55 protein-coding genes and 1 riboswitch (1 of these 56 only partly in view) are annotated in these 55,917 nt (G+C 66.7%); of the genes, 25 read left to right on the forward strand and 30 right to left on the reverse strand.

Annotation, left to right across the window (positions count from 1 at the left end):
• Positions 1-1,119: 1,119 nt before the first annotated feature.
• The 7 genes from arsH to QX128_RS32320 form a co-directional block, all read right to left on the reverse strand.
• Positions 1,120-1,821, reverse strand: a complete 702-nt coding sequence (gene arsH / locus QX128_RS32290; RefSeq protein ID WP_316239608.1) for an arsenical resistance protein ArsH — start codon at positions 1,819-1,821, stop codon at positions 1,120-1,122.
• Positions 1,822-1,932: 111 nt separating this feature from the next.
• A complete protein-coding gene (locus QX128_RS32295) occupies positions 1,933-2,445 on the reverse strand; it encodes a heme-binding protein (protein WP_316239569.1) in 513 nt (170 codons plus the stop codon).
• Positions 2,430-2,666: a thioredoxin family protein gene (locus QX128_RS32300; RefSeq protein WP_316239570.1), complete on the reverse strand. Its 237-nt coding sequence runs from the start codon at positions 2,664-2,666 to the stop codon at positions 2,430-2,432. Before QX128_RS32300 ends, QX128_RS32295 begins: the two co-directional genes overlap by 16 nt.
• Before the next feature lie 16 nt (positions 2,667-2,682).
• Positions 2,683-3,735: a permease gene (locus QX128_RS32305; RefSeq protein WP_316239571.1), complete on the reverse strand. Its 1,053-nt coding sequence runs from the start codon at positions 3,733-3,735 to the stop codon at positions 2,683-2,685.
• Entirely contained in the window at positions 3,732-4,028 is a 297-nt protein-coding gene (locus QX128_RS32310) for a metalloregulator ArsR/SmtB family transcription factor (protein ID WP_316239572.1), read from the reverse strand. The genes QX128_RS32305 and QX128_RS32310 overlap by 4 nt, the downstream gene beginning before the upstream one ends.
• A 167-nt stretch (positions 4,029-4,195) precedes the next feature.
• Positions 4,196-4,726, reverse strand: a complete 531-nt coding sequence (locus tag QX128_RS32315) for a GNAT family N-acetyltransferase (protein WP_316239573.1) — start codon at positions 4,724-4,726, stop codon at positions 4,196-4,198.
• 25 nt (positions 4,727-4,751) lie between these two features.
• Positions 4,752-5,681: a LysR substrate-binding domain-containing protein gene (locus tag QX128_RS32320; protein ID WP_316239574.1), complete on the reverse strand. Its 930-nt coding sequence runs from the start codon at positions 5,679-5,681 to the stop codon at positions 4,752-4,754.
• Between the two features lie 143 nt (positions 5,682-5,824).
• Between QX128_RS32320 and QX128_RS32325 the strand changes: the two genes are divergently transcribed.
• Positions 5,825-7,192, forward strand: a complete 1,368-nt coding sequence (locus tag QX128_RS32325) for an MFS transporter (RefSeq protein WP_316239575.1) — start codon at positions 5,825-5,827, stop codon at positions 7,190-7,192.
• A gap of 20 nt (positions 7,193-7,212) precedes the next feature.
• On the opposite strand, the gene QX128_RS32330 is transcribed toward QX128_RS32325, so the two are convergent.
• Complete coding sequence (locus tag QX128_RS32330) at positions 7,213-7,482, reverse strand: hypothetical protein (protein WP_316217063.1); 270 nt, start codon at positions 7,480-7,482, stop codon at positions 7,213-7,215.
• 392 nt (positions 7,483-7,874) lie between these two features.
• Complete coding sequence (gene serB / locus QX128_RS32335; RefSeq protein WP_316239576.1) at positions 7,875-8,765, reverse strand: phosphoserine phosphatase SerB; 891 nt, start codon at positions 8,763-8,765, stop codon at positions 7,875-7,877.
• 3 nt (positions 8,766-8,768) lie between these two features.
• Here serB and miaA point away from each other — a divergent pair, with 3 nt between their 5' ends.
• The 7 genes from miaA to ilvC all read left to right on the forward strand — a co-directional run bounded on the left by miaA (position 8,769) and on the right by ilvC (position 16,301).
• On the forward strand, positions 8,769-9,686 hold the full coding sequence (gene miaA, locus QX128_RS32340) for a tRNA (adenosine(37)-N6)-dimethylallyltransferase MiaA (protein WP_316239577.1): 918 nt from the start codon (positions 8,769-8,771) through the stop codon (positions 9,684-9,686).
• Positions 9,687-10,129: 443 nt separating this feature from the next.
• Positions 10,130-11,899 carry an acetolactate synthase 3 large subunit gene (locus QX128_RS32345; RefSeq protein WP_316239578.1) on the forward strand — a complete coding sequence of 590 codons (1,770 nt, stop codon included), beginning with the start codon at positions 10,130-10,132 and terminating at the stop codon, positions 11,897-11,899.
• Positions 11,900-11,901: 2 nt separating this feature from the next.
• Positions 11,902-12,885 (forward strand): threonine dehydratase, encoded by a 984-nt coding sequence (locus QX128_RS32350; RefSeq protein WP_316239609.1) that lies wholly within the window; start codon positions 11,902-11,904, stop codon positions 12,883-12,885.
• A gap of 136 nt (positions 12,886-13,021) precedes the next feature.
• On the forward strand, positions 13,022-13,564 hold the full coding sequence (gene ilvN / locus QX128_RS32355; RefSeq protein ID WP_315805569.1) for an acetolactate synthase small subunit: 543 nt from the start codon (positions 13,022-13,024) through the stop codon (positions 13,562-13,564).
• 3 nt (positions 13,565-13,567) lie between these two features.
• The gene (locus tag QX128_RS32360) at positions 13,568-14,257 is read left to right on the forward strand and encodes a class I SAM-dependent methyltransferase (protein WP_315805570.1); all 690 of its coding nucleotides are present in this window, start codon (positions 13,568-13,570) and stop codon (positions 14,255-14,257) included.
• A 271-nt stretch (positions 14,258-14,528) separates the two neighbouring features.
• Positions 14,529-15,131 (forward strand): LysE family translocator, encoded by a 603-nt coding sequence (locus QX128_RS32365; protein WP_316183563.1) that lies wholly within the window; start codon positions 14,529-14,531, stop codon positions 15,129-15,131.
• Positions 15,132-15,281: 150 nt separating this feature from the next.
• Positions 15,282-16,301 carry a ketol-acid reductoisomerase gene (ilvC, locus tag QX128_RS32370; protein ID WP_315713342.1) on the forward strand — a complete coding sequence of 340 codons (1,020 nt, stop codon included), beginning with the start codon at positions 15,282-15,284 and terminating at the stop codon, positions 16,299-16,301.
• Between the two features lie 79 nt (positions 16,302-16,380).
• Here ilvC and QX128_RS32375 read toward each other — a convergent pair whose 3' ends face one another.
• From QX128_RS32375 to QX128_RS32385, 3 genes are all read right to left on the reverse strand, one after another.
• On the reverse strand, positions 16,381-16,959 hold the full coding sequence (locus QX128_RS32375; RefSeq protein WP_316239579.1) for a hypothetical protein: 579 nt from the start codon (positions 16,957-16,959) through the stop codon (positions 16,381-16,383).
• A gap of 75 nt (positions 16,960-17,034) precedes the next feature.
• Positions 17,035-19,095 carry a TonB-dependent receptor domain-containing protein gene (locus tag QX128_RS32380; protein ID WP_316239580.1) on the reverse strand — a complete coding sequence of 687 codons (2,061 nt, stop codon included), beginning with the start codon at positions 19,093-19,095 and terminating at the stop codon, positions 17,035-17,037.
• 110 nt (positions 19,096-19,205) lie between these two features.
• Positions 19,206-19,424: riboswitch (cobalamin riboswitch) on the reverse strand.
• A 206-nt stretch (positions 19,425-19,630) separates the two neighbouring features.
• Positions 19,631-20,743, reverse strand: a complete 1,113-nt coding sequence (locus QX128_RS32385; RefSeq protein WP_316183560.1) for a DUF2336 domain-containing protein — start codon at positions 20,741-20,743, stop codon at positions 19,631-19,633.
• Between the two features lie 541 nt (positions 20,744-21,284).
• On the opposite strand from QX128_RS32385, the gene QX128_RS32390 reads away from it, so the two are divergent.
• Both QX128_RS32390 and QX128_RS32395 read left to right on the forward strand, forming a co-directional pair.
• On the forward strand, positions 21,285-22,142 hold the full coding sequence (locus tag QX128_RS32390) for an SDR family oxidoreductase (protein WP_316239581.1): 858 nt from the start codon (positions 21,285-21,287) through the stop codon (positions 22,140-22,142).
• Positions 22,142-22,435, forward strand: coding sequence for a hypothetical protein (locus QX128_RS32395; RefSeq protein WP_316239582.1), 294 nt, complete (start codon positions 22,142-22,144; stop codon positions 22,433-22,435). Before QX128_RS32390 ends, QX128_RS32395 begins: the two co-directional genes overlap by 1 nt.
• A gap of 31 nt (positions 22,436-22,466) precedes the next feature.
• Here QX128_RS32395 and QX128_RS32400 read toward each other — a convergent pair whose 3' ends face one another.
• On the reverse strand, positions 22,467-23,108 hold the full coding sequence (locus tag QX128_RS32400) for a response regulator transcription factor (protein WP_316239583.1): 642 nt from the start codon (positions 23,106-23,108) through the stop codon (positions 22,467-22,469).
• A complete protein-coding gene (locus QX128_RS32405; protein WP_316239610.1) occupies positions 23,105-24,520 on the reverse strand; it encodes a sensor histidine kinase in 1,416 nt (471 codons plus the stop codon). Before QX128_RS32405 ends, QX128_RS32400 begins: the two co-directional genes overlap by 4 nt.
• A 189-nt stretch (positions 24,521-24,709) precedes the next feature.
• On the opposite strand from QX128_RS32405, the gene QX128_RS32410 reads away from it, so the two are divergent.
• Together QX128_RS32410 and QX128_RS32415 are read left to right on the forward strand one after the other, a co-directional pair.
• The gene (locus QX128_RS32410) at positions 24,710-25,642 is read left to right on the forward strand and encodes a DUF2380 domain-containing protein (RefSeq protein WP_316239584.1); all 933 of its coding nucleotides are present in this window, start codon (positions 24,710-24,712) and stop codon (positions 25,640-25,642) included.
• A 199-nt stretch (positions 25,643-25,841) separates the two neighbouring features.
• Complete coding sequence (locus QX128_RS32415; protein ID WP_316239585.1) at positions 25,842-27,551, forward strand: sulfatase-like hydrolase/transferase; 1,710 nt, start codon at positions 25,842-25,844, stop codon at positions 27,549-27,551.
• Positions 27,552-27,597: 46 nt separating this feature from the next.
• Here the strand turns inward: QX128_RS32415 and QX128_RS32420 are convergent, their stop codons facing one another.
• From QX128_RS32420 to QX128_RS32435, 4 genes are all read right to left on the reverse strand, one after another.
• The gene (locus tag QX128_RS32420) at positions 27,598-28,815 is read right to left on the reverse strand and encodes an ABC transporter substrate-binding protein (protein ID WP_316239586.1); all 1,218 of its coding nucleotides are present in this window, start codon (positions 28,813-28,815) and stop codon (positions 27,598-27,600) included.
• A gap of 32 nt (positions 28,816-28,847) precedes the next feature.
• Positions 28,848-29,834, reverse strand: coding sequence for a tripartite tricarboxylate transporter substrate binding protein (locus QX128_RS32425; protein ID WP_316239587.1), 987 nt, complete (start codon positions 29,832-29,834; stop codon positions 28,848-28,850).
• 86 nt (positions 29,835-29,920) lie between these two features.
• Entirely contained in the window at positions 29,921-31,117 is a 1,197-nt protein-coding gene (locus QX128_RS32430; protein WP_316239588.1) for a CoA transferase, read from the reverse strand.
• 17 nt (positions 31,118-31,134) lie between these two features.
• Entirely contained in the window at positions 31,135-32,022 is an 888-nt protein-coding gene (locus QX128_RS32435) for an IclR family transcriptional regulator (protein WP_316239589.1), read from the reverse strand.
• Between the two features lie 186 nt (positions 32,023-32,208).
• Here QX128_RS32435 and QX128_RS32440 point away from each other — a divergent pair, with 186 nt between their 5' ends.
• On the forward strand, positions 32,209-32,604 hold the full coding sequence (locus QX128_RS32440; protein ID WP_315805584.1) for a rhodanese-like domain-containing protein: 396 nt from the start codon (positions 32,209-32,211) through the stop codon (positions 32,602-32,604).
• Between the two features lie 2 nt (positions 32,605-32,606).
• Here the strand turns inward: QX128_RS32440 and QX128_RS32445 are convergent, their stop codons facing one another.
• The 6 genes from QX128_RS32445 to QX128_RS32470 form a co-directional block, all read right to left on the reverse strand.
• The gene (locus QX128_RS32445) at positions 32,607-33,836 is read right to left on the reverse strand and encodes an MFS transporter (RefSeq protein WP_316239590.1); all 1,230 of its coding nucleotides are present in this window, start codon (positions 33,834-33,836) and stop codon (positions 32,607-32,609) included.
• Positions 33,833-34,162: a hypothetical protein gene (locus tag QX128_RS32450; RefSeq protein WP_315805586.1), complete on the reverse strand. Its 330-nt coding sequence runs from the start codon at positions 34,160-34,162 to the stop codon at positions 33,833-33,835. The genes QX128_RS32445 and QX128_RS32450 overlap by 4 nt, the downstream gene beginning before the upstream one ends.
• Positions 34,159-34,731 (reverse strand): isochorismatase family protein, encoded by a 573-nt coding sequence (locus QX128_RS32455; RefSeq protein ID WP_316239591.1) that lies wholly within the window; start codon positions 34,729-34,731, stop codon positions 34,159-34,161. The genes QX128_RS32450 and QX128_RS32455 overlap by 4 nt, the downstream gene beginning before the upstream one ends.
• A gap of 50 nt (positions 34,732-34,781) precedes the next feature.
• On the reverse strand, positions 34,782-35,237 hold the full coding sequence (locus QX128_RS32460; protein WP_316239592.1) for a MarR family winged helix-turn-helix transcriptional regulator: 456 nt from the start codon (positions 35,235-35,237) through the stop codon (positions 34,782-34,784).
• A gap of 212 nt (positions 35,238-35,449) precedes the next feature.
• On the reverse strand, positions 35,450-37,006 hold the full coding sequence (locus QX128_RS32465; RefSeq protein WP_316239593.1) for a glycine betaine ABC transporter substrate-binding protein: 1,557 nt from the start codon (positions 37,004-37,006) through the stop codon (positions 35,450-35,452).
• Positions 37,003-37,797 carry an ATP-binding cassette domain-containing protein gene (locus QX128_RS32470; RefSeq protein WP_316239594.1) on the reverse strand — a complete coding sequence of 265 codons (795 nt, stop codon included), beginning with the start codon at positions 37,795-37,797 and terminating at the stop codon, positions 37,003-37,005. The genes QX128_RS32465 and QX128_RS32470 overlap by 4 nt, the downstream gene beginning before the upstream one ends.
• Positions 37,798-37,975: 178 nt before the next feature.
• Between QX128_RS32470 and QX128_RS32475 the strand changes: the two genes are divergently transcribed.
• The 6 genes from QX128_RS32475 to QX128_RS32500 all read left to right on the forward strand — a co-directional run bounded on the left by QX128_RS32475 (position 37,976) and on the right by QX128_RS32500 (position 43,910).
• Positions 37,976-38,782 carry an ABC transporter ATP-binding protein gene (locus QX128_RS32475; protein ID WP_315805599.1) on the forward strand — a complete coding sequence of 269 codons (807 nt, stop codon included), beginning with the start codon at positions 37,976-37,978 and terminating at the stop codon, positions 38,780-38,782.
• A gap of 138 nt (positions 38,783-38,920) precedes the next feature.
• A complete protein-coding gene (locus tag QX128_RS32480; RefSeq protein ID WP_316239595.1) occupies positions 38,921-39,706 on the forward strand; it encodes an ABC transporter permease in 786 nt (261 codons plus the stop codon).
• Between the two features lie 221 nt (positions 39,707-39,927).
• Positions 39,928-40,941 carry an ABC transporter substrate-binding protein gene (locus QX128_RS32485; RefSeq protein WP_315805592.1) on the forward strand — a complete coding sequence of 338 codons (1,014 nt, stop codon included), beginning with the start codon at positions 39,928-39,930 and terminating at the stop codon, positions 40,939-40,941.
• A 3-nt stretch (positions 40,942-40,944) separates the two neighbouring features.
• Positions 40,945-41,661, forward strand: coding sequence for an NUDIX hydrolase (locus tag QX128_RS32490; RefSeq protein WP_316239596.1), 717 nt, complete (start codon positions 40,945-40,947; stop codon positions 41,659-41,661).
• Positions 41,658-42,578 carry a polyphosphate kinase 2 family protein gene (locus QX128_RS32495; protein WP_315805594.1) on the forward strand — a complete coding sequence of 307 codons (921 nt, stop codon included), beginning with the start codon at positions 41,658-41,660 and terminating at the stop codon, positions 42,576-42,578. Before QX128_RS32490 ends, QX128_RS32495 begins: the two co-directional genes overlap by 4 nt.
• A gap of 177 nt (positions 42,579-42,755) precedes the next feature.
• A complete protein-coding gene (locus QX128_RS32500) occupies positions 42,756-43,910 on the forward strand; it encodes an IS4 family transposase (RefSeq protein WP_315800429.1) in 1,155 nt (384 codons plus the stop codon).
• A gap of 232 nt (positions 43,911-44,142) precedes the next feature.
• Here the strand turns inward: QX128_RS32500 and QX128_RS32505 are convergent, their stop codons facing one another.
• Entirely contained in the window at positions 44,143-46,908 is a 2,766-nt protein-coding gene (locus QX128_RS32505; RefSeq protein WP_316239597.1) for an EAL domain-containing protein, read from the reverse strand.
• Between the two features lie 149 nt (positions 46,909-47,057).
• Positions 47,058-48,305: a FecR family protein gene (locus QX128_RS32510; RefSeq protein ID WP_316239598.1), complete on the reverse strand. Its 1,248-nt coding sequence runs from the start codon at positions 48,303-48,305 to the stop codon at positions 47,058-47,060.
• Between the two features lie 127 nt (positions 48,306-48,432).
• Between QX128_RS32510 and QX128_RS32515 the strand changes: the two genes are divergently transcribed.
• Positions 48,433-50,229, forward strand: coding sequence for a ShlB/FhaC/HecB family hemolysin secretion/activation protein (locus QX128_RS32515; RefSeq protein ID WP_316239599.1), 1,797 nt, complete (start codon positions 48,433-48,435; stop codon positions 50,227-50,229).
• A 137-nt stretch (positions 50,230-50,366) separates the two neighbouring features.
• Here the strand turns inward: QX128_RS32515 and QX128_RS32520 are convergent, their stop codons facing one another.
• Both QX128_RS32520 and QX128_RS32525 read right to left on the reverse strand, forming a co-directional pair.
• On the reverse strand, positions 50,367-50,549 hold the full coding sequence (locus QX128_RS32520; protein ID WP_316179851.1) for a hypothetical protein: 183 nt from the start codon (positions 50,547-50,549) through the stop codon (positions 50,367-50,369).
• Positions 50,550-50,822: 273 nt separating this feature from the next.
• Positions 50,823-52,070: a multidrug effflux MFS transporter gene (locus tag QX128_RS32525; RefSeq protein WP_316239600.1), complete on the reverse strand. Its 1,248-nt coding sequence runs from the start codon at positions 52,068-52,070 to the stop codon at positions 50,823-50,825.
• 205 nt (positions 52,071-52,275) lie between these two features.
• On the opposite strand from QX128_RS32525, the gene QX128_RS32530 reads away from it, so the two are divergent.
• The 3 genes from QX128_RS32530 (at position 52,276) to QX128_RS32540 (ending at position 53,760) form a co-directional block, all read left to right on the forward strand.
• Complete coding sequence (locus tag QX128_RS32530) at positions 52,276-52,596, forward strand: hypothetical protein (RefSeq protein ID WP_315803782.1); 321 nt, start codon at positions 52,276-52,278, stop codon at positions 52,594-52,596.
• 1 nt (position 52,597) lies between these two features.
• Positions 52,598-53,233 carry a CAP domain-containing protein gene (locus QX128_RS32535; RefSeq protein WP_316217037.1) on the forward strand — a complete coding sequence of 212 codons (636 nt, stop codon included), beginning with the start codon at positions 52,598-52,600 and terminating at the stop codon, positions 53,231-53,233.
• 170 nt (positions 53,234-53,403) lie between these two features.
• Positions 53,404-53,760 (forward strand): hypothetical protein, encoded by a 357-nt coding sequence (locus QX128_RS32540; RefSeq protein WP_316239601.1) that lies wholly within the window; start codon positions 53,404-53,406, stop codon positions 53,758-53,760.
• 64 nt (positions 53,761-53,824) lie between these two features.
• Here QX128_RS32540 and QX128_RS32545 read toward each other — a convergent pair whose 3' ends face one another.
• Positions 53,825-54,550, reverse strand: coding sequence for a Crp/Fnr family transcriptional regulator (locus QX128_RS32545; protein ID WP_316239602.1), 726 nt, complete (start codon positions 54,548-54,550; stop codon positions 53,825-53,827).
• Between the two features lie 122 nt (positions 54,551-54,672).
• On the opposite strand from QX128_RS32545, the gene QX128_RS32550 reads away from it, so the two are divergent.
• Positions 54,673-54,909: a hypothetical protein gene (locus QX128_RS32550; RefSeq protein WP_315803778.1), complete on the forward strand. Its 237-nt coding sequence runs from the start codon at positions 54,673-54,675 to the stop codon at positions 54,907-54,909.
• A gap of 6 nt (positions 54,910-54,915) precedes the next feature.
• Here QX128_RS32550 and QX128_RS32555 read toward each other — a convergent pair whose 3' ends face one another.
• Positions 54,916-55,503: a TetR/AcrR family transcriptional regulator gene (locus tag QX128_RS32555; RefSeq protein ID WP_315803777.1), complete on the reverse strand. Its 588-nt coding sequence runs from the start codon at positions 55,501-55,503 to the stop codon at positions 54,916-54,918.
• A gap of 199 nt (positions 55,504-55,702) precedes the next feature.
• Here QX128_RS32555 and QX128_RS32560 point away from each other — a divergent pair, with 199 nt between their 5' ends.
• Positions 55,703-55,917: the 5' portion of a hypothetical protein gene (locus tag QX128_RS32560; RefSeq protein WP_316239603.1), read on the forward strand. The gene runs 76 nt beyond the window's last position; 215 of the gene's 291 nt are visible here — the first part of the coding sequence; its start codon is at positions 55,703-55,705; its stop codon lies beyond the right edge, outside the window.

Genomic DNA, 55,917 nt, shown 5'->3' on the forward strand with positions numbered 1-55,917 from the left:
TTCAACGCCATCTCCGAGAGCCGCCAAGAAAACGAGAATACCAAGCGTTAATTTGGTAAGTTAGCGCCAATGAGAGATACCCCTCACCCAACCGCATGCTGTGATGGGCCGTACATGCCCTCTCCCACAAGGGGAGAGGGCGCTGTATCTGACGGCGCGCTGATGGTTGCTGAGTTGGTAGTTCGTAGGTAGTAGGTAGGGTGGGTCAAGGCGCGCCCCCGCTGCCCGCCTCATGCGCGGATCGATTTCGCGCCGTGCCCACCATGGCCGTCAGTATTCGTGGATGGCCGGTCGGCGCGCGACCGCCCTCGGGCGGCCGCTTTGCTTACCCTACGCAGCTCCACACTCCCTTGTCGTCCCGGCCTTGAGCAGGGACCCGCAACCCCAGGCAGCGGTTTGGGACAGGCTGGTCATTGGCATTTTGCCCATCACCTCTGCTGCGGCGTATCGATCCCGGATCGGTGCCGCGCTTTCGCGCGTCGCGGCCTGTCGGGCACGAGGGCGGCGGGTGGGGGCGGATTCACGGTTCAAACAGCTGAGTTGGGCACAGCGAGCATGTCCGAGGGACATGCCATCGCAATCTCGCGGCACATCATGCCCGAGGCCTGCGATCATTTCGTCCCTCGCAAACGGTGCAGAGGGCGCAGGGAATGCCGGGTGAAGGCCTCACCCATGGCCCGCCTGCGAAAAAAATGCAGGCGGCAGGTACCACAGGTAAAGCCGATTCAACCGGCATTCCCTGCGCGACGGTCTTCACGCTTATACGCAGTCTCCCTGGTGCGCCGGGCTTGTTGGCCACCATCGCCGCGCGGCAGATCGGCGCCGTCGCGGCTTGATACCAGCGTCGGGGTATCAGGACGCTGCGACTTCACGTCCGCGCATTGCCGTTCGTCCGCACGCTGGAAAAGCATGCTGCGGCAACAACGCGGCCATCGCATCCCCACCTCGCGTGTCGTGACGATCGCGCGCTACGCCCCTCTGCGGTGAGGCGGGATGCGCAGAGATAATCATGATTTCAGGTAAAGCGCAATAAGATTCTTTTTTCCAGAATCAATTACGGCGCCCGCAGCAGGCCGGCGACGTCGTTCCGGCGCAGGGTTGAGCGCCGCGGCCGGAGCCTCACAGCGATCGCTGGTTGACCCGCTTCGACAGCGCCTCGGCATTCTCCTTGCGCTCGGAATAGCGGTCGACGAGATACTCCGCCCGGTCGCGCGTCAGCAGCGTGAACTTGACGAGCTCTTCCATCACGTCGACGACGCGATCGTAATAGGGCGACGGCTTCATGCGGTCGGCGTCGTCGAACTCCGCGAAGGCCTTCGGCACCGAGGACTGGTTCGGAATGGTGATGAGGCGCATCCAGCGGCCGAGCACTCGCAGCTGATTGACGGCGTTGAACGACTGCGAGCCGCCGCTGACCTGCATCACGGCCAACGTCTTGCCCTGCGTCGGCCGGACGGCCCCGAGCGACAGTGGGATCCAGTCGATCTGGGTCTTCATCACGCCGGTCATCGCGCCGTGCCGCTCGGGCGAGCACCACACCATGCCTTCGCACCAGGTCACGAGATCGCGCAGCTCGCGGACCTTCGGATGATCCGGCTCGGCGTCGTCGACCAGCGGCAGTCCGCGCGGATCAAAGGTGCGTGTCTCCGCGCCATAGCGCGCGAGGACGCGCGCCGCTTCCTCCGTGAGCAGCCGGCTGAACGAGCGCTGCCGGAGCGATCCGTAGAGCAGCAGGATTCGCGGAGGGTGGGAGGAGAGAGCGGGCTCCAGCAGCTTCGCGCGGTCGATGGGATGGAAGGAGGTTTCGTCCAATTGAGGCATCGTGTCAGACAACGCGGTATCCTCCGGCAAAATGATCGGCGTCGGCCGTCCTCGTTCGAGATCCGCCGGCAGAAGCGCTCGGAACGCCAAGCCGCCCAGAACGCCAAGAGCTCAGAACGCGATGTCCGCGGCGACCGCTTCGATGCCGGCCTTCGCGCAGATGTCGTCGTTGTCGCCTCCGGGCGCGCCGGATACGCCGATCGCTCCGACCTGCTGGCCAGCGGCCTCTATTGGCATGCCGCCGCCGACCATGACAACGCCGGGAACGTTGACGATGGCCCGCTCCGCGGCGTCCGGTCGAGCCAGCCGGGCTGCGAGCGTGCTCGTCGCCTCGCGCCAGCTCGCCGCCGTCCGCGCCTTGCCCGTCGCGGCCTCCAGCGTATGCCAGCCAGCGAAACGGTCGCGCAGGGTGACCAGCGCAAGCCCCGACGGATCGCTCACGGTCACGGCGGCCTGCCAGCCGCGTTTGCGGCACTCGGCGAGCGCCGCCTGTGCCGCCTTGAGCGCCGTGTCCGGCGCGATGATCCGCCGCGTCCATGTGGGCTCGTCGGCGCGCGCAACGACAGCCGGGCCGAGCAGGAGGACGGCTGCGAGCAGCAGACGCAACATCACGTCGACAGCCATTTCGCTATGTCCTCGGCCTTCGGCAGGCCGCCCGCATGAACGACCTTGCCGTCGATCACCACGCCCGGCGTCGAGGCGATGCCGAACCTGGCGATGTCGGCGAAGTCCGTGATCTTTTCCAGCTCGATCTCGATGCCGAGCTTGCTTGCTTCCGCGGAGACCATTGCTGCGGTCTGAACACATCGCTTGCAGCCGGAGCCGAGAATCTTGACGTTCTTCATGGGGCTTGTCCTTTCATCAGAACAGGGCGTTGAAGAGATAGCCGACGGCGACGATGCCGGCGGCGACGACGCCCGCGAAGACGGCGATCAGCCGGAGCGTCAGCACCTTGCGCAGAATGAGCATCTCGGGAAACGAAAGCGCGATGACGCTCATCATGAAGGCGAGCACCGTTCCCAGCGCCGCGCCCTTGCCGAGCAGCGCCTCGACGATCGGAATGATGCCCGCGGCATTGGCGTACATCGGCACGCCGATCAGCACCACGGCCGGCACGGACCACCATTGGTCCTTGCCCATGATCGAGGCGAGCAGGTCGTTCGGGACATAGCCGTGAATGAATGCGCCCGCCGCGATGCCCACGATGATCCAGGCCCAGACGCGGCCGACGATGTCGCGCACCGCCTCGATTCCGGCCCGGATGCGATCGGCCACGTTCTGTGAATCCGGCTGCAGATCCGCCTGTCCGGCGCGCACGTTGCGAACCCATGCCTCGAGCCACCCTTCGAGATGAAGGCGTCCGATGATCCATCCCGCCACGATCGCGACCGCCAGGCCGAAGGCCAGATAGATCGCGGCGATCTTCCAGCCGACCAGTGCGAACAGCAGGCCGAGCGCGACCTCGTTCACCATTGGCGCCGCGATCAGGAACGAGAAGGTCACGCCGAGCGGGACACCAGCGGAGACGAAGCCGACGAACAGCGGCACCGCCGAGCACGAGCAGAAGGGCGTGAATACGCCGAGGATTGCAGCCGCGACATTGCCGAGGCCCTCGCGCCTGCCGGCGAGCAATGCGCGAGTTCGCTCGGCTGAAAAGAAGCTGCGCACAACGCCCATGCCGAACACGACCAGCGTCATCAGCATCAGGACCTTGGGCGCGTCGAACACGAAGAACCGCGCGGCTTCTTCCAGATGGCTGTCGCGGGGCACCGGCAGCGACGACACCAGCCATGCCGAGAACGCTTCCAGCTGCCAGTAGACCGCAAACCACATCGCGACCGCAGCGGCCGTCGCGACGATCCAGATCACAGCCGATGCCGACCCGTCAGGATAGGTTGAAGTTTCGGTTTTCATGCTGCGTTCCTGTTCGGCTCAGCCATGGCCGCCATGACGGTCTCGAGAATGGCGCGCCGGTCAGGCGCCAGGTCGGGGCTCAGCCGATACCGCACCCACTGGGCGTCGCGTCGGTCGATGACAAGACCTGCGGCCTTGAGGGCCGCCATGTGCCGGCTCATGCGCGACGCGCTTGCGCCCAGCTGCCGCATGAGTTCGCAGACGCAATGCTCGCCGCCATCCCACAGGATGCGCAGGGCTGCGAGGCGGGTCGGCTCGGCCAGGGCGGCGAGCAGCGGAACAGGATCGGACATGACGGAGATATATTCGTATTTGCGTATTTGCGCAATAGCGCATATGATATCCTTTGTCTTGGCACGCCGCTGCCGGCGATGACAATTCCCGGACCCGTCGAGGGGATGATGCAAACTGGGCTCAGCGGCTTGCGGGCTGTATGTCTGCGCGCACCGGCGATGCCGGATCAGGCGAGCTGAGTGATGTCAGGCCAATGCACGCGCAGGACGGTCTTTCCGTCAGCCGCGGGAATGCTGGAGGGCTTGGTGTCGACGATGCGGCCGCCAAGCCGCCTATAGAACTGGAGGCCGGCGACATTGGCCTCGAAGACCCAGAGGTGCAATCCAGAGTGTGACGCGCCTGCCGAAAGCAGGCGAGCCGCGCCGCGAAGCAGCCGCTCTCCAAGCCCCGAGCCTCTGGTCTCGGCCGCGACGTGAAGATTGTCGACCAGATGTCCCCACACCGGGTCGGCGTCGCGATAGCAGCAGATGAAGCCGCGCATCAACCCGGCCGGGTCGCGTGCGACGTTGACGAGTTGATCCGCGGCCGGCGTGCCGAGCCGCTGCGTCCAGACCGCGCGCCGGTCGGCGTCGATGGCGCTGCTGAGAAACTCCGGCGCGAGGATGTTGGCATAGGCGTCGCGCCAGTTCGCCGCATGGAGCGCCGCGACGGCCGGCGCGTCTTCGCTGGTCGCGGCGCGGATGATGATGTCACTCAAGAAATCTTCATATCCTGTCTACGCATCACTCACTATCGGAGAGCAGCGCTGCTTCGCTCGCGAGCCAGCTCGTGAAAAACCGGACGCGCGTATCGCTGCTGAGCACGGCCGGCCAGCGCACGACATGCACCTTGCTGGACGGCACGTCCCATTCGGCCGAAACGACGCGCGTCAGGCGGCGCTCGGCCAGTGCGTCATGCACGAGCAGCGATCGTCCCAGCGCCACGCCGGCGCCCTCGATCGCTGCGGCGAGCGCCAGGCTGATCGTATCGACCCGAATGCCGACGGGAGCCTCCGCGCCGAGGCCGAGCCTCTCGAACCATGCGGGCCATGACCATTCAGCGCCGTCGTCGCGGCCGGCGCGCCCCTTGTGAATGATGGGGTAGTTCGCGAGATTGCGGACATCGTGCAAGGCGCGGCCGCGCGGCAACAGGCGCGGCATGGCGACCGGAAAGACGCGCTCTCTGAACAGCAGCCGTTGCGTCGAGCTCGCGCGCGCCGCAGCCTTCGGCAACCACAGCACCTGGAGATCGACATCAGCTGCGCGCGCCTGAGCCTCGCTCTCGGCGACGACGAGTTCGACGCCGACATCGCCGTGTCTGGACAGAAAGCCGGGCAACCGACGCACCAGCCAGTAGTGCGACAAGGCTGCGCTCACGCCGACCTTCAACACCGCGGGCTGCGCGGCGGCGCGGTAGCGCGCGCGCAGCAGCGCCATCTCGTCGAGCAGACCAACGATCTCCGTGAGCAGCGAGGTGCCGGCCGTCGTCGGCGACAGTCCGGTCCCGCTGCGGTGGTTGAACAGCTTGGCGCCGAGATAGGTCTCGAGCTTGCGCAGCCGGTGGCTGACAGCACTCTGCGTTAGCCCGAGCTCCGTCGCTGCCAAGGTCATGCTGCGGTGGCGGGCGGTGGCCTCGAAGGCAACGAGACCGTCGAATGGCGGAAGAGATCGCATCGGCCAAGTATGAACGAGATTCATGCTGACGTGAATGGGTGCGCCGGCCATATCTTTGGCCCGTCCCTCTCCATGACGAAGGCCGCCAAATGCCGACAGCCCGTTCCACGTCATCGTCGGCCGACGTCGCAACGGCGCCGTCCATGTGGCCGGCGCTCGCCCTGAGCCTGGCGGCTTTCCTCACCAATTTCGATGTGACCGCCGTGGTGGTGGCCTTGCCCACCATCGCGGACGAGCTTGGGCTTGGGATCGCCGGCCAGGCCTGGATGATGGACGGCTACAGCCTCGCCTTCACGGCGGCGCTTCTGGTCGCGGGCGCTCTCGCCGACAGCCTGGGCCGTCGCCGAGCGATGCTCGGCGGCAACCTCGTTTTTGCCGCCGCATCGGTCGTGTGCGCGCTGTCGGCCGACGGCCTGACCCTCGGGCTCGCGCGGGTGTTGCAGGGACTGGGCGCGGCTTTCGTGATGACCGGCGGCATTGCGCTGATTGCCGCTCTCTATCCGCAGGCCGCCTTGCGCACGCGCGTGTTGGGGGGGCTCGGCGTCGTCTCGGGCGTTGCGATGGCGGTCGGACCGAGCATCGGTGGCGGCATTTCCGCGTGGATCGGTTGGCGCTGGATCTTCGCCGCCAATCTGCCGGCGTGCCTGCTGGCGGCCTGGAGCATTCCCCGGCTCGTTCCCGAAATGCGCAGTTCGGCGCGGCGTCCGCTCGATTATCTCGGGATGGGTCTTCTTAGCGCGGCGCTCTGCATGCTGATTGCAACCCTGCTGCACGGTCACGGCGGACCGGAACTGATCCTGGGGGTCGTGCTGGCGGCGCTTTTTGGGGCGACCTTCCTCTGGCAGCAGCGGCGCCGCACGCAGCCGATCTTCGATCCAGCGATCTTCCTCAACCGCGCGATGGTTGCCGTCGCGCTGCTGTTGAATGCCGTATCGCTCGGCTACTGGGCCGTGCTGGTCTTCCTGCCGGGTTTTCTCCGTGCGACGTTCGGCTGGACTGCCTCCGAATGCGGGTTTGCGATGCTCGCGGCGACGTTGCCGATGCTGGTCTTGCCGCCGCTCGGTGCAAGACTGGTCGTCCGGTGGGGATGGCGGCGGCACTTCACGGTCGCGCTGGCTATCATCGCCCTGGGCAATCTTGTCTTCGTCGGCGCGCTGGCCATGCCCGATCCGGCGCTCCGGTCGTGGCTCGTGCACATCGCAATGGCCGTGATCGGAAGCGGAGCCGCGCTGGCCCATCCGCAATTGTCGGGGGCCGTGGTTGCGCTGGTGCCGGCCGATCAGGCTGGGATGGCCGCGGCTGTGACGGTCGTCATGCGCCAAGCCGGCTTTGCGATCGGCATCGCGGTGCTCGGCGCGGTGTTGGGGAGATCAGGCGAAGTACCGAACTACGCGTGGGTATTCTGGGTCGCTGCGCCGGTCTGCGCGGCGGCGAGCGCATCGGCACTCCTGCTGCTGCCCTCGGCCACGGTCGCGCCGACCTGCGGGGAGAAGCAGCAGCAAGTTGCCTGATGGCGGAGACGGCCTGTCGATCAGTTGCGAACGCTGCCGACGGTCGCCGGCACGGCGAGAGCGGCGCTGCGACGATGCTGGGTGAGCACAGAGAGCTGGACCGGGGTGGCGGTGCTGTCCGCATTGATCGCAACGGTCTGCTGCGCGGCGGATGCACCGACGACGGAGAGCTGGTGCGGGGTGGCCGGCAGCGCGCCGACTTCGTAGCTCGGCAGCTCGCCGGCAACAGCCGCGCCGCTCAGCAGCGCGAGGGCAAGAAGAGAGCCGGGAATGATGTGCTTGATGGTCATCGGGAGGTCCTTCTGTGACGATGATCGATTGCATCACCTGCAATCGCTTTCGCTTCCTTGGACACTCCCTAGCGTTGTCAGCTTTATATGCGCTGCAGCATGATTTGACAATTCATGGATTGGTGATGCGGTTAAAATGGCAGTTCACGTGCCGCCTTGATGCGGAAGGTGAATGATGTGATTTGCGATCTGAAATGAGATTGGAATGGAGTTGCGTGCGAGTGCGCTGGATTGAAACAAAATCCTGATGATGCGCTGATCGAGAGCCGATGAAGGCAGGGCTTTGGCAACGGCTTTGCTCGGGCGGCGATTCGCCCATGGGCAATGCGACTGCAATCTTCGAGCGTTCGCAAAACCATTGATTAATGGCCTGCCGCGCGGCCGCAGTCTCGTCAGTCCACGAACTGATCGCGCGTGTAGCCCTGGGCATAGAGCAGGGCGGTGAGGTCGCCGTGGTCGATGCGGGCCGAGGCGGCGGCCGAGACCGCGGGCTTGGCGTGATAGGCGACGCCGAGGCCGGCGGCCTCGATCATGCCGAGGTCGTTGGCGCCGTCGCCGACCGCGAGCGTGTCGATCGCGTCGAGATCGAACGCTTCGCGCAGCTCGATCAGGGTGGCGAGCTTGGCGTCGCGGCCGATGATCGGCTCGCGCACCTCGCCGGTGAGCTTGCCGCCGTCGACGACGAGCTCGTTGGCGCGGTTCTCCTGGAAGCCGATCTTGGCCGCGATGGCGCTGGTGAACAGCGTGAAGCCGCCGGAGATCAGGCAGGTATAGGCGCCGTTGGCGCGCATGGTCATCACCAGATGACGGCCGCCCGGCGTCAGCTTGATGCGCTTGGTCAGGACTTCGTCGACGACGCTCACCGGCAGGTCCTTCAGCAATGCAACGCGTTCGCGCAACGCCGGCTCGAATGCGATCTCACCGCGCATGGCGCGCTCGGTGATGGCGGCGACGCGGGGCTTCAGCCCGGCGAAGTCGGCGAGCTCGTCGATACATTCCTGGCCGATCATGGTCGAGTCCATGTCGGCGAGAAAAAGCTTCTTGCGCCGGACCGCTTCCGCCTGCACGACGATGTCGATCGGCATGTCGCCGCGCAGGTCGCGCAGGCGCGCCTCGAGCTTGTGGACCTCGCCGTCATGGGCGAACGGGATGTCGATCGCGACCTCGTCGAACAGCCAGCGCGGCGTGCCCGGCGACGGCAGCACGGCCAGGAAGGCCTCCACGATCGTGGTATCAAGCGCGGGATCGGCGGGATTGCAGATGAAGGTGGCGACGAGAGACATCAGGTGACTTTGCCAGGGATCAACAAAGCGGTGCTTATCGCAGGGCCGACCGCCAGCGGCAAGTCGGCGCTGGCGATGGAACTTGCGCAAAAAGCGGGCGGGGTCGTCATCAATACCGATTCCATGCAGGTCTACGGCGATCTGAGGGTGCTGACGGCAAGGCCGACCTGCGACGAGGAGGCCGCCGTGCCGCACCGGCTCTACGGCCATGTTGATGCCAGCGTGAACTACTCGGCCGGCCATTTTGTCCGGGATGCCGCCGAGATCCTGGGCGAGGTGCAGCGGGCCGGGCGGCTGCCGATCTTCATCGGCGGCACCGGCTTGTATTTCAAGGCGCTGACATCAGGGCTGTCCGCGGTGCCGCCCGTGCCGGATGAGGTGCGCGACGCGGTGCGCCTCAGGCTCGATCGCGACGGCGTCGAGGCCTTGCATGCCGAGCTGGCGCGACGCGATCCGGCGGCGGCCGCGCGGCTGAACGTCCGCGACCGCACCCGCGTGGCCCGCGCGCTGGAGGTGATCGAGGCCACCGGTCGGCCATTGGCCGACTGGCACGCGGAGACGACGCCACCGCTGCTGCCGGCGGGCAGCTATCGGGCGCTGTTCATCGCTCCCGAGCGCGAGGCGCTGTATCAGCGGATCGACGCGCGGTTCGATCTGATGCTGGACCGCGGCGCGTTGCAGGAGGTCGAGCGGCTGGCGGCACGCGGCCTCGATCCGCTGCTGCCGGCGATGAAGGCCCACGGCGTGCCGGCGTTGATGCGCTATATCAGAGGGGAGATCACGCGGGAGCAGGCGGCCACCATCGGCAAGGCCGACACCCGCCATTACGCCAAGCGGCAGTTCACCTGGTTCCGGCACCAGTTGCCGGAGTTCGAGTGGATGAGCCCCGAGGCGGCGCGGGCGTGGGTGGCATCCCTCTGATCGTCATCGCGAGGAGCGCAGCGACGAAGCGATCCCGAGTTGTCGAGTGGGGCCCCTGGATTGCTTCGCTTCGCTCGCAATGACGGCGTGATGGCCAAATTACCGCTCGCCGAACGGAAAATTCCGCGTTAACATCCATAAATCGCGCAGCAGAGCCGGCTTTGCCTTGACATCGAGGCAACCATAGCTATGTTTCGCGCAACCTTTGGGAAGCTTGCTCGGCATCATGCGCAACTTTATTGCCCTCCTTATCGTAGTCGTACCCAGGCGCATCGCCGGGGATGGCTAGCGGCCATCCATGATCCGAGCGGTGCGCAGGGCCTTCCAGGGCCCTTTTTTATTGCCCGAAGCGACCCGACCACGCTGAACCAACAGAAAACCAGCCGACCGAACCGACCGACCAAAACGACAAGCCGCTGAGACCCAGCGATCCGGAGCCCACCATGACCGACAAGAGCCACGATCCGAACGAGATGACCGGCGCCGCGATGATCGTGCGCGCGCTCATCGACCACGGCGTGCAGCACATCTTCGGCTATCCGGGCGGCGCGGTGCTTCCGATCTATGACGAGATCTTCCAGCAGAGCGAGGTCGAGCACATCCTGGTCCGCCACGAGCAGGGCGCCGGCCACGCCGCCGAAGGCTATGCGCGCTCGACCGGCAAGCCGGGCGTCGTGCTGGTGACCTCGGGCCCCGGCGCGACCAACATGGTGACGCCGCTGGCGGACGCACTGATGGATTCGATTCCCCTGGTCTGCATCACCGGCCAGGTGCCGACGCACCTGATCGGCAACGATGCGTTCCAGGAATGCGACACGGTCGGCATCACCCGGCCCTGCACCAAGCACAATTGGCTGGTCCGCGATGTCAACGACCTCGCCAAGGTGCTGCACGAGGCGTTCTACGTCGCCACCACGGGCCGGCCGGGGCCGGTCGTGGTCGACGTGCCGAAGGACGTGCAGTTTGCGACCGGCACCTATCATCCGCCACGCAAGTCCGACGTCCACATCTCCTATTCGCCGCGCGTGAAGGGCGACGCGATGCAGATCCGCAAGGCGGTGGCGCTGCTGGCCTCGGCCAAGCGGCCGGTGATCTATTCCGGCGGCGGCGTTGTCAATTCGGGCCCGGAGGCCTCCAAGCTGTTGCGCGAGCTGGTCGAGGTCACGGGCTTCCCGATCACCTCGACGCTGATGGGGCTCGGCGCCTATCCGGCGTCGGGCACCAATTGGCTCGGCATGCTCGGCATGCACGGCACCTACGAGGCCAACATGGCGATGCATGATTGCGACGTCATGCTGTGCGTCGGCGCGCGCTTCGATGACCGCATCACCGGGCGCACCGATGCGTTCTCGCCCGGCTCGAAGAAGATCCACATCGACATCGATCCGTCCTCGATCAACAAGAACATCCGCGTCGACGTGCCGATCATCGGCGATTGCGGCGACGTGCTCGCCGACATCCTGCAGGTGTTCAGGGCCGAGGCGAAGAAGCCCGACATCAAGTCGTGGTGGCAGGAGATCGCCGTCTGGCGCGCGCGCAACTCGCTGGCCTACAAGCCGAACCGCGACGTCATCATGCCGCAATATGCGATCCAGCGGCTGTTCGAGCTGACGCGCGGCCGCGACACCTACATCACGACCGAGGTCGGCCAGCACCAGATGTGGGCGGCGCAGTTCTACGGCTTCGAGGAGCCGCACCGCTGGATGACCTCGGGCGGTCTCGGCACCATGGGCTACGGCCTGCCGGCGGCGATCGGCGTGCAGGTCGCCCATCCCGACAGCCTGGTCATCGACATCGGCGGCGACGCCTCGGTGCAGATGACGATGCAGGAGATGTCGACGGCCGTGCAGTACGAGCTGCCGGTCAAGATCTTCATCCTCAACAACCAGTACATGGGCATGGTGCGGCAGTGGCAGCAGCTGCTGCACGGCAACCGCCTGTCGCATTCCTATTCGGAGGCGCTGCCGGATTTCGTCAAGCTCGCCGAGGCCTATGGCGGCGTCGGGCTCCAGGTCTCCAAGCCCGGCGACCTCGATGGCGCGATCAAGGAGATGATCTCGGTCAAGAAGCCGGTGCTGTTCGACTGCCGCGTCGCGGCGCTGGAGAACTGCTTCCCGATGATCCCGTCGGGCAAGGCGCATAACGAGATGATCCTGCCGGCGGAAGCGTCAGATCCGGCGGCGGCGTTCGCCGGCGGCAAGGCGCTGGTGTGACCATGTTCAGCCTCGCCGAGCTCGAGCAGGCCCATGCGATCGTCGCCGCCGCGGTGCCGGCGACACCCGCGCATGCGTGGCCGTTGCTGGCGCAGCGGCTGGGGACACATGTCGTCGTCAAGCACGAGAACCACACCCCGGCCGGCGCCTTCAAGGTGCGCGGCGGGCTGGTCTATGTCGACAACCTCAAACGCACGCGGCCGGACGTGCGCGGCCTGATCACCGCGACGCGCGGCAATCATGGGCAGAGCGTCGCGTTTGCCGGCCGTCGCAACGGCCTGCCGGTGACGATCTACGTGCCCAGGGGCAACTCGGTCGAGAAGAACCGCGCGATGGCGGCGTTCGGCGCCGAGCTGATCGAGCATGGCAGCGACTTCCAGGAATCGCGCGAGGAGGCGGGCCGCCACGCCGCGCGCGACGGCCTGCACATGGTGCCGTCGTTCCATGCGGACATCGTGCGCGGCGTCGCGACCTACGCGCTGGAGCTGTTGCGCAGCGCGCCCGATCTCGATGTGCTGTACGTCTCGATCGGGCAGGGCTCCGGCATCTGCGGCTGCATCCTGGCGCGCGATCTCTTGGGCTTGAAGACCGAGATCGTCGGCGTGCAGTCGACTGGCGCGCCGTCCTATGCGCTGTCGTTCGCGGCGCGGACCGTCGTGACGACCAACAGCGCCGACACCCATGCCGATGGCCTCGCGACGCGCAGCCCGGATGCGGATGCCCTCGCGATCATCCTCAAGGGCGCCTCACGCATCGTGCAGGTCAGCGACGCCGAGATTGCCGAGGCCATCCGTATCTTCTGGACCGACACTCACAATGTTGCCGAGGGCGCCGGGGCGGCGTCGCTCGCCGCCGCCTTGCAGGAGAAGCACAAGCTGGCCGGCAAGCGTGTCGGCTTGGTGCTGACCGGCGGCAACATCGATCTCGACCTGTTCAGGCGCTGGGTGATGCCGGCGGCCGCTCATGCCGAAGCCGGAGTTGCATGATGCGCACTCCGCTCACCACACACACCGCCGTCATGCCCGGGCTCGACCCGGGCATCCACGAACCGCGCGCTCGACGCTCGACGTGGATGGCCGGGACAAGCCCGGCCATGACGACTTGGCCAACACGGGGACACCAATGAACCAGCCAGCCTCCGCCTATTTCATCGAAGACCGCCACGATCCGAACGAAACGCACACGCTTGCCGTGCTGGTGCAGAACGAGCCCGGCGTGCTGGCGCGGGTCATCGGCCTGTTCTCGGGGCGCGGCTACAACATCGAGAGCCTCACCGTCTCCGAGACCGAGAGCCAGAAGCACCTGTCGCGCATCACCATCGTCACGACCGGCACGCCGATGGTGATCCAGCAGATCAAGCATCAGCTCGACCGCATGATCCCGGTCTATCGCGTCGTCGACATGACGCTGACGAAACGCGCGATCGAGCGCGAGCTGGCGATGGTCAAGGTGCGCGGCATCGGCGAGCCGCGCGTCGAGGCGCTGCGGCTGGCGGATGCGTTCCGCGCCCGCGTGATCGACGCCACGACCGAGAGCTTCGTGTTCGAGATCACAGGCAACACCGACAAGATCACGCAATTCATCGATCTGATGCGTCCGCTGGGCCTGGTGGAAGTCGCCAGGACCGGCATTGCGGCGATCGGGCGGGGACCGGAAGGGATGTGAGCCATGCTGGCGCGCGACTGGTACTACAACGAACGCAACCGGATCGGTCTCGATCATGCCGTGGCCTCGATCTACGGTTCGGGCGACGATGCCGACGAGCGTGCGCGCGCCGCGTTGAAGATGCTCGGTGTCAAGCCGGGCTGGCGGGTGGCCGACATCGGCTGCGGCAATGGCGTGCTGGCGACGGAAGCGGCGCTGATGGGGGCCGTGGTGGACGCCATCGACATCTCGCCGGCGATGCTGGCGCTGACCAAGATCTACACCCGCGACCGCCGTACCGCGGTGCGGATGCATTCGGCGGGGCTGCTGTCGTTCGCCTATGAGCCTGCCACCTATGACCTGATCGCCAGCGAGTTCACGCTGCACCACCTGCCGGATTTCTGGAAGGCGGTGGCGCTGGCACGGATCTTCGCGGCGCTGAAGCCGGGCGCGCAGTTCTTCCTGCGCGACATCGTCTATGTCTCCATGCCCGACGGCGCGGAGCGCTCGGTTGAGCAATGGGCGGATTTCAACATCAAGAACCACGACCTCGCCCGCGACAGCGTCATCACCCACATGCGCGACGAGAACTCCACCTTCGCCTGGGTGATGGAGCGCATGCTGACCGAGGTCGGCTTCGTCACGGTGTCCGCCGACTATCACGCCCCGATGCACGCGACCTACGTGCTGCAGAAGCCGGCGGGGCAGGGCTAGCTATGAGCGGCAGATTGGTGAGTCTCACTTTCGCGCAGGCGACGGTGCGCTCCCTCTCCCCGTTCTTACGGGGAGAGGGTCGGGGTGAGGGGCAGCCGCACGGGGAGCGTTCGCCGTTAGACCTGTACCCCCTCACCCGGATTGCATCTGGCGATGCAATCCGACCTCTCCCCGCAAGCGGGGCGAGGTTGCACTGCCCGCGCCGCGACAGGCGCGGCCGCCATGCGCAGGTGACCGCAAGTCAGTGCTTGCTTGCGGCGAGAACGTCCTGATGTCCCAGCAGCTCCTCATCGCCTTCGTCACCTTTGCCTTCGTCATGGCGTTCACGCCGGGGCCGAACAACATCATGCTGCTGTCGTCGGGCGTGACCCATGGCTTCCGCCGCACGGTGCCGCACATGATGGGCGTCAGCTTCGGCTTCGCCTTCATGGTCGGCGCGGTCGGCTTCGGGCTGGCCACGGTGTTCATCCGCTACCCGGTCCTGCAAGACGTTCTGAAATATCTAGGCGCGGCCTATCTGATCTACCTCGCGGTTGCGATCGCCTTGTCCGGATCGACCAAGCCTGAGGACACCACGCCGCGCGGCCCGATGTCGTTCTGGGGCGCGGCGCTGTTCCAGTGGGTCAACGCCAAGGGCTGGGTGATGGTGATCAGCACCATCACCGCCTATGCCGCGATTGCCAGCTTTCCGGCCAATGTCGGGCTGCAGGTCGCGATCAGCTTCGTGATGGCGATCGGCTCGACCGTCACCTGGACCCTGTTCGGCACCGCGCTGCGGCCGCTGCTGAGCTCCGACCGTGCGGTCCGCGCCTTCAACATCCTGATGGCCGCGCTGCTGCTCGCCTCGCTCTATCCCGTCTTCATGGACGCATGAAGGACGCCGCCGCCATGCGAGATCGGGGTTTCCAACGGGACCCAAAATGCTCTAGACACGGGCCGGATTTCGTCCGGGCGCAGCCGCCCGTGCCTCACCCAAGCGTCTGACTTTTCAGCCAATTCCGGCCATCTCAAAGAGGAAACGACAATGCGTGTCTACTACGATCGCGACGCCGATCTGAACCTGATCAAGGGCAAGAAGGTCGTCATCGTCGGCTATGGCAGCCAGGGCCACGCCCACGCGCTCAACCTGAAGGATTCCGGCGTCAAGGACGTCGCGATCGCGCTGCGCAAGGGCTCGGCCTCGGCCAAGAAGGCCGAAGGCGCCGGCTTCAAGGTGATGGAAGTCGCCGAGGCCGCGAAGTGGGCCGACCTCGTGATGATGCTGACCCCGGACGAGCTGCAGGGCGACATCTACCGCGAGCACCTGCACGACAACATGAAGCAGGGCGCCGCACTGGTGTTCGCCCACGGCCTGAACGTCCACTTCAACCTGCTCGACCCGCGCGCCGATCTCGACGTGCTGATGATCGCGCCGAAAGGCCCCGGCCACACCGTCCGCTCCGAGTACCAGCGCGGCGGCGGCGTGCCCTGCCTGATCGCGATCGCCAAGGATTCCTCGGGCAACGCCCATGACCTCGGCCTGTCCTACGCCTCGGCGATCGGCGGCGGCCGCGCCGGCATCATCGAGACCACCTTCAAGGAAGAGTGCGAGACCGACCTGTTCGGCGAGCAGGCGGTGCTGTGCGGCGGCCTGGTCGAACTGATCAAGGCCGGCTACGAGACGCTGACCGAGGCCGGCTACGCGCCGGAGATGGCCTATTTCGAGTGCCTCCACGAGGTCAAGCTGATCGTCGACCTGATCTATGAAGGCGGGATCGCCAACATGAACTACTCGATCTCCAACACCGCCGAGTACGGCGAGTACGTCACCGGCCCGCGCATCATCACGCCGGAGACCAAGGCCGAGATGAAGCGCGTGCTCGACGACATCCAGTCCGGCCGCTTCGCGCGCGACTGGATGCTGGAGAACAAGGTCAACCAGACCTCGTTCAAGGCGACCCGCGCCAAGCTTGCCCAGCACCCGATCGAGGAAGTCGGTGCCCGCCTGCGCGACATGATGCCCTGGATCAAGAAGGGCGCGCTGGTCGACAAGAGCAAGAACTGAGCTTGCGACGACGATCGGATATGAGAACGGCGGGCCGAGGCCCGCCGTTTTTGTTTGGTGGCTAGGAGATGGTCGCCGGTCAGGAGGCCGCGCGGCGCGAGACCAGTGGGGTCAGCAGGCGGACGATCTCACTGACCGCGACGAGGCCGACCAGCCAGGCGGCGCTGGTCAGGCCGAGGCGGGCGACGATCGGGAGCGCGAAGCTTGCGGCCCCGCCGAGTGCGGGCGTGGCGGCCAGCAGCACCAGCTCATAGGCGGCGTAGGCACTGAGGAGCGCGACGGCAAACGCGGCCGGCGCTGGTGCCGTGCGCAAGGCCGCCAGCGCCATGCGGGCTATGACGGTGGCGCTGAGCGCCGCGACGCCGATCATGGCGCCCCAGGCCAGCGTGTTGGCATCGACCGGATAGTGCAGCGCGCCGAAGCCGACGCCCTGGTTGACCAGCCAGGCGCCGAGCATCACCGGCAGCGCCATGCGCAGCGGCAGCATGGCGGCGGCGATCACGGCGAAGGCCGCAAACGGCGTCGCGCAGGCGAACACGAAGCTCGCCAGCGCGCAGGCCGCTGTCAGCAGCGCGAAGCAGAACGCAGCGGCATGCCGTTGCGGAACGGGCGCGAGGCGAGCCCCGGAACCAGATCGGGCGAGAACGTCGAGAGTCATGGAACATCTCCTTCTATTGCGATTGTAGTCCATTTCGGCAGCTTCTGTCAGCCGCCGGGAGGTTGGTCGGCAGCGTCACTGCACACCGGAGCTCGCCACCCGGAGGCCGCCGAACACGCCGAAGCCCGGCGCGAGGAATCCGGTCGGGTTCTGGTAGTGACGGTTGAACAGGTTATCGATCCGGCCGAACAGCTTGACCTGGTTGGACAGCGCGTAGTCGCTGCGCAGGTTGACGACCGTATAGCCGGGCGCGACCAGGCCGGTGGTCATGCCGTCGCGGCTGACATCGAGCCAGTCGCTGATCCTCAGCACGGTGGCCGACAGGCGCAGCGCATCGATCGGCTGCCAGGTCGCGGTGGCGCTCCATTTTTCCTTCGGCCGCCGCAATAGCTGCTGGCCGGTGGCCGCATCGACCGCGCGGGTGAAGGTGTAGTCTGCACGCAGCGAGATCCGGTCGGTGAGATCAGCCGTCACGAAGCTCTCGGTGCCTTCGGTGGTCGCGAGGCCGACATTGGCGTAGGAGGTGAAGGTCGCGTTGAAATTGATCAGGTTGGTGATGCTGTTGTGGAAGTAGGTCGCGCCGAAGCGGATGCGATCCGAAAACAGCGGCTGTTCGAAGCCGGCGTCGTAGCCGGTGCTCTGCTCCGGCTTCAGGTTGGGATTGGCGAAGAAGTTGAAGGCCGGAAAATCCTGGTGCAGCTGGCTCAAGGTCGGCGCCTTGAAGCCGGTGCCGTAGCTCGCCTTCAGCTTGGTCTCCGTCACCGGCAGGATCACCGCCGGCGCGATCCGGTAGGTGCCATGGCCGCCGAATTGGTCGTTGACGTCGTTGCGCAGGCTCGCCACCACGAACCAGCGTTTGGCGAACTCCGTCTGCAGCTCGATGAAGCCGGCCTTGTTGCCGTTCTCGGCGGAAAGATCAGTTGTTTTCAGCCGCTCGGTCTGCCGCTCGAGGCCGACGACGAGATTGTTGTGCGGCGCCAGTTCGGTCACCGCGTGCCAGTCATATTTGATGCGCTCGCCGGTCGCGATCGCGTCCACGGGATTGCCGGCCGTCAGATCGGACGACCAGTTGTTCACGTAGTTGACGCCGAAATAGTTCCTGACGCGGCCGCCGAGCAGCGACCACACGGCTTCCTCGCGCGTCGCCAGCTGGTGGACGGTGTGGTTGCTCCTGATAGCATCGGGAACGCTCGGAAAGCCGCTGTCGCCCGTGAACAGCAGCGTGGCGTCGGTGTATCGAATCACCGAGTTCAACGTCCAGGCCTCGTTGAGATCGAAGCCGATCTTGGACGAGGCGGTCACGTTGTCGTAGACGTTGCCGATCGCCTTCTGCCCCGCCGGGAGCAGCTGCCACGGCGTCACCGGCACGTCGCCGGCGTGCAGATGCGCGACATTGACCGCGTAGTTGACATTACTTTGTGAGCCGCTGACGCCGGCCGACTGGTTGAAGGTCTTGAACGACCCGCTCTCGACCGAGGCGGTCGCCCGCGCCGGGCCGTCGCCCTTGCGCGTGATCACCGAGATCACGCCGCCGATCGCATCGGAGCCGTACAGCCCGCTCTGCGGCCCGCGCAGCACCTCGAGCTGCTGGATGTCGGCGGCGAGCAGATGCGCGAAATCGAACGCACCGTTGCTGTTGGTGACGTCGCCGACGTCGATGCCGTCGATGATGAGCTTGGTGTGGTTGGCATTGGTGCCGCGCATGAAGACGTTGGTCTGGCCGCCCGGGCCGCCGGCCTGCACGACGTTCAATCCGGGGACGGTGCTCAGGATGTCCGGCACCGTGCGGGCCTGCTGCGCGGCGATGTCCTTGTCGGTCACCACCGTGATCGCATTCGCGACGTTGGCGACCGGCGTCACGATGCCGGCCGGGCTGACCGCGACGGGCGGGCTGGCCGGCGATTCCGGCTTTGCCGCCGGCATCTGTTGATGCGCGGCGTTGCCGGCTCTGCGGGGGATGGCCGGTTTCGGAGCGATCGGCCGGTGCGGCGGGTCGACCTCGACCGGCGGCAGCAGATCGGGCGAGGCGGATTGCTGCGCCGTTGCGGGGGAGGGACCGAGCAGCGCGAACGACGAGAGGAGGCAGAACGACGACAGAAGGGCGCGACGGCGCCTGGCATGGGGAACGGGAGACACGAGTGACCTCGGCATGACGTCAGTGGCACGTCACCGCGAACGAGGTCTCATGCACGCCTTTGCAGGCCTGCCTGAAAACGATGCCAATAACGCCCCGACCGGCATCCTCGCGTGTGACCACGGCTGACGGCAGGTCTCCTGGCTCGCGGGTCGTCACCTCCACGTCGCCTTCCCGGGACCGAGATTTCCCAGTGGCCTCTGACGCGAGATTCGCCGCTTACAGTTGCGGGGGCAGCTGCGGCCTTCGGTCACGTCCCTTGCGAGACGCATCCGGCACCGCATTCCCTATTGAGCCCCGGTCGAGGGGCACCGTCGCCGTCACCGTAGGAGTGCGGGCGCACCAAAGTCAATCCGGCGCCCGGTGATCTCCTGGCGATAACGCGCTGGAGTGGATTGCGTGTGGCGAACTCTCTCGGCCGCCGCGTTCGGCGTGAGATACCCGGCGCCCGCGACGCCCCACAGCTGTCGTTCGCAGGGACGACAGCGGGATGTGAGGCGCGAATCAATTCCGGCGCGAATCGCTTGCGAGCGCCGCTTACTTCTCGACCTTGTTGTGCACCATCCAGAACCGCAGGGTGCGCTGGGCGGTGTCGAGGGACAGGCGGGAATAGTCGCGTTCCGCGAGCTTCAGCGTGTCGCTGTCGATGGCGTGCTTGATCGGCCGGTGGGTCAGGATCTTCGCCACCACCGACCAGGCCAGCCCGGCGGCACGGCAGGGGATCAGCACGATGTCGGTGCGCGGGCCCTCCAGCACCTTGGCCATCATCTCGGTCGGGACGTTGTTGAGCAGGCCGAGTGCGGCGGACACCTCGCCGAAGCGGCGGGTCTCGGCGAAGAAGGCGATGGCGGCATCGTTGAGCTCGTTCAGCCCCTTCATGCGCTTGACGGCCTCTTCGGCCAGCGTGAAGTCGCGCCCGATCAGGCCGCCGTCGCTGCGCGCAACGTCGGCGATTGCCTTGAGGATTTTCTTGATCTCCTGCTGCAACGCCGGCGGCGCCGAGGCCATCAACTTGGCGCGCACGGCTTCGGTTGCGCGGCGCAGGAGGTCGCGCAGATGCTTGGTGGGCAGGTCGATGCGCAGCCCGATGATCTCGGACAATTCGTCGTCGTCCTCGGCATGCGCCATCATCCCGGAATAGCCGGTCTCGGAGAAGCGCGCGGTCTGGTTGTTGGCAAGCTTGCGGATGACCCGGCGCTCGCCGCGGTCGACGATGATGTCGGTCACCGCCTCGGTCAGATGCGGGCGGCTGGAGATCGCCATCAGGTGATCCTGGCCCTTGGTCGCCGCGACCTCCACCAGCGTATGCTCGGTGAGCCGGCTCGAGTGCATCAGCACGTTCTCGGCCACCGAGATTTCGTCGTCGCGGGCGAGCTGCTGGATCAATTCGACGGGCGCATAGTCGACCGGCGCGAGATGCTTGCTGAGCTCGGCCCGCGCGCGGGTCTCGACCCGCGAGACCAGCATGCACAGCACGTTGTCAAACACCTTGATCTGGTCCTCGCTGAGGCGTTCGCCGTCATGCAGGAACAGGTTGGTGACCTGGCGCAGCGTGTTGACGCGCTTCGCCGAGGAGCCGCTGCGGACGGCCTCTTCGAGTTCGGTGATGATGGAGTTTTCTGAAAGCGGAAGCTGTTCTGGCTGTGACACGATCGCGCTCGTTGGTCCGGATTGCCGGAGCGACAGCAACGCGTGTGGGATCCGCTGCAAGGCTTTCGGCCGGGGCAGTTTTCGGCACGGGCGATAACAATGCGTTAGGGGCGGAGGGCGTAGTACTCCGGGGAAACACGGATACGGAAAATTAAGACGATACGCATAGAGGGAAGACGGGTCGGAGCCCGGCGTTTCGGAGATTCGCCGGACAATCGATGGAATGAGGTGCGATCACTTCCTTGCAGACCCGGCGAAGACAGGCGAGCGAGGCGGAAAGGTTAACGATCTCATAAGGTCACAAACCTTCCTTCATCCAGTTTGGTCGCTGCCCTCGATCTCACGTCAGCTCTCATCCTCCCAAGCATTGAAACTTAAATCCGATTCTTGCCGCGGCCGTTTTGCCGACGCGCCGTGCGTTGCGTGCCGTATTCCGTTGTTCCGGGGCAGGCTCGGCGGGTGATGACCTCACGCGAAAAATCAGCGCCAGCATCTTGCCGCATCCCGTGCGATAATCGCCGCGCAAATCGTTGAGGTCCCCATGAAATCCGTCGTCATCACCGGCGCATCCACCGGCATCGGGTTCGCCTGTTCGAAGCACCTGCTCGCGCGCGGCTTTCGCGTGTTCGGCAGCGTTCGCAAGCAGGCCGATGCAGACCGTCTGCGCAGCGAGCTCGGCGCCAACTTCACGCCGCTGCTGTTCGACGTGACCGACGAGGCGGCGGTGAAGGCGGCCGCGCAGGAGGTGCGGGCGGCTCTCGCCGGCGAGGCGCTCGCCGGCCTGGTCAACAATGCCGGCATCGCCGTCGCGGGGCCGGTGACGGAGCTGCCGATCGCGCAGTTCCGCCATCAGATGGAGGTCAACGTCATCGGCCCGGTGATCGCCACCCAGGCGTTCGCGCCGCTGCTCGGAGCGGATCCCGCCATGAAAGGGGAGCGGGGCCGGATCGTGATGGTCAGCTCGGTGGCCGGGCGCAATGGCAACCCGCTGTTGGCGCCGTATTCGACCTCAAAGCATGCGATCGAAGGGCTGTCCGAGAGCCTGCGCCGTGAGCTGATGCTGTTCGGCATCGACGTCATCGTCATCGCGCCGGGCGCGGTGAAGACGCCGATCTGGGCCAAGGCCGACGAGGTCGACCTGTCGCCGTATCAGGCCTCGCCGTTCTTCCCGGCGTTGCAGAAGATCCGCGCCTTCATGCTGAATCTCGGCAAGTCCGGGCTGCCGGCCGAGACCATCGCCGCGCGGGTGGCCGACGCCTTGACCTTGCCGGCGCCCAAGGTGCGCTACGAGATCGCGCCCGACGCCATGAGGCAATGGATCGTGCGGGTGCTTCCGAAACGGACCGTCGATCGCATCATCGCCAAGCGGCTCGGCCTGATGCCCGCGACCAGGCCCTGATGCCGGCGATAACGACCATCGGCAAGACCCAGGCGGAGCTGACCCGCCTGGTCGAGGAGGACCTTCGCGCGCAGCCGGGCTGCGAGACCGCGCGCGTGCCGGCGGTTCATGCGCTCGACGTGCGCAGCGGCCGCAACTGGGAGATCCCGCACGTCGTTCTCGGCGACAGCCTGATCAGCGACGTCGACCGCGCCGTGATGAGCGTGCAGCGCCGGCTCGGGCGCGCGTTTCACCTGATCGACGATCCGGTCACGGCGTCGGACGCGGCAGCAACGCCGCAGGGCGACTCCTGAGCTTTCTCGCGGGGATGTAAGCCCCGCCGGCTCAGCTCAGCAGGCCCTGCCGCAGCGCCAGCCGCACCAGCTCGATGTCGCTGGCGACGCCGAGCTTGTCCTTGATCAGCGAGTGCAGGTTGGCAACCGTCTTCGGGCTGAGATGCAGCGCGGACGCGATCTCGTCCGTCGTCCGTTCGGCCAGCAGCATCTGCATCACCTCGAACTCGCGCGCGGACAGCACGTCGGCGGCGGCGCGCTCGCCGGAGAGGCGGCTGAGCGCGAGCTCGTGATCGATGTCGGGGCTGATCGCGATGCGGCCTGCCAGCACGTCCATGACGGCGCGCACGAGAGCCTCCGGCGGGCTGCTCTTGGTGACATAGCCGCGGGCGCCGGCGCGGATCGCCTGCACCGCGAAGCCGGCATTCTCATGCATGGTGAACACGAGGATGCGCGCGCCGCGATCCCATTGCCGGATGCGGCGGATGCCCTCGATGCCGCCGACGCCCGGCATCGTCAGGTCCATGATGACGAGATCGGGCTTGACCTCCTTGAACAGCCGGTAGGCTTCGGCGCCATCGGCGGCTTCGGCGACCACGCGCAGCCCCGGCTGCTTCTGCAGCATCGACCTGTAGCCCTCGCGGACCACGGCATGGTCGTCGACCAGCAGGATGGTGCCGGCGGGCGTCGTCATGCCGCGTAGGCCGTTTCCGGCTGCGCAGGCGAGAGGCCGGGCAGGGCCGGGAGCGGAATCTCGACGCGGAGGCGCGCGCCGCCGGACGTGGCCGCAAAGCTCATCTGGCCCCCCATGGAGGCGACGCGCTCGCGCATGCCGAGCAGGCCCATGCCCGGCTTGTCGGGCGCGTCGCCGGCAGGACCATCATCTTCGACGGTGAGCACGGTCGTGCTCTCGGGCGCCGACTGGGCCGGCCCGTCCTGAAGCGTCAACTGCAATCGCACGCGCGTCGCGCCGGCGTGCTTGACGGCGTTGGTGAGCGCCTCCTGCGCGATGCGGTAGACGTTGCTGGCGACGATGCCGGGCAGCCGGTCGACGTCGCCCGACAGGCTGATCTCGAACACGGTGCGGCCGTGCTGCCGCCGGTTCCAGCCGGCCACGAGGCCTTCGAGGCTGCCGGCGAGGCCGAGCTCGTCGACGTCAGGCGGACGCAGCCGCATCAGCGCGCCGCGCAACTGCTCCATCATGTCGCTCGCGGTGCGCGCGATGCCGTCGCATTCGCCGACCAGAGCGGGGCAATCCTGCGCCGCGCTGTGACGGATCGACGCTGCGAGCGCCCGGATCGCCGCCAGCGACTGGCCGAATTCGTCATGCAGCTCGCGGGCGAGGTGGCGGCGTTCGTCGTCTTCCAGGGCAATCAGGCGCCGGGTCAATTCGCCGCGCTGCGCCAGCGCCGTCTCCAGCCCCTCGGCGAGCTGATTGAAGGCATCGCGGATCGCCGAGAGCTCGGCGAGGTCGAACGGTGGCAGCCGCGCCGACAGATCGTTGGCGGCGATCCGCTCCAGCCCGGCGCGGATCAGCCGCGTCGGGCGCAGCGCGCGGGCCAGTGCGGCGTAGGCCAGCACGCACAGCAGCACCAGCGCCGTCCCGAGTACCGGCAGCAGCCGGCCGAGCTCGCGCCAGGCGTCCGCGGTCATGACGCCGGCATCGATCCAGACGACCGCATCGCCGGTCCTCTCGCCGCGAAACCTGACCGGCCGTGCCGCTTCCCGGCCCGGCTCGAACAGCCGCCGATACGGCATCGCGAAGGCGCGGGGCGGATCGTCCGCCTGCGCGTCCGCGCCGCCGCAGATCCGCTGCACGATCACGCCGTCGACGCCGCGATAGGCGATGCACAGCCCCGGTCCCATCGCCGCGGCCGCGACCGCGTCGAGGTCGGGAAAGCCGGCCGGCGGGCTGTTGACCCAATGCATCTTGCTCTGCTGCAGTTGCAGCGTCCGGGCCGTGATCTCGGCGATCCGCGCGTTGCGCGCATGTACCGAGCGGTCGGTGTCGAACAGCACATAGGCGCAGATCGCCGCGAAGCAGAGCGCCGAGACCGCCGCGATGCGCAGCGTCAGGCGGTATTTGAGGTCGTAGCGGCTCCACATCTTCGGCGCGTCCATGGCAGCCCAGCCCGCCGGCATTTAACGGCAGAACCGCCCGGGCCAAAAGCGCCGCGGCCCGGTGGACGGTGCCGTCGTGAAATTTTCCCGTGCCTCGCCGGGATCCTCGCCGCTGCGGCCATGCCGCGCCGGCATCTAGCTTCGGAGCGCCAGACATCGTTGCAGGGGAATCTCATGTCGAACCGCCGCCTCGTCCGTTGCCTCGTTCTCGCGCTTGCTCTCGCGGCCGGCCCGGTCCGCGCCGCCTCTGGTGATGTCCCGGCCGTGTTGGTCGATGATTTCAGCTATCTCGACACGTCCGGCGAGCCGGTCGATCAGACCGCAGCGCATCAGCGGCGGCTGGATGCGTTCATGGCCGCGCTTCGCCGCGACGTCGCCGCGGATGCTCGGCTGCGTCCGGTCAGCCCGTCCTGCGCTCCGTCCTGTCCGACTGATGTGTCGCCGGAGGCACGGTTGCAGATGGCGGCCGCGGCCGGCGCCACCGTCGTGGTCACCGGTGGTGTCCATAAGCTCTCGACCCTGGTGCAGTGGGCGCGGGCTTCGGCCATCGACGTCACGTCCCATCGGGTGCTGTTCGACAAGGTCTTCACCTTCCGCGGCGACAGCGACGAGGCCTGGCAGCGCGCCGAGATGTTCGTCTCGCGCCAGGTCCGTGACGCGCTGGCGCCGCCGGAGCCGATCCGGCTGGCGCTGCTGCCGTTCGAGCTCGACGACACCAGCGCAGGCGCTGCGCTCGGCGCGACGGAGTCCGACCAGAAGGGGCTGCAGGAGGCGACCGACGCGGTGCGGCAGCTGCTGGCGCAGTCCGGGCGTTATCGCCTCGTGGACGCCGCCGGCGAGATCAAGCCGGGGCAGCCGGTGCGTGAGTGCGACGATTGCGAGGCGCGAGTGGCGCGCGCGGTCGGCGCCCAGCAGTCGCTGCTCGGCATCGTCAGGCGGATCGGCCGCACCGAATACATCATCGGTTTTCGCGTCCGCCAGGCCGACAGTGGCGCACTCGTCGTCGCCGGCGACAGCGGGCTGCGCCTCGGCGCCAATTATTCCTGGAGTCGCGGCGCGGTGCGTCTGGTGCGCGAGCGGCTGCTCGAGACCGGCTCGGAGCGCTGATCGCGGCCCGGCCATCGCTCCGGTCCCGGAGCTGTCGCCGGGAGCTGCGCCGGTCCGCCATGCCGGACGATCGGCGCGCGGCTCCGTGCAAATCCGGGCTGTTGTGATTTGTGACGATTTCATTACGGTCGGATGACAGGATCGGCGTCCTTGATCTGTCGGCATGCGCCGGCGAAGGGCGCCCGCTTTCGACTGGCTGATGTCACTGACCCCGAACGACCAACCGATCACCACGCTCACTGCTGTGAGCGCGACGCGCTCCGCGGCCGTCCGGCTGTCGGCCGTCGCCGCGCCGCATGTCGCGGCGCTGGCCCTGATGCTGCACACCGAGACCGATTTCGGCTCGCGGCTCGGCTTCGTGCTGGCCTGGGGCATCCTGAACGGCTTCTGGCTGGTGCTGCTGCGGCGGCCTGCGGTGTCGGCCGCGCTGGCGCTGACCATGGTCGTGGTGCTGGTGCTGCTGTCGCAGCTCAAGCACGCTGTGGTCCAGATGACCGCGAACTTCGTCGACGTGATGCTGATCGACCACGACAGCGCGGCATTCCTGTTCACGATCTTTCCGAATCTCAAGCTGTCGGTGCTGGTGGCCGTCGCGGTCGTGTTGCCGCTGTTGGGGCTGCTGTGGTGGGCCGACCCGTTCCGGATCGCGCGGCTGCCGGCGCTCGCCGGCAAGCTCGCCTGCCTCGCGGCGCTGACGCTGTATTCGCTCAACTGGCGCGACGAGGCCTGGCGCGGCTACTATGACGACGGCTATCTGTCGAAATTCGCGCGCTCCGGCGTCACGGCGGTGTCGGACTTCCTCGCCAACGGCTTCATGGAATCCGACGCCACGGCTGATCGAAGTCTGGCTGCCTTCGTCCCGGATTCCTGTCATCCGGCCGCGCGCCGGCCGAACATCGTGCTGATCCACGACGAATCCAGTTTCGACATCCGCTCGGCTGAGGGCATCAAGGTGCCCGATGGCTATGGCAGCCACTTCAAGTCGTTCGACGGCAAGGCGCGGCAGTTCATGGCCGAGAGCAATGGCGGCCCGAGCTGGTTCACCGAGTACAACGTGCTCGCCGGCCTGTCGTCGCGCTCGTTCGGCCGTTTCGCCTATTTCGTGACGCGGATCGCGTCCGGCCGGGTCGAGCGCGGCCTGCCGCTGGCGCTGCGCAATTGCGGCTACGACACGGTGTCGCTGTATCCCGCGCAGGGCGCCTTCATGAGCGCGCGCAGCTTTCAGACCACTGTCGGTGTCGATCGTTTCCTCGACGCGCGCGATCTCGGCGCCAAGGGCGTCGAGCCCGACGGCTTCTTCTACGACGCCGCGCTCGATGTGATGCAGCACCGGCCGCGCGGCAAGCCGCTGTTCATGTTCGTCTATCTCGCCGCCAACCATTTCCCGTGGGAGACGACGTTCCGGCCTGATTTGACGCCGTCCTGGCGTGCGCCCGGCAATCTGCCTTCGATCGACGAATATCTGCGCCGGCAGATGATGAGCGCGGCGGACTATCAGCGCTTTCTCGCCAGCCTGAAGAAGAGGTTCGGCGACCAGCCGTTCCTGATCGTCCGCTATGGCGACCACCAGCCGGAGTTCTCGCCGCACATTCTCGATCCCAAGCTTGACGAGGCCGGCATCGGCGAGAAGCTCGAAAGCTACGACCCGCGCTATTATCGGACGTATTACGCGATCGACGCCGTCAATTTCGAGCCGCGCCAGAGCGCGGTCGTGATGGACCGGATCGACGCCGCCTATCTGCCGCTGGTCACGCTCGATGCCGCCGGAATTCCGCTCGATCCGTCCTTTGCCGAGCAGAAGGAGATCATGCTCCGCTGCAAGGGCGTGTTCTATGCCTGCGGCGACGGCGCCGAGGCGCGCCGCTTCAACCGCATGCTGATCGACGCCGAGCTGATCCGGGGGCTGTGACCGGCCGACGCCGAGTGGCGGCCGGTCAGGGGCGCAGCAGCCGCTTCTACTCCGCGGCCGCGTCGGTGACGATGCCGCCGATGTTCTGCCAGTGCGCGCCGTCGAACTGGATCATCTGCAACTGCTTGTTCACGCGATAGTCGGTCGGCGAGGTCGTGATGCTGATGCCCGGCAGCAGCATGCCGAGCTCGACATGGTCGAGATGGGTGGCCTGCTTCAGCACGTTCTCCCGCGTCAGCTCGTCGCCGCACTGCTTCAGCACCTGGACCAGGAGCTCGGCGGTGATGTAGCCATAGACGTTGAAGTTCGAGCCCTTGTCGCCGTCGGGATAGTATTTCTCCATGAAGGCGAGATAGCGCTGCACGCCGGGGTCGTTCTTGAAGCCCTCCTCGAGCGGGTCCTTGACGTAGCCGACGCTGATCAGGCCCTTGGCATTCTCGAGCCCGGCGGGCTTCAGGGTGGCGCCCAGCGAATTGGCATTGATGTCGACGATGTGGACCGGCTTCCAGCCGAGCTCGGCGACCTTCTTGATGGCCTGCGCCGCCTGCTTCGGCGTGGAGGCGCTGAACAGCAGATCGGCGCCGGCGTCCTTCAGCTTCAGGATGTGGGAATCGATCGTCGGCTCGGTGATCTCGTAGGACGATTCGGCCACGATCATCTTGGCGGCCTTGTCGCCCAGCCCGGCCTTGAGGCCGGCGAGATAGTCGCGGCCGAGATCGTCGTTCTGGTAGAGCACGCCGATCTTGGCGTCGGGATGGGTCTTGAGAATGTACTGGCCGTAGATGCGTCCTTCGACGACGTAGCTCGGATTGAAGCCCATCGTCCAGGGAAAGTTCTTGGGATCGGTGAAGCGCGAGGCGCCGGTGGCCGCGAACAGTTGCGGCACCTTCTTCGAGTTGAGATATTTCTGCACGGCGACGTTCGGCGCGGTGCCGATGATCTGGAACGTCAGGAGCACCTCGTCGCTCTCGACCAGCTTGCGCACCTGCTCGACCGTCTTCGGCGGCGAGTAGGCGTCGTCATACTGGATCAGGTTGATCTTGCGGCCGTTCACGCCGCCCTGGTCGTTGATCATCTTCATATAGGCGGCCTGCGCCTTGCCGATCGTGGCATAGGCCGAGGCCGGGCCGCTCAGCGGCACGGTCTGGCCGACCTTGATCTCGCTGTCGCTGGCCCCGGTGTCGTACTTCTTCTCGGCCGCCGAAGCCGTCGCGGCGAGCGACAGCAGAGCAAGCGCGGCCAGCGCGGTGGTCCCAATCCTCATCACATCCACTCCCTGATCATTTTTTGTGAAGCTCATTCGGCCTTGATGGCGGCGTCGCGGATGACCGCGCTCCATTTTTTGGTTTCGTCGGCGATGAACTGGCCGAACGCCGTGGGGTCGCGCGGCTGCACGTCGAGCCCTTGTGCGAACAGCTTCTGCTTCACCTCGGGAGCGGCGAGATCGGCGATGATCTCGCGCGACAGCCGGTCGACGATGGCTTGCGGCGTCGCGCCCGGCGCCATGAAGCCGTACCAGCCCGACGCGACCACGTTCGGCAGGCCCTGCTCGCGCAGCGTCGGCGCCTGCGGATAGATCGCGCTCGGCTCGGTGGCGGCAACGCCGAGCACGCGAAACTGGCCGGCCTGGATATAGGGCAGCGCCGTGCTGATCGCGGTCAGCGTCGCGTCGACGCGGCCGGCGAGCAGCTCGGTGTAGGCCATCGAGTCACCGCGGAAGGGAATGTTGAGGCCGGTCACCTTGGCGTCGCGGAAAAGCAGCTCGGCGGCGAGATGCGGCTGCGAGCCGGCGCCCGGCGAGGCGAAGGTCAGGCCTTCGGGCTTGGACTTGCCGTAGGCGATCAGCTCGGCGAGCGTCTTGAACGGCGCGTTGGCGCTGATCATCAGGAAGATCGGCGCGACGACCGTGCCGGCCACTGGGCGCAGGTCTTTCACAGGATCGTAGGTCAGCTTGCCGAACAACGCTTCGGCGGTGACGTAGGGCGCGGCGGCGTAGAGCAGGGTGTAGCCGTCGGGTGCGGCGCGGGCCACGACGTCGTTGGCGATGCGGCTGCCGGCACCGGGCTTGTTCTCGATGATGAATTGCTGGCCGAGGTGATGTTCGAACTCCGTCGCCAGAAGGCGCAGGGAGATGTCGCTGGCGCCGCCGGCGCCGTAGGGACAGATCAGCCGCACCATGCGGGTCGGCCAGTCACCCTCGGCGCGCGCGAGCGGGCCGTGGCCCAGGGCCATCGCGGCCCCGGCGCCGAGCAGGCCACGGCGCGTCATCGTCAACGGTCTCATCGCGCATCTCCCTGTCTGCTGCATCCCTTGTCCGGGCTGCTCCGGCGCGTTCTTCGCTGCGCCTGGTCGTATCTGCTCGCGCCGCGTCAGATCACCTTCCTGCGCGCGAGATCGTCGATCTCCTGGTCTGACAGTCCAAGCCAGCCCTGATAGATCTCCAGGTTGTCCTGGCCAACGTCGCCCGCGGAATGGCGCAGCGTCGCGGGATCGTTGCCAAAGCGCGGCACGACGTTCGACATCGCCACCGAGCCGAAATCGCGATCGGGCACGCGCGTGATCATCTCGCGCGCGATCGCCTGCGGATCGGCCGCGATCTGGTCGATCGCGTAGATCGGCGCGATCGTTCCCTTGGCCGCGGTGAAGCGGGCGACGACCTCATCGAGGTCATGCGCCGCGCACCAGGCGGCGAAGATCGCATTGAGTTCGGCCGAATGCTTCACCCGCGAGGCATTGTTCGCGAAGCGCGGATCGTCGATCAGGTCGGGACGATCGATGGCGCGGCAGTTGGCGGCGTAGAGCGCGTTGGTCGAGCCGGCGAGCGTCACCCAACGATCGTCGCGGGTGCGGTAGACCGCAGCCGGCGCCGAGTAGCCGTTGGCATTGCCGATCCGGCTGCGGCTGAAGCCGAGCTGATCGTGCTCGACCGGCAGCACATCGAGCAGGCGGAACACAGCCTCGGTCAGCGCGAGGTCGATCTCCTCGCCCGGAGCGTCGGGGTCGCGCGCCCGCTTCCACAACGCCGCGAGGACGCCAATGGCACCGAACGCCCCGCCGATGGCGTCGCCGATCGGATAGCCTGGATGGGTCGGCTCTCCATCAGCCTCGCCGGTGATGTAGGTGAGGCCGCCCATTGCCTCGAAGATGCGGGCAAAGCCGGGCCGGTCCTTGTACGGCCCGTCCTGGCCGAACGCGGTGGCGCGCAGGATAACGAGGCGCGGCTGGATCGACCACAGCACCTCCTTCGTCAGTCCCCAGCGATCGAGCGTGCCGGGGCGGAAGTTCTCGATCAGCACGTCGAAGCGCGGCAGCAGCCGCTTGAACAGCGCGAGCCCGTCGGGCGTGCGCAAATCGAGCGTCGCGAAGCTCTTGTTGCGGTTGGCCGTCTTCCACCACAGCGGCTTTCCGTCCTTGAACGGCGGGAAAGTGCGGACACCGTCGCCTTGGCCCGGCATCTCGATCTTCAAGACGTCGGCGCCATAGTCGGCGAGCAGCGTGGCTGCGAACGGCGCCGCGATGATCGTTGCGATGTCGAGAACGCGCAAACCCTGGAGTGGCCCGGCCATGTCGTGATGCACCTGTCTCAGCCGGCTTCGGCCGCAAGCGCCGGCTCCGGCGCGCGCCTGATGATCTCGGGCTCGGCTTCGTTGATGAGCGCCCGGATGCTGGCGGCGAGCGCCGTGATGCGCGGGCCGATCTCGGCCTCGAGCTGGCCCGGCTGCAGCCGGAAGGCGGGAATGCCGCAATTGATCGCGAAGGCGCGGCCGGAGCTGGCCGCGTAATGCAGCGGCGCGGCCACGGCGTGAATCGCCGGCATGTATTCGCCGATGCAGGTGCAGAAACCGCGATCGGCACATTGCGTGATGCCGCCGAAATAGAGTGCGGAAAAATCGCTCCATTGCTCGGCGTCGCCGGCGGCGAGCTGCGCGTCGAAACGCGCGGCCGCGCCGGGCGGAAGGATCGCCGACGCGGCACGCCCCATCGCGGTCGCGACCACCGAGATCGGCATGCCGATGTCCGGAACATGCGGGCCGACATCGCCGGAGCGCGCGGTCTCGACATAGACCACGGCGCTGCCGTCGAGCAGGCCGATCGACACCGTGCCGCGGACGCTCGCGGCGAGATCCTGCATCAGCGGCCGCGCGATCTGCCGGAACGGCATGTCGGCGAGCAGCGGATGCGCCATCCGCAACGCGCGGATGTCGAGGCGATACTTCGCGAGCGCCTGATCGAACGAGAGATAGCCGAGCTCGGTGAGCGTGTGGGTCAGCCGGGCCACGGTCGGCCGCGGAATCCCGGTCCGGACCGAGATGTCCATGTTGCCGAGCACCGCCGATCCGGTCCCGAACGCCTCCAGCACGAACAGGCCCTTGGCCAGGGTCGTGGCAAAGGCGGCATCGCTGGCGCTGTCCGCGAGCATCGTTTCGACGGCGCGGTCGCGGCTGATCGGGAGGGGGCGGGAAATGGACATGGTTGAAGAATGACCGATGACACCGGTGGAGTCCATATGCTTGTTATTTTCGGCTATAATCGTCCACTATGTGGACAAAGCGGCTGCAGTTTCCTTTGCTGCGCCCCGCGCCGGTCCCCTGATCGAGGGTTGTGAACCGGCCGGCGGCCCGCTACCGCTGTTTCGTCAACGTCCGGGAGGAAATCGATGTCGACCTCAGTCAAGCAGATGCTGGAAGCCGCCAACGCCGCGGTGCCGAAGATCACGCCGGCCGAGGCGCAGGCGATGATCGCCAAGGGCAACACGCTCGTCCTCGACGTGCGCGATGCGCCGGAGGTCGAGAAGAGCGGCAAGATCGAAGGCGCGCATCACGTCTCGCGCGGCATGCTCGAATTCCGCGCCGATCCGGACTCGCCCTATCACGACAAGAATTTCAGCAAGGACAAGAGCGTCATTCTGTATTGCGCCTCCGGCGGCCGCTCGGCGCTGGCAGGGAAGACGCTGAAGGACCTCGGCTACGACAAGGTCTTCAATGTCGGCGCGTTCAAGGATTGGGCCGAGAGCGGCGGCGCGGTCGAGAAGCCGATCGAGCCGGGGATGTGAGATCACGTTCGATGCGGCGTTCGCATCGCTGCGATGGCAACGAGCGCGGCAGCGAGACCTGACGCCGCGCCGACGCCGAGCGCCCAGCGCGGGCCCAGGCTGTCGGCCACCCAGCCCACGATCGGTGCGCCGATGGGCGTGCCGCCGAGTGCGACGCCGACGCGCAGCGCCATCACCCGGCCGCGCATGGAGGGCTCGGTCGCAAGCTGCATCAGGCTGTTGGTGGTGTTGGTGAACATGAGCGCCGCGACGCCGATGACGACGAGCGCGGCGCCGAATAGCCAGATGGTCGGGGCGAGCGCGGCCAGCGTACAGCCTAGTCCGAACAGGCCGCTGCCTGCGAGCAGCGCGCCAAATCTCGGCCGGTGCCGGCTGGCGTTGAACAGGGCGCCGGCAACCGTGCCGACGGCCATGACCGAGGACAGCAGGCCGTAGCCGCGTGCATCGCTGTGAAAGACCTTGATCGCCATCGTCGAGACGAAGATCTGGAAGTTGAGCCCGAACGTTCCGATCAGGGCGAGCATGATCAAAGTGGCCCGAAGCTCCGGGTGGGACCATGCATAGTCAAAGCCGGCGGTGACGCTCGCCAGGACGTTCCCCTTGGCGTGCTGCGCCCGCGGGTTCGGACGCAGATCGGCGATGCGGAGCAGGTTCAACGACGCCAGCACGGCCATGAACGACGCGCCGTTGATCAGGAAGGCCCAGCCGGTGCCGAACGCGGCGATCACCATGCCGGCGATTGCCGGGCCGATCATCCGCGCGGCGTTGAACGATGTCGAGTTGAGCGCGATCGCGTTGGGCAAATCGTCGTTCCCGACCAACTCGGCGACGAACGTCTGGCGCACCGGAGCGTCGAAGGCTGCCGCGCAGCCGAACAGGAATGCGAACACGTCGACTTGCCAGAGCTGGACGACGCCGGTCACGGTGAGAAGGCCGAGGATGAGCGCGAACGCTCCCATCGTCGCCTGGGTGGCGATCAGGACCCGTCGCTGATTGAAATGGTCGGCCACGTAGCCGGTCAGAGGTAACAGCAGGAGCTGCGGCCCGTACTGCAGCGCCATCACCGTGCCGACGGCGGACGCGTTATGCGAGGTGAGCTGGATCAGCACCAGCCAAGTCTGGGCGGTGCGTTGCATCCAGGTGCCGATATTGGAGACGAGCGCGCCGGCCGCCCAGACCCGGTAGTTGAACTTGTGCAGCGACCGGAACATGCCCGGCGCCTTGCCCGTCATGATCGCTTCCGCAGATCGCCACCATGGAGCGCGCCGAAGTGTCGCGCGAGCATCAGGCCGATGGCGAGCGAGCCGAGGCCGAGAGCCACGACATCGCTTGTGTTTCTCAGTTCGAAATCGCCGACGCGGCAGACCAGCAGATAGCCGACGGCGACGTTGAACAGGCCCCAGAGCACGTTCACCGTCGACGAGGAGAGGCCGCGTCCCGAAGGTTTCGCGAACGGGCTCTGGAACGGCTGACCCATCAGGCCGGCCACGACATGCGGAACGGCGTTGGCCAGGAAGGCGCCGCCGAAGAAATAGGAAAAGAGATCAAGCCAGGTCATGTCAGGGGGGTCCTCGCGTCGAGCAGTCGGATGATGTCCGCAGACGTGCCGGTTTCGCCCAGTCGCGGAAAGACATGGGTGAGGCTGTACTGGTGCGCCTCGGGGCGCGTGTCGGTCATGGCGTCGACGGCGAGCGTGACGTTGAAGCCCTGCTCATACGCTTGCCGCGCCGTGGACTCGACGCCGGTGCCGGTGGCCACGCCGGCAACGACCACCTGCGTCACGTCGCGCGCCTTCAATCGTGTCTCCAGATCGGTGCTGGCGAAGGCGCCCCAGGTCCGCTTGGTCACCACGATGTCGTGCGGTTGCCGGTTCAACTCGGGGATGAGATCGGCCCAGTCCGCAGGGAACGGCGCGGTGAGACGTGTCGGCCGCTCGGTCCGTCCCGGGGCGGTGCCGGCGACATTGACCAGCACGACCGGAAGCCTGAGCGCGCGGAAACGTTCCGCCAAGGCGGAAGCGCGTGCGATGACCTCGCCGATCGGATGCAGCAAGGATGCGCCGACGATGCCTTTCTGCAGATCGACAACGATGAGCGCGGTATTCAGATCGAGCTGCGTGAGCGCCATTGATGATCTCCTCTTGCACGCGGCGCGCGTTTGCGCGCGGCCGTCACGCGTCAGTCGTCGACCAGGCGCCTGAGCAGCACGATGGCTGAAGCGAGTTGCTGCTGCTCCGCTGGCGAGAGCCGCGCCGCGATGGTGCGCGACAGCCAGTCCTGCCGCGCGGCGCGTCCTTCGTCGATCCGGACGCGGCATGCCTCTGTCAGCGAAAGGATGGTCTGCCGGCCGTCCCCCGGGTCCGGCGATCCGCGCACCAGGCCGGCGCTTTCCAGCGCTGCAATGATTGGCCCCATCGATTGCGGCCGCATCCCCTCGATCCGCGCGAGATGCGAGGCCGTCGTGGGCCCGTCTTTTTCGAGGCGAAGCAGCACCGATACCTGAGACGGCGGCAGATCGCCCGCGTCAGCCTGCTCGCGCAGCCGGCGCTTCAGCTTGCCGGCGACCGCCCGCAGCTCGCCAGCCAGGGCATGGGCAGCGGGCGGGGGGACCTTCCGGGGTGACTGTCGGCTCATGCCGCAAGGCTATGGCAGGTCAGTTATGAAGTCAATCTTATAAGTTTAACTGATGATATGCAGGGTCCCCGGGGCGTTGTGGCTCGAACACGTTCGCTCGCTCTGCAAGAGCCCTTATCGGGCTCGCGCGCGAGAGATGATTGCGATTGAATTGGCCGGACAAGCAGTCGTAACGTCGGGAGCGATCAGGCAGAACTCGGAAAGCGGATGATCTACTTCCCGATCTTCGCCCACAGCCAGCGCGCCACCGCCTGCGGCGAGGACTCCGCGTCGCTGCCCGAGGCGCGCAGATTGGCCTGCTGCATCGTCGCGATGTCGATGCGGCCGAGCAGCGGTCGTAACGCATCCTGCAATGGGCGGTCCTGGGCACGCTTCGGCGACAGCAGCAGGATCGCGTCGTAAGGCGGGATCGCCTGCTTGGGATCGTCGAGCACGACGAGATCATATTTCGCGATCAGGCCGTCGCTGGTGTAGCCGGCGATGACGTCGACCTCGCCGGAGGCGGCCGCGGCATACATGAAGTCGGGCTGCATCTGGCGCTGGGCGCGGAAGGCGAGGCCATAGGCGTCGCGCAAGGCCGCCCATTCCGGGCGCGAGAAGAACTCGTAGTCGCCGGCGATCGACATGTCGCTGGTGTGACGCGCGAGGTCGGCGATCGAGCGGATGCCGAGCGCCTCGGCCGTCTTGCGCGGCATCACCAGCGCGTAGGCGTTCTCGAAGCCGAGCTCGCCGAGCAGGCTCACCTTGTCCTTGGCGAGATCCTGCTTCAGTGCACCGAGCAGCGCGGCGCGCGGCAACTGCTCCTTGTGGTGAAACTGGTTGGCCCACAGCGTGCCGGAATAGTCGACATAGGCGTCGATGTCGCCGTTCTTCAGCGCCTCGTAGATCACGCTGGAGCCAAGCCCGGCGCGTGTCGTCGCCGAGAGGCCGGATGCCTGCAGCCGTTCGCTGATCAAGGCCGACAGCACATATTGCTCGGTAAAGGTCTTGGCGCCGATCACGTAGCGTGCCGAGCCGCCGGCCAGCGAGGGCAGGAGACTGGCGCCGACCATGAGCGCGATGGTTGCGGTGCCAAGCCCGACACGGGCACGGCTGCGCCTGCGCAGGCCATGCTCGATCAGCGCCAGCAACTGATCGATGGCAAGCGCCAGCACGGCGGCGGCGACGCAGCCGAACACGACCAGCACCCAGTTCTGGGTCTGCAGCCCGGCAAAGATGTAGTTGCCGAGCGAGGTCTGGCCGATCGGCGTCGACAAGGTCGCGGTGCCGATCACCCACACCGCAGCGGTGCGGATGCCGGCCATGATCACCGGCAGCGCCAGCGGCAGCTCCACCATCGTGAGCGCCTGGCGCTCGGTCATGCCGACGCCTTTGGCGGCCTCGATCAGGCTTGCGTCGACGCCGTTCAGCCCGGTGATGGTGTTGCGCAGCACCGGCAGCATCGAATACAGCGCCAGCGCCAGCACCGCGGGCAGGAAGCCGAAGGCCGAGAACGAGAGCCCGAACCAGCGCAAGGTGAGTGCCGTCAGCGCCAGCAGCAGCGGATAGAACAGCGCCAGCAGCGCCAGTCCCGGCACCGTCTGCACCACGCTGGCGACGCCGAGCAGCAGATTGCGCAGGGCAGGGCGATTGCGCGCGAGCAGCGCCAGCGGAAAGCTCACGGCAAGGCCGAGCGCCAGCGCGGCGAGGCTCACGCGCAGATGGCTGCCGAGATAATCAGTGAGATGCGACAGCGCCTCGGTGAAGCGTGGATCGGACAAGGCGCTCATACTGTGCCGCTTTCGGGCAGCAGCGCGGCCAGCCGCGCCGCCTGCCGGCGCGGCGTCGTCATCAGCTCCGTGACGTAGGGTTCGCGGCTGGCCGCGAGCTCGGCCGGCGTGCCGATCTCGATCAGGCGTCCGCCGCGCATCACCGCGATGCGGTCGGCGAGCAGCAGCGCCTCGGTGATGTCGTGCGTGATCATGATCGTGGTCAGTGCGAACTGCTCGTGCAGGGCGCGGTAGTCGCTGCCGAGCGCATCACGCGTCAGCGGATCGAGCGCGCCGAACGGCTCGTCCATCAGCACGATCTTCGGCCGCGCAGCGAGCGCGCGGGCGACGCCGACGCGCTGGCGCTGGCCGCCGGAGAGCTCGTGCGGCAGCCGGTCGCGATGCGCCTTGCGGTCGAGCCGCACGAGGTCGAGCAGGTCGTCGACGCGCGTGGCGATCCCGGCCGGCGGGGTTCCCAGCAGCCTGGGGGTGATGCCGATATTGGCGGCAACCGTCATGTGCGGAAACAGCGCCCCGTTCTGGAACACGGTGCCAATCCGGCGACGCAGGCTGAAAGGATCGAGGCCGGCGATATCCTCACCGGCAATCCGGATCGCGCCGCCGTCCAGCTCGATCAGGCGGTTGGTCAGCCGCAGCAGCGTGGTCTTGCCCGAGCCGGAGCCGCCCACGATCGCCAGGAACTCACCCTCGGCGACCTCCATCGATACGCCGTCGACCGCGGTCACGGTGACCGACGGACCAGGAAAGCTCTTGCGGACGTTGGCGTAGACGATGAACGGCGTGCGCGGCATGCGGCCTTGCGGAACGGTTGGCCGAGGTGTTGGCGGAGGTGTTGGCGGAGGTGTTGGCGGAGGTGTTGGCCTTGGGCTCAGTCAGATGACCTAGCACGTCCGGGCCGCGCGTTGAACTTCGCCGCGCAAGCGGCTAAGCCGTCCCGGCCATTCTCCGGGGAGGAACTTGGACGTGACGATGCCCACGGCCGCCGCGGTCGCGCTGGAGCGAACGACGGTGGCATTCCGTCTCGCCGGCGGACGCACCTACACCGCCGTCGAGACGGCGGATCTGGCCGTCGCCGACGGCGAGTTCGTCGCCATCGTCGGGCCGACCGGCTGCGGCAAATCCACCCTTCTCAACGTGGCGGCGGGACTGCTGAAGCCGGCCGCCGGCCAGGTGCGCATCTTCGGCCAGCCGCTGGCCGGCCTCAATCGCGACGCCGGCTATCTGTTCCAGGCCGATGCGTTGTTCCCATGGAAGACCGCGCTGGAGAACGTCGCGATCGGGCTCGAGGTCGCGGGCTCGCCGTCGAAGGATGCGGCCGCCAAGGCGCAGCAATGGCTGACCTCGGTCGGCCTCGGCGCCTTCGGCAACCGCTATCCGCACATGCTGTCTGGCGGCCAGCGCAAGCGCGTCGGGCTCGCCCAGGTGCTGATCCGCAATCCCCGCATCATCCTGATGGACGAGCCGTTCGGGCCGCTCGACGCGCAGACCCGGCAGATCATGGGCAACCTGCTGCTCGATCTCTGGAATGCCGACCGCAAGGCGGTGCTGTTCGTCACTCACGATCTGGAGGAGGCGATCGCGCTCGCCGACCGCGTCGTCATCATGTCGGCCGGCCCCGCCTCGCGCATCATCGGCGACTGGCGCGTGACCCTGCCGCGCCCGCGCGACATCTTCGAGGTGCGCATGAAGCACGAGTTCCACGAGCTGCATCGCGAGATCTGGCAGACGCTGAAGTCCGAGGTCGAGAAGACCTACAAGCAGGCGGAGGCGGTGTGATGGGGGCGGCAATGAGCTTCGTGGGAGCCCCGCTGTTTCGGCGCGTGCAGTGTGCTCCCTCCCCCACAAGGGGGGAGGGAGCGCAGCGGCGTAAGTGGCGTCGGCCGTGGACCCCTCACGCAGCGCGAGGCGGCCTGAATGTCGCGTCTTGGTTTGCTCGCGCTGCAGCTGCTGGTCGCCATCGTCGCGATTGCGCTGTGGCAGTTCTTCGCCACCGTGCCGGTGTTCGGGCGCATCTGGCTTCCGCCATTCTTCTTCTCCAATCCGGTCGACGTATCAGCGCAGGTCGTCAAATGGTTCTCGACCGGTTCGATCTGGAAGCACCTCGCGATCACGCTGTGGGAATCGATCCTGGCGTTCGCGATCGGCTCGCTCGGCGGCGTGCTGGTCGGCTTCTGGTTCGCGCGCAAGCCGCTGGTGGCCGCCGTGTTCGATCCCTACGTCAAGATGGCCAATGCGCTGCCGCGCGTGGTGCTGGCGCCGATCTTCACGCTGTGGCTGGGCTTGGGGATCTGGTCCAAGGTCGCGCTCGGCGTGACGCTCGTCTTCTTCATCGTGTTCTTCAACGTCTATCAGGGCGTGAAGGAGGTCTCGACCGTGGTGCGCGACAATGCCCGCATGCTCGGCATGAGCGAGCGGCAGTTGATGCGCCACGTCTATTGGCCGTCGGCGCTGTCCTGGATGTTCTCGTCGCTGCACACCTCGGTGGGCTTCGCCGTCGTCGGCGCTGTCGTCGGCGAATATCTCGGCTCGGCCGCCGGCCTCGGCTATCTGATCCAGCAGGCCGAAGGCATCTTCGACGTCGCCGGCGTGTTCGCCGGCATGTTCGTGCTGTCGGCGTTCGTCATCCTGATCGACATCTGCGTCACGCTGGTGGAGCGGCGGCTCCTGGTGTGGCGGCCTGATGCGGCGGATGGGCGATGAGGGGCGCGGTGCTCCCACATCTCCCGCCGTCGTCCCGGCGAACGCCGGGACCCATACCGCGTGATATCGCGGTTGGAAAAGACGGGTCGTCCCGTGTGCCCCAAACCACTCCCTGGGGTTATGGGTCCCGGCGTTCGCCGGGACGACGGCGGTGGGTGGCGCAGCCTTCTAAAGCCACATCAACACGCCTAATCTGACCAACGACAGAACGGAGGAAACACATGAACAAGATCATCGGCCGGGTCACCGGCGCGCTGCTGGCGCTGACGCTGAGCACCGGTCTCGCCAGCGCGGCCACCAAGGTTACCATCGCAATCGGCGGCGGCGCGTGCCTGTGCTATCTGCCGACCGTGCTGGCCAAGCAGCTCGGCGAATACGAGAAGGCCGGGCTCGACGTCGAGCTGGTCGATCTCAAGGGCGGCTCGGATGCGCTGAAGGCGGTGCTCGGCGGCAGCGCCGACGTCGTCTCCGGCTATTTCGATCACTGCGTCAATCTCGCGGCCAAGAAGCAGGAGATGCAGTCCTTCGTCGTCTACGACCGCTATCCCGGCCTGGTGCTGGTGGTCGCGCCGTCGCACAACAAGGAGATCAGCTCGATCAAGGATCTCGCCGGCAAGAAGGTCGGCGTCAGCGCGCCGGGCTCCTCGACCGACTTCTTCCTGAAGTACATGCTGAAGAAGAACGGCCTCGATCCGTCGGGTACCGCCGTGATCGGCGTCGGCCTCGGCGCGACCGCGGTGGCGGCGATGGAGCAGGGCCAGATCGACGCGGCCGTGATGCTCGATCCCTCGGTCACCGTGCTGCAGGGCAAGCATCCTGACCTCAAGATCCTCAGCGATACCCGCACCCAGCACGACACGCTGGAGGTGTTCGGCGGCGAATATCCCGGCGGCGCGCTGTACTCGACGGCGGCCTGGATCGCCGGCCATGACAAGGAGGCGCAGGCGCTGACCAACGCCATCGTGGCGACGCTGGGCTGGATCCATTCGCATACGCCGGAGGAGATCATGGCGAAGATGCCGGAGGAGCTGGTCGGCAAGGACAAGGCGCTGTATCTCGCGGCGCTCAAGAACACCATCCCGATGTACTCCCAGACCGGCAAGATGGATCCGAAGGGCGCCGACGCCGTGCTCGCCGTGTTCTCGACCGGCTCGCCCGACGTCGCCAAGGCCAATGTCGACGTCAGCAAGACCTTCACCAACAAGTTCGTCGAGCAGGCGAAGGGGGCGAAATAGCGGATGACGGACGTCGTCATCCAGCGCGTCACCACGCTCGACCTCAAGGTCGAGCCGTGGGACTGGCCGTTCGCGAACCAGCGCCGCGACGACATCGCGGCGCATTTCGCCGAATGCCGGCGCGCGAGGCCCGGCCTGTGGAACGGCCGTGTGCTGCTCGGGCGCAATCCGCGCATCGCGGATGGACGTTTTTCGGCGAGCTATTTCGAGACCGATTTCGCCAGCCTGCTGGCGTGGCGCGACTGGGGCTTTCCGGATCGCACCGCATTCAACGGCTTCGGCATGGGCGCGCTTCGGTCCGCGGACGGCGCCTTCGTGCTCGGCGAGATGGGCGCGCATACCGCCAATGCCGGCCGGCTGTACTTTCCCGCCGGCACGCCGGATCTCGACGACGTCAGCGACGGTGTGCTCGATCTCGCCGCCAACGTCGCGCGCGAGGTCGAGGAGGAGACGGGACTCGCGCCATCGGACTATCAGGCCGCGGCGCATTGGGACTGTGTCGTGACCGGCGCGTCGATCGCGTTGATGCGCGTGCTCGACGCCTCTGACATGGGCGAGGCGCTGCAGCGCCGCATCGAGGCCAACCTCGCGGCCCAGGACGAGCCGGAACTCTGCTCGATACGGCTGGTTCGAAGCAGGAATGATCTGACTGCGGCGATGCCGCGCTTCGTGACCGCCTTTCTCGAAACGCAATTCAGCCCCGGAGAGCCGTCCTTATGAGCAAGAAACCGCGCACGCTGGCCGATGAGCTCGATGGTTTCATCTCGCCGTTCCGGATCGATGGCGGGCACAAGTTTCATCTCAAGTCGCACAAGACCAAGGTCAAGGGCGGCCTCGCCAAGGAAGAGGGCGAGGCGATCATCGAGCAGAACCGCCAGCGGCTCGCCGACTTCCAGGAGAAGCTCTACGCGCAGGACCGCTGGTCGGTGCTGGTGCTGCTGCAGGGCATGGACGCCTCCGGCAAGGACAGCGCGATCAAGAGCATCTTCGAGGGCGTCAATCCGCAGGGCTGCGAGGTCACCTCGTTCAAGCAGCCGACCTCCAAGGAGCTCGACCACGACTTCATGTGGCGCAGCGCCATCGCGCTCCCCGAGCGCGGCCGCATCGGCATCTTCAACCGCTCCTACTACGAGGAATGCCTGGTCACGCGCGTGCATCCGGAGATCCTGAAAGCGGAGAAGCTGCCGCCGAGGCTCGTCACCAAGAACATCTGGCACGAGCGCTTCGAGGACATCTCCGCGTTCGAGCGCTACCTCACGCGCAACGGCACCGTGATCCTGAAGTTCTTCCTCAACATCTCCAAGGAGGAGCAGCGCGAGCGCTTTCTCGACCGGCTGGAGGAGCCGGCGAAGAACTGGAAGTTCTCGATGGGCGACGTCACCGAGCGCGCGAGGTGGAATCGCTACCAGGCGGTCTATCAGGACATCGTGCGCCACACCTCGACGCCCTATGCGCCGTGGCATGTCGTTCCGGCCGACCACAAATGGTTCGCCCGTGTCGTCATCGGCTCGACCATCGTCGCCGCGCTGGATGGCCTGGACCTGCATTTTCCGCGCGTCGACGCCGGCTCGCGCGAGGAGTTCAAGGCGGTGCGCAAGGCGCTCGAGAGCGAAGGCAAGGGCGGCAAGAAGGGCTGAGCGCGAAGCGCTCATCGCACTCTCTCGTTCGTCCGTGGCACCCGCTCGTCAGCTCGTCATGCCCGGGCTTGACCCACGGCTGTCCGGTTCAGACAGACTGGACATGGTGCATGGCGTGGATTCTTCTGCGGTCTTGAGCATCGCCAAATGTTCGAGACACACCAGGAAGGTCCCGCCATGCCGCATCAGAATACAGTATTCCGAGACATTCTGAAGTTGGTCCCCTGGCATCGCTTCGAGGCGCTTGTGGACGAGCATGGCACGGACGCGCGGATTCGACGGCTTTCCACCAAAGACCAATTTGTGGCGCTGCTGTACGGTCAGCTTTCGGGGGCTTCCAGTCTGCGTGAGATTGTCACCGGGCTGTCGAGCCACACCGCGCGGCTTTATCACCTGGGTGGGGGCCCTGTCCGCCGCTCGACTTTCGCGGACGCCAATATGAATCGGCCTGCGGAGATGTTTGCCGCCCTGTTGGCCATCATGATGAAGCAGGCCCATCGCCGGTTACGCCGCAAGCTTGCCGAGACGACGTATTTGATTGATTCGACCAGCGTACGGCTGACAGAAGCCAGCGCTGGCTGGGCACGGTTCTCTACCGGTGTCTGCGGTGCCAAGGTGCATGTGATCTATGATGCCGACGCCGACCGGCCGATTTATGCGGCAATCAGCGGAGCCAACGTCAACGACAATACTGCAGCGCATCAGATGCCCATCGAGCCGGGAGCAACCTACGTCTTCGATCTCGGCTATTATGAATATGCTTGGTGGGCTCAACTGGACGCCGCCGGTTGTCGAATCGTGACCCGGTTCAAATCCAATACGCCGCTGCGGGTCGTGGAGGAGTTGCCTGTCATCGCGGATGGCAACATCCTCTCCGACCGCATCGGCTTCCTTCCACAACGCCAAGCCTACAGCCGCCGCAATCCAATGCAGACTGCGGTGCGCGAAGTGCGCGTCACCTTGGAAACGGGAAAGATCCTGCGCATCCTGTCGAACGACCTCGATGCCAGCGCTCAAGAGATCGCCGACCTCTATCGTCGCCGCTGGGCCATCGAGTTGTTCTTTCGTTGGGTCAAGCAGACCCTCAAGATCACCAGGTTCCTCGGGACTTCTGAGAACGCCGTTCGTATCCAGATCGCCGTTGCCCTGATCGCCTTCCTCTTGCTTCGCCTCGCGCAAGACCTTCAGAAGGCAATCCAAAGCCCCTTGGTCTTTGCCAGATTGGTCCGCACCAACCTCATGCATCGCCGCCCCATCGATCAATTGCTCACGGGGCCACCCCAACTTGCCAAAAACCCACAACAGTTGAGCCTCGCAATATGCGGAAGCTGAACCGGACAGCCGTGGGCTTGTCCCGGGCATCCATCCCTTCAACGGAAAGCCGTTCAAGGAGCTGGATGGCCGGGTCAAGCCCGGCCATGACGGATCAGTGAGTCAGGCGCTCGCATGGGCCCAACCTTGAACTGGGCGCCCGGACATAACGGTGGATTAGTGCTCGACACGCGAGAGATGCGAGCGTGAACACGCATGGCCCATCCGCTCGCATCAATCCCGCCATCTCACCTCACGCCGCGCCGGCTTGGCGTGTGTCCTCGTGCACCTGCAGGAACCGCTGCGTGAAATCCGCTGCCGGCATCGGCTTGCCGAAGTGATAGCCTTGTCCCTGCTCGCAGCCGAGCCGCAGCAGGAACTCGGCCGTCGCCGCGTTCTCGATGCCCTCGGCGATCACCGACAGGCCGAGCTGCTTGCTCAGGCTGACCGTCGAGCCGACGATGGCCGCGTCGTCGGCCTGGGTCAGCACGTCGCGCACGAAGGAACGGTCGATCTTCAGACCGTCGAGCGGGAATTTCTTCAGATAGCTCAGGCTTGCATAGCCGGTGCCGAAATCGTCGAACACCAGGCTGACGCCGAGTGCCTGCAGCCGGTTGAACGTCTGCAGCACGCCGGGTTCGTCGTGCAGCAGGATGTCCTCGGTGACTTCGAGCTCGAGCAGGCGCGGCGACAGGCCGGTCGAGGTGAGCAGCTTGCTGACGAAGGCCGCGAGGTCGCCGGACTGGAACTGGGACGGCGAGAGGTTGACGCCGACGCGAATGTCGTGGCCGGCGAGCTGCCAGTCCCGCGCCTGCCGGCAGGCGGTGGCCATGACCCAGGTCGCAACCGCCTCGGAAAGATGCGAGGTGTTGACGACCGGAATGAAATCACCGGGAGGCACGAGGCCGCGGGTCGGGTGACGCCAACGGATCAGCGCCTCGGCGCCGATCACGCGGCCGTCCAACAGCTCCACCTGCGGCTGGTAGAACAGCTCGAATTCGTTCCGCTCGACGGCGAGCGCAAGCTCCGCCTCCAGCGTCAATCTCTGCTCGAGCTCGTGGCGGATGGCGCTCTCGAACAGCACATGGCTGCCCCGCCGGTCCGTCTTGGCGCGACAGAGGGCAAGGTGGGCATTGCTGAGCAGCTCGTCTGCCGAGTGCCCGCCCTCGGGATGCACCGCGACGCCGAGGGTGACCTTGACGCGCTGCTGGCGCGTGCCCGCGTCCAGCGGCGCCTCGAACAAATGCGACAGATGATCGGCGAGCTCGGCCACGGTGCCGCCGATGGCGGAGCAGGGAATGGCGACGGCGAACTCGTCGCCGCTGAGCCGGGCGACGCGGCCCATGCTGCCGATCTCGGTGCGGAGCCGCTCGGCCGCCGCGCGCAAGACGCTGTCGCCAAAGGCGTGGCCGAGCATGTCGTTGATGCGCTGGAAGGCATCGAGCCCGATCACCAGCAGCGCCACGCGGTCGGACGCGGCATCCGCGGTCGCGATCATGGCGGCGAGCTCGCTCTGCAGCGTGTTGCGGTTGATCAGCACGGTCAGCGTGTCGTGCTCGGCGAGGTAGCGGATGCGCTCGGCCTCGCGCTTGCGCGCCGAGATGTCGCGCAGGATCACGCCATATTGCAGGCCGTCGGCACCCTGCCAGGCGGAGAAGCTCGCCTCGACCGGAAACACCTCGCCGTCCTTGCGCCGGCCGTCGAACTCGATGGTGGATCCGCCGGGCATCAATGTCGCCGGCAGCGCCGCCTCCTGCTGCGGAAACAGGTCATGCGCATCGCTGCCGTCGGCGCGCAGACGCGCAAAGGGCTGGCCGATGATCTCGTCGGCGCCATAGCCGAAGATCGCGACCGCGCCCGGATTCCACACCGTGATCCGCCGGTTGCGGTCGGTACAGACCAGCCCGTCGCCGATCGACATCGCGATCCGCTCGAAACGGCTCTCGGCGACGTGCCGCAGCAGGCCGCGGAAGTCGATCTCGTCGAGGGCCGTGGCCGCGAGATAGGCGACCAGCGCGATCTGCAGCATCGAGGTGTCGAGCACCAGGGCGTAGCGGTCGTGCAGCAGCAGCGCCACGGCCTCGATCAGGACGCTGATCATGGCGATCAGCAGCGCGCGCCGCGCCGCCGAGAGGTGCCGCCAGCTCGCCAGCATGATGATGACGATCAGCAGCAGGCCGCCCAGGGTGGCCGCCGTCGACGTCGAGAGCAGGGTGCGGTGCTGAATGATCGATTCGGCCGCCAGCGCCTGCAGCATGACGCCGGGCAGGACGCGGCCGTTCGGCACGCTGTAATAGTCGCCGAGCTCGATCGCGGTGGCGCCGACGATCACCCGCTTGTCCTTGATCCGGGCCAGCGCCGCCGCGTCGCCACGGAGGACGTCGACATACGACACCCGCGGCAGCGACGACAGATCGATGCCGTAGTCGACCAGGAAGGAGCTGTCCTTGACCGCATCGCTGCCGGCGAGGAACGCGCCCATGGACTGCAGGAAGGTTTTGCCCCCGCCGGTCTCGCAATATTCGCCGAAAGCGTAGCTTCTGACACGGCCATCGCGCGCCACCTCGATATTCACGAAGGCCGACCATGCGAGCTGCTCGAATTGCGGCAGCGGCCGGTTGAGGTGAATGGCGGTGTCCTTCCCGGCCGCATCGAGCTGCCTGAAGGCCGGCAACACGACCGAGCTCTTGGCATTCTGCAGCGCGGTCAGGAAGGCCTGATCGCCGGCCGCGTCGGACGGCGTGCTGAAATCCACGTCGAAGGCGACGTCGCGCACGCCGGCGCGCTGCAACTGCTCGAGCAGGCGCGCATGCTGGCTCCGCGGCCACGGCCAGACGCCGATGGCTTCGATCGAGCGCGGGTCGATCGCGACCACCGCGATCTCGCCGCTGGCGGGGCGGGTGTCGAGGCGTAAGCGCAGATCGACGAGGGCGTTGCTCAACAGCTCGTGGCCCCCCGACAGGCCGACCGTCAGCAGCGCAACAACGACCAGAATATGCGGCATGAACCGCCTGAACATGCCCTCTCCCGAATATCTGCGTGCCACGTCGACGCCCGCGTTCCCGATCCCGACCTCATCCCGCTCCGACCGCAGAGCCATGGAACCCTGCGAGCCCGCGCTCCCCCATGACGGCGCATGACGCAGGCGTGACGCTCGAGCGGGACTCACTAGTTCTTGCTGTGACCGTAGGCGTAGGCATTGCCGTGGTTGCCGTTGCCATGGTTGCCGCTGTTGCCGTTGCCGCTATTTCCGTTACCGCTGTTACCGTTGCCATTGCCGTTGTTGCCTTGGCTATCGTTGCCCTGGCCGTTGTTGCCGTTACCGCCATTGTTGCTGCCGCGGCTGCCACCATTGGCATTGCCGTTGCCGGCGTCGCCATTGCCGGCTGCATTGGCGCTGGCGGATCCGCTTGGCGAGCCGACCGCCGCGGTGACGGCAGCTGCGATCGAGGAATCTCCCGACGTGCCGCTCGCGATGGCCGAGTTGCTCGTCGCATTGCCGCTGTTGCCGCGCGCGTCATTCCAGGCGGAGCTTCGTCCTCCACCGGCGGCCGGCGCGTGGGCGCCATGGGCGAGGCCGCGCGTCGCCTTCTGGATGTTCAAATTGACCTCGCCGATCGATGACGAGATCCGCACCACGCCGGGCTTCGCGCCGCCGAATCCGGTCGCAGAATGCCGCTGAGCGGCGACCGTTGTGCCCGGACGCGCGGGCGGGCCGTTGACGTTCAGCGCGTGGATCACGCTGCCCTTGGCCTCGCGCGGCGCCTGCAGGCCGTCGCGCGGCACCGGAACGCGATCGATGGTGGAGGCGCGCGGCGGGCCCTGCTCGATCGGGCTGAAGGTGCCGGCGCCGGACAGGCTGAGGCCGGAGCGGCCGGTCGCAAAGGCGGTGGCGGCCTGACCCGGCATCACCTGGGCGATCTGGCCGGTCTTGAAGTCCGACACCTGCACCTGGCCGCGGCTGACCTCGACCTTGGTGCTGCGGCCGGAGATCGTGACGCTGAACTGCGTGCCCTTGACGACGGCGGCGAGATAGGGCGTCTCGACCTCGAAATGCTGGACGTTGCGCTTCTCGACGTCGAGCAGGATCGAGCCGGCGCGCTGCAGGATGGTGGTCGCCATGCCGTCCCTGGCCGCGGTGGGCAGGCCGACCTCGGAGTTCGGCGCGATCACGATCGTCTCGGCGCCGCGGGTCAGGCGGACGCGGCCGGTCGGCCCGGTCCGGATCGTATCGCCTGGCTTCAGCGGGTCCTCGCGACCGAGGGACACCTGCGCTGCGCCCTGGGTGGTGACCCAGACCTCGCCGGACGATTTGCTCACCAGCCACGGCTCACCGTCGGCCGCGAGTGCGGCCGGCGCCGCACCGAAAAGGCACGCGGCGATCAGTCCCGGGATCAGGAAGCGCTTGAATGACATGGCACGAACTCGCGTCGTTGGCGGCTTTTGAAACTAATCGAAATGTTTCAAGAGACCCTTAGGAGTTGCAGCCGCGTTTCCCTCACGCATTTACGCTTCGTTGACCTTAACAAACTAGAAACGAGGCATGCGCGCTGGTTGTGTCGACGGAACTGGGAGGACTGCGGGTTGGCGCGACGTCGCGGCCGGACCGCACGGCTCGCGACGGCTGCATGGAGCCGTGATCGCCGCCGGCATTTCCCTGTCCGCATCGCTGTTTGCAGCGACGGTCCACGCTCAGCAGGTCAGCCAGCCGGGCTTCGATCCGCGGCAGACCGAGCGCTATTTCGACGAGCAGCAGTCGCGGTTGACGCAGCCGCCGCCGCGGCCGCGTGCGCCGCAATTCGCGCCCCAGGGCGGCGGCGATCGCAAGCCCTTGTTCACCATGCGCGGCGTCACGCTGACGGGGGCGTCCGCGCTGCCCGCCGAGCAGCTCGCCGCGAGCTATCAGCCCTATCTCGGCAAGCCGGTGTCGCAGGCCGACCTCGCGGCGATCACGACCGCGATCAGCGATCAGTACCGCGCCGCCGGCTATCATCTCAGCCGTGCGATCGTACCGCCGCAGGACATCCGCGATGGCCGGGTGCGGATCCAGATCCTCGAAGGCAGCATCACCGAGGTGACCTTGAAGGGCGCCGGCGCGGAAGAGTTCGGCATCCGGCCGATGCTCGCCCCCGTGCTGGCCGAGCAACCCTCCCGGCTGGAGACGCTGGAGCGGCAGTTGCTGCTGATCAACGGCCGCGGCGGCGTCCGTCTGGTCGATTCCGCGCTGGAGGAGATCGGCGGCACCACCGGCCGGTTCCGCCTGGTGATCGAGCTGCAGACCTGGCACGTCTACGGCTTCGCCGGCGTCGACAATTTGGGCTCATCGACCATCGGTCCCTGGCAGAACTACGCCACGGCCGCCTTCAACTCCTATCTGCTGCCGGGCGACACGCTCACCGCCAACCTGTCGACGACGCCGGGAGATCCGCGCCAGCTCGCCTTCGGCCGGCTGTCCTATGAGGTGCCGGTCGGCACCGACGGCGCCTATGTCGGCGCCTCCGCGCTGTACAGCGAGGTGCGGCCGGGCGACCGAAGACGGCTGTTCAACGACAACACGGTGACCGAGACGCTCGAGCTGCGCGGCGGCCTCGTGCCGATCCAGTCGCAGCGCGCCTCGCTGAAGCTCAATCTCGCGGCTGCCTTCAGCGACGTGACCGAGCGCGACCTGTTCGGCATCTGGTATCGCGATCGCGTGCGGACGCTGACCTTCACCGCCGACTACCGCTGGAAGGATGATGTCGGCGGCGACAGCTACCTGACGGCGGCGTACCGGCAGGGCCTGAACGCGTTCGGGGCGACGCCGCTCGACGATCCCCTTGCGTCGCGCGCGGGCGCCTCGCCGAGCTTCTCGGTCTTCAACGGCTGGTTCGCGCGCTATCAGACATTGTCCGAGGCGTGGTCGCTGAAGCTCGCGGCCGCCGGCCAGCTCGCTTCGGGTCCGCTGTACAATTCGCAGCAGTTCTATCTCGGCGGCCTCGCCTATGGCCGCGGCTATGGCAGCGCCGAGATCAGCGGCGACAATGGCGTCGCCGGCACGTTCGAGGTCCGCTTCGAGCAGAAGCCGAACTGGCAATATCTCACGAGCTACCAGCTCTACGGCTTCTTCGATGCCGGGCTCGCCTGGAACGACGGCTTCCGGCCGTCCGACGGCGTGGCGCTGACGTCGGCGGGAGCGGGGATCCGCTTCACGTTCCCGAACGACTGGCGCGCCGATCTCGGCGTCGCCGCGCCGCTCAGCTACCGCGCCCCCGACAACACGACGCGCAGCGCGCGCCTGCTGCTGACGCTGTCGAGCGTGCTCAAGCTGTGCCCGCAGCGCGGCCAGGGACCCTGCATCTGAGAACTGGCGGGATCGGTGCGGCGGCGGATGTCTGCTTCTCCCATTGGGCGAGGACGGATTGCATCAGACGCAATCGATGATGCGTTCATCGTGACTAGCCGCCTCCGGGGTACCGCGCCGTTGGGGTTTATGAGGTCTCAGATGAGGCCGAAGGTGATCGCGATCAGGAAGAACACGATCAGCCCGACGCTGACCAGCTTGAAGATGTAAGCGGCCTCAACATCGCGCCCAAACCACTCAAAGTCTGGCCCCCATAGGACGGTTGCGACGAACCCCAGAACGAGGGTCGTGATCAGCAGGATCACGTAGACGGTGTCCATTGATTGAGCCTTCACTCGCGGACACCGAATGTCCCATCAGCATTCTGGTGATGTCCCGGAGGTCTTCACGCACAGTATCGGCATGCCAAGTTACCAACCTTGGCAGAAGAAGTTGTGTGTAGCAAATGCAACGCAGTCTGCCCGTGCGACCGATCAAAATCTCCGTGCCGAAGGACGCGGCCCATCAACCGGAGCTACGCACCGACCTCTCCCGATGGAGCGAGGCGAAACGAGAGCGTGGCTGACCGCTCGGATCAGCCAAATGCCTCAGATCTAGACCGGCTTGCCATGGCCGTGGAACAGCCGGCCCTTCTCGGTGATCAGGACGATGACCAGCGCGCTCGACGTGCAGGCCAGGAAGCCCGCCGCGAACGGCAGCGCGCTGCCGTCGAAGGCCTGGCCGACGACGGCGCCGGCGGCCATGCCGAGCAGGGTCGTGATCGAGCCGTAGAGCGAGGACGCGGTGCCGGCATTGGCGCGCTGCGGCTCCATCGCCAGCGCGGTGAAGTTCGCGAACATCAGGCCGAACGTGAACATCATGCCCGCCGACAGCAGCATGAACAGCCACAGCGGCAGCATGCCGAGAACCGCCGCGCTGAAACAGGCCAGCGCGATGACGACGCTGCCGACCAGCGCGCCATGCGAGATCATGCGCATGCCGAGCCGCCCGACGAGGCGGGCGTTGAGGAAGCCGGCGACAGCGATGGTCACCGCGATCGCCGCGAAGGCGAGCGGGAAGTAGCGGCCGAGATGATAGACGCCGGTGAACAATTGCTGCGAGGACAGCACATAGCCGAGCACGGCGCCGAAGATGCCGCTCGCGGCGAGCGCATAGCCGAGCGTCTGGCGGTTGGTGAGGGTGTTGCGGAAGGCCGCGATGATCTCCTTGACCGAGAACGGCTTGCGCTCGCTCTCGGGCAGCGTCTCGGGCAGCCGCATCGCGGTCCACAGCAAGGTGACGATGCCGTACAAGGTCAGCACCACGAAGATGCCGCGCCACTGCGTCAGCAGCATCACGGCCTGGCCGAACGACGGTGCGATCACGGGAATGGCGATGAACACCATCATCGCCAGCGAGACCACGCTCGCCATGCGGCGGCCGGCATAGCAGTCGCGCACGATCGAGGTCGCGATCACGCGCGTCGCCGCGGTGCCGAGGCCTTCCAGCGCGCGCGCCAGCAGCAGCATCTCGAAGGACGGGGCGGCGATCGCGAGCAGGCTGGCGACCGCATACAGCACCATGCCGCCGATCAGCACCGGGCGCCGGCCGAAGCTGTCGGACAGCGGGCCGATCACGAACTGGCCGAGGCCGAAGCCGATGACGAAGGCCGACAGCACCGTCTGCAGCCGGTTGGCGACGTCGATATGGAACGAGGCGCCGATGTTCGGCAGCGCCGGCAGCATCATGTCCATCGCCAGCGGATTGAGCGCCATGATCGCCGCGACCACGATGACGAATTCGGTGAAGCCCATCGGCCGGTGGCGGACGATCTCGATGGTGTCGGCACTGGTATCAGCCAAGGCGCGGGCCTTCCAAGGTGTTGGGAATGCGGGAGAGAGTACCGATAGATATCGGGTTTGCTGCGTCGCACAAGGCGTGTTTCGGAATGGCTGCTCACCGGCGCCGGCGTTGGCGTGATTGTGACTGCCCGTGAGCCGCTGAAAATTGCGCCGGCGGCGCCGCGATGGTAACGGCCGTGTGATCGACGTCCGGATCCAGGCCCGCATGAAGACCTACAAGATCGTCGTCCATGTCCCGGAAGCGGCGGGTGACGCCGTGCGCCACGCGATGGGCGAGGCGGGCGCCGGCCGCATCGGCAACTATGATCATTGTTCGTTTACCTCGAAGGGCACCGGCCGGTTTCGTCCGCTCGCCGGCGCCAACCCGGCGATCGGCGCGGTCGGCCGGCTCGAGACGGTCGAGGAGGAGCGCATCGAGGCCGTGTGCGCCGGGGACAGGCTGAGGTCCGTGATCCAGGCGATCCGCAGTGCGCATCCCTATGAGGAGCCGACGATCGACGTCTATGCGCTCGAGAGGGTGGACTAGCATGCCGATGCTTCATCTCATGCTGCGCGGCTTCCGCACTCTCCTGATCGCGGCGCTGTTCGCCACGACCGCAGCGTCCGCGGCGCGGGCCGGCGACGCCGCGCCGGCCGACCAGATCTCGGCGTTCCGGCTCGCCCATGGCGAAGGCCGCGTGACGCGCGACGCGACGCTCGACCGCATCGCGATGGAGCAGGCGCGCGCGATGGCCGATAAGGACGATCTCAGCCACGAGGTGCTCGCTCCCTTCACCCGCCGCGTCGCGCCGTCGAAGGCCGGCCGCGCCGCCGAGAACATCGCCTACGGCTATGACAATTTCGACAAGACGCTGGGGCAGTGGATCAACTCGGCGGGGCACCGCAAGAACCTGCTGCTGCCGAAGGCGACCAAGGTCGGCATCGCCAGCGCAAGGAATGCCAGCGGCAAGCGCACCTATTGGGCGATGGTGATCGCGGGCGACTACGACACCGAGAAGCCGAAGGGCGCTCCGAAGAGCAAGGGCAAGGCCGTGGTCGCGCAGACGGCGACACGATCCGGGAAGGGCGACGCCAGGCCGGTGACGCGCTGGGGCGCCAAGCCGCCGGCATCCTCCGGCAAGGACTGCCACCTCAGCATCAAGGTGATCGGTCTCTGCATCTGAGCGCAGTGACCTGCGGCCGCTGCTGAACGCGACGCCCGCCGCGCGATCACGCCGTTGTGCGAGGGAGGCTTGTTGCCGAGGCGAGTTTCGTCGGATATGCAAGCAATGGTTGTCTTTTTGGGCAGCCAGTATCGTGAAGATTTTTCATCTCATTTTGAACGGAGACCATCATGGCAGTCATTGAGCAGACCTCGGCCACCAGCACCAATCCGCAGACCGTCTCGGCGCCCTACCAATGGTCGCTCACGTCCTACGAGGAGCAGGGCAATCTGTGGCTCAAATGGAGCACGAACGCGCCGTTCCGCGCGCAGCAGGGGCAGATCTCCGTCTACAGCGGCAGCAGCTTCCCTTCCGATCCTCAGAAGGACCGCAAGGCCTGGTCGTGGGACAACGAGCACGGCGGCGGCTCGGGATGGGACACGGGCTTGCGCTACGGCTCCGACTGGCATTGCGCCTGGATCGCCGAGAAGAGCCCGAACGGGCCCTACGCCTACGCGGTCAAGCTGATCACCAAGGTCGCCGCCTGACCTGAGGCGGCGCGAGAGGTGGGCTCGACGAGCCCACGTACTTCGCCGCGCTGAGACCTGTGCCTCAGCGCGGCTGCTTCTTCAGGTGCAGATAGCCGGGATCGAACTCGCCGATCGCGCATAGCCGCGTCCAGTCGTGCACCGTCAGCATGCCGCTGCGGAAATCGACCGCGCGGCTGGCGCGCAGCTCGAGCAGCGTGCGGTTGACCGTCGCGATCGCCATGCCCAGCGCCTCGCCGAGCTGCACGAGGCTGACCGGCAACTGCAACTGATCGTCCCGGACGTGTCCGAGCGCGCGGGCGCGATAGAACAGTTCGCAGAACATGTGCGCCATGCGCGCCGGCTTGCTCCGCGCGCTGTTGTTGGTGATGGCCTCGCGGAAGATCGACGCATCGATCAGCGTCTCGCGCCAGATCGCAAAGCCGAGCGTCGGCCGCCGGCTGATCGCGCGGGTCAGCTCCTTATGCGCAATGCTCGCCACCACCGCCGGCCCGATCGCGCAGACGGCATGATCCATGCGGTTGAGGAACAGCGCCTGGGCGTCGGGCCAGTCGCCCGGCATGTGAAAGGAGAGATACTGCCGCTGGCCGCCGGACAGCAGGTGATAGCGCGCCACCCATCCGGAGATCACGACGACGGAACGGTCCGGCTCGTCGCCCTGGCGGATGAGGTCCTCCTGATCGGCAAGCTCGCGCAAAGCGAAGCTGAAATGCCGGATCTCGGCGATGTCCTCGCCGGTCAGCTTCGAATGCTCCCTGAGCTTCTCGGTGACGATCCGGTCCGCATCCATGAAAATCGTACCGTCCGGGCGCTGTTTTGTATCAAATGAGACGACGGAGCCGGCGATGCCGACTAAGGTGGCTTTCAGCAGATGCGGTCGAAGTTGCCGGTCGCCGCATCGGGAGAACAGCCGTGCCCCACATCGCGTTCCTCTCCCGGCTCCGCCAATTGTTCGGTGGCACGGGGCCGCATATCGAAACCATCGCAGCTGCCCTCGCCGACGGCCGCATCAAGCAGCCGGCGCATCCGATGTCGGATCAGGAGCTGTCGCGCGCGATCCGCGAGTTCCAGAGCCGGCCGGCCTCGGAGGAGGCCTTGAGGAAGCTCGCGGAGCGGCTGGCGGCCGCGAAGCCCGACCGCCCCTCGTGACGGCTCTCATGACGATCTGGCGGGATCCGGCTCCAGCAGGAACAGCATCAGCCGCACCAGTTCGTCCTCGAGCTCGCGCGTGCCGACGAGGCGATGCTCGCGCATGAGGGCAGCCCGGATCGGGCCCAGCGCAGCGCGGACCAGGATGAAGCGCCGCGCGGCCGGCATCGCCTCGCTCCGCAATCCCACCGTCTGGATCAGCCGTTCGGTCATGCGGTCCACCATCTCGTGCAGCGCCTTCTGCAGCTCCGCGTCATTGCCCAGCAGGCCGAGCAGATAGCGCCGCACACGGTGACGGCCGGCGAACGGGGCGAAGCCCTGGCGCACCGCTGCGCGCACGATCGCCTCGCGTCCAAGCCCGCGATGCGCCTCCAGCGCCTCCCCGAACTCCGCCTCCTGGCGAGCGAACTCGCGCAGCACCAGCGCCCGCAACAGTGAGGTCTTGTCCCTGAAATAGCTGTAGAGCGTGCCGATCGAGAAGCCCGCGCGCTCGGCGATGGCGTTCGTGCTCAGGCCCTTGCCGCCGCCGCTCTGCAGAAGTTGAGCGGTTGCCTCGAAGATCACGTCGAGGGTCTGCCGCGTGCGCTTCTGCACCGGGGTTTTTCGAAGTATTTCAGGAGCTTGCTGCACGGTCTGGACCTCGGCTGGCGGACGGGCGAAATCGAGTAGGCGTTGCTGCCGGCTCGGGTTAGATCAGAGCCCGCATGCAGGCTGCCGGACAATGAGTGGATGTGCTCCGGACCGGGCCTGCTTGCGCCGGGCTGAACCTCATTTGAACGAAGGACTGATTGCCATGCTGCGCGTCGCATTCCCGTTTGTCACATTCATCGCCGTCTCCCAATGTCTTCTGTCGCAGGCCGCGCTGGCCGGCAACCGCGCCGCCGCCGACAGCTGTGCCGCCAAGCTGTCGCCTGTGGCGAAGCAGATCTACGACGCGTCTGCGCCGGCCATCGGCCCGGACAGCGTCGTCAAGGACGTCATCGTCGAGCGTGTCAGGCCGCTGGTGAT

It is taken from the genome of Bradyrhizobium sp. SZCCHNR1015, assembly GCF_032489875.1.
Taxonomy (GTDB): domain Bacteria; phylum Pseudomonadota; class Alphaproteobacteria; order Rhizobiales; family Xanthobacteraceae; genus Bradyrhizobium.

Bases quoted from the DNA above. Each gene is read 5' to 3' on its own strand.
- QX128_RS32520 (WP_316179851.1), bottom strand. From the start codon at position 50,549: ATGGACACCGTCTACGTGATCCTGCTGATCACGACCCTCGTTCTGGGG.
- QX128_RS32375 (WP_316239579.1), bottom strand. From the start codon at position 16,959: ATGACTCTCGACGTTCTCGCCCGATCTGGTTCCGGGGCTCGCCTCGCG.
- serB (WP_316239576.1), bottom strand. From the start codon at position 8,765: ATGTCTCTCGTCGCCACCTTCATCTGCAATCCCGCCGATCCCGCGCTT.
- QX128_RS32295 (WP_316239569.1), bottom strand. From the start codon at position 2,445: ATGGCTGTCGACGTGATGTTGCGTCTGCTGCTCGCAGCCGTCCTCCTG.
- ilvC (WP_315713342.1), top strand. From the start codon at position 15,282: ATGCGTGTCTACTACGATCGCGACGCCGATCTGAACCTGATCAAGGGC.
- QX128_RS32415 (WP_316239585.1), top strand. From the start codon at position 25,842: ATGTCACTGACCCCGAACGACCAACCGATCACCACGCTCACTGCTGTG.
- QX128_RS32300 (WP_316239570.1), bottom strand. From the start codon at position 2,666: ATGAAGAACGTCAAGATTCTCGGCTCCGGCTGCAAGCGATGTGTTCAG.
- QX128_RS32470 (WP_316239594.1), bottom strand. From the start codon at position 37,797: ATGCCGCGCACGCCGTTCATCGTCTACGCCAACGTCCGCAAGAGCTTT.
- QX128_RS32330 (WP_316217063.1), bottom strand. From the start codon at position 7,482: ATGACCATCAAGCACATCATTCCCGGCTCTCTTCTTGCCCTCGCGCTG.
- QX128_RS32310 (WP_316239572.1), bottom strand. From the start codon at position 4,028: ATGTCCGATCCTGTTCCGCTGCTCGCCGCCCTGGCCGAGCCGACCCGC.
- QX128_RS32535 (WP_316217037.1), top strand. From the start codon at position 52,598: ATGCCGATGCTTCATCTCATGCTGCGCGGCTTCCGCACTCTCCTGATC.
- QX128_RS32345 (WP_316239578.1), top strand. From the start codon at position 10,130: ATGACCGACAAGAGCCACGATCCGAACGAGATGACCGGCGCCGCGATG.
- QX128_RS32455 (WP_316239591.1), bottom strand. From the start codon at position 34,731: ATGGCGCTCACGCAGCTCGATCTGAATACCGCGCTCATCGTTGTCGAT.
- QX128_RS32320 (WP_316239574.1), bottom strand. From the start codon at position 5,681: ATGCGATCTCTTCCGCCATTCGACGGTCTCGTTGCCTTCGAGGCCACC.
- QX128_RS32475 (WP_315805599.1), top strand. From the start codon at position 37,976: ATGCCCACGGCCGCCGCGGTCGCGCTGGAGCGAACGACGGTGGCATTC.
- QX128_RS32510 (WP_316239598.1), bottom strand. From the start codon at position 48,305: ATGTCATTCAAGCGCTTCCTGATCCCGGGACTGATCGCCGCGTGCCTT.
- QX128_RS32495 (WP_315805594.1), top strand. From the start codon at position 41,658: ATGAGCAAGAAACCGCGCACGCTGGCCGATGAGCTCGATGGTTTCATC.
- QX128_RS32460 (WP_316239592.1), bottom strand. From the start codon at position 35,237: ATGAGCCGACAGTCACCCCGGAAGGTCCCCCCGCCCGCTGCCCATGCC.
- QX128_RS32360 (WP_315805570.1), top strand. From the start codon at position 13,568: ATGCTGGCGCGCGACTGGTACTACAACGAACGCAACCGGATCGGTCTC.
- QX128_RS32540 (WP_316239601.1), top strand. From the start codon at position 53,404: ATGGCAGTCATTGAGCAGACCTCGGCCACCAGCACCAATCCGCAGACC.
- QX128_RS32395 (WP_316239582.1), top strand. From the start codon at position 22,142: ATGCCGGCGATAACGACCATCGGCAAGACCCAGGCGGAGCTGACCCGC.
- arsH (WP_316239608.1), bottom strand. From the start codon at position 1,821: ATGCCTCAATTGGACGAAACCTCCTTCCATCCCATCGACCGCGCGAAG.
- QX128_RS32365 (WP_316183563.1), top strand. From the start codon at position 14,529: ATGTCCCAGCAGCTCCTCATCGCCTTCGTCACCTTTGCCTTCGTCATG.
- QX128_RS32530 (WP_315803782.1), top strand. From the start codon at position 52,276: ATGAAGACCTACAAGATCGTCGTCCATGTCCCGGAAGCGGCGGGTGAC.
- QX128_RS32420 (WP_316239586.1), bottom strand. From the start codon at position 28,815: ATGAGGATTGGGACCACCGCGCTGGCCGCGCTTGCTCTGCTGTCGCTC.
- ilvN (WP_315805569.1), top strand. From the start codon at position 13,022: ATGAACCAGCCAGCCTCCGCCTATTTCATCGAAGACCGCCACGATCCG.
- QX128_RS32505 (WP_316239597.1), bottom strand. From the start codon at position 46,908: ATGTTCAGGCGGTTCATGCCGCATATTCTGGTCGTTGTTGCGCTGCTG.
- QX128_RS32350 (WP_316239609.1), top strand. From the start codon at position 11,902: ATGTTCAGCCTCGCCGAGCTCGAGCAGGCCCATGCGATCGTCGCCGCC.
- QX128_RS32430 (WP_316239588.1), bottom strand. From the start codon at position 31,117: ATGGCCGGGCCACTCCAGGGTTTGCGCGTTCTCGACATCGCAACGATC.
- QX128_RS32445 (WP_316239590.1), bottom strand. From the start codon at position 33,836: ATGACGGGCAAGGCGCCGGGCATGTTCCGGTCGCTGCACAAGTTCAAC.
- QX128_RS32305 (WP_316239571.1), bottom strand. From the start codon at position 3,735: ATGAAAACCGAAACTTCAACCTATCCTGACGGGTCGGCATCGGCTGTG.
- QX128_RS32450 (WP_315805586.1), bottom strand. From the start codon at position 34,162: ATGACCTGGCTTGATCTCTTTTCCTATTTCTTCGGCGGCGCCTTCCTG.
- QX128_RS32390 (WP_316239581.1), top strand. From the start codon at position 21,285: ATGAAATCCGTCGTCATCACCGGCGCATCCACCGGCATCGGGTTCGCC.
- QX128_RS32405 (WP_316239610.1), bottom strand. From the start codon at position 24,520: ATGTGGAGCCGCTACGACCTCAAATACCGCCTGACGCTGCGCATCGCG.
- QX128_RS32485 (WP_315805592.1), top strand. From the start codon at position 39,928: ATGAACAAGATCATCGGCCGGGTCACCGGCGCGCTGCTGGCGCTGACG.
- QX128_RS32425 (WP_316239587.1), bottom strand. From the start codon at position 29,834: ATGAGACCGTTGACGATGACGCGCCGTGGCCTGCTCGGCGCCGGGGCC.
- QX128_RS32435 (WP_316239589.1), bottom strand. From the start codon at position 32,022: ATGTCCATTTCCCGCCCCCTCCCGATCAGCCGCGACCGCGCCGTCGAA.
- QX128_RS32325 (WP_316239575.1), top strand. From the start codon at position 5,825: ATGTGGCCGGCGCTCGCCCTGAGCCTGGCGGCTTTCCTCACCAATTTC.
- QX128_RS32410 (WP_316239584.1), top strand. From the start codon at position 24,710: ATGTCGAACCGCCGCCTCGTCCGTTGCCTCGTTCTCGCGCTTGCTCTC.
- QX128_RS32515 (WP_316239599.1), top strand. From the start codon at position 48,433: ATGCGCGCTGGTTGTGTCGACGGAACTGGGAGGACTGCGGGTTGGCGC.
- QX128_RS32440 (WP_315805584.1), top strand. From the start codon at position 32,209: ATGTCGACCTCAGTCAAGCAGATGCTGGAAGCCGCCAACGCCGCGGTG.
- QX128_RS32490 (WP_316239596.1), top strand. From the start codon at position 40,945: ATGACGGACGTCGTCATCCAGCGCGTCACCACGCTCGACCTCAAGGTC.
- QX128_RS32465 (WP_316239593.1), bottom strand. From the start codon at position 37,006: ATGAGCGCCTTGTCCGATCCACGCTTCACCGAGGCGCTGTCGCATCTC.
- QX128_RS32400 (WP_316239583.1), bottom strand. From the start codon at position 23,108: ATGACGACGCCCGCCGGCACCATCCTGCTGGTCGACGACCATGCCGTG.
- QX128_RS32545 (WP_316239602.1), bottom strand. From the start codon at position 54,550: ATGGATGCGGACCGGATCGTCACCGAGAAGCTCAGGGAGCATTCGAAG.
- QX128_RS32480 (WP_316239595.1), top strand. From the start codon at position 38,921: ATGTCGCGTCTTGGTTTGCTCGCGCTGCAGCTGCTGGTCGCCATCGTC.
- QX128_RS32500 (WP_315800429.1), top strand. From the start codon at position 42,756: ATGCCGCATCAGAATACAGTATTCCGAGACATTCTGAAGTTGGTCCCC.